Annotated in this window: 53 protein-coding genes, 2 tRNA genes and 3 pseudogenes (2 of these 58 only partly in view); 32 read left to right on the top strand and 26 right to left on the bottom strand. The window is 38.6% G+C overall.

What is annotated here, in order from left to right:
• Positions 1-958, top strand: partial view of a hypothetical protein gene (locus AC0VZ4_RS18155; protein ID WP_475440356.1) — the 3' portion only. Its footprint begins 17 nt before the window's first position; the window shows 958 of its 975 coding nt (coding positions 18-975); its start codon lies beyond the left edge, outside the window; it ends in the stop codon at positions 956-958.
• Positions 959-1,005: 47 nt separating this feature from the next.
• Here the strand turns inward: AC0VZ4_RS18155 and AC0VZ4_RS18150 are convergent, their stop codons facing one another.
• The 3 genes from AC0VZ4_RS18150 to AC0VZ4_RS18140 form a co-directional block, all read right to left on the bottom strand.
• Positions 1,006-1,767, bottom strand: a complete 762-nt coding sequence (locus AC0VZ4_RS18150) for an IS5 family transposase (protein WP_475439680.1) — start codon at positions 1,765-1,767, stop codon at positions 1,006-1,008.
• 734 nt (positions 1,768-2,501) lie between these two features.
• On the bottom strand, positions 2,502-3,176 hold the full coding sequence (locus tag AC0VZ4_RS18145) for a cold-shock protein (protein WP_475440355.1): 675 nt from the start codon (positions 3,174-3,176) through the stop codon (positions 2,502-2,504).
• A 110-nt stretch (positions 3,177-3,286) separates the two neighbouring features.
• On the bottom strand, positions 3,287-3,649 hold the full coding sequence (locus AC0VZ4_RS18140; RefSeq protein WP_475440354.1) for a hypothetical protein: 363 nt from the start codon (positions 3,647-3,649) through the stop codon (positions 3,287-3,289).
• Between the two features lie 65 nt (positions 3,650-3,714).
• On the opposite strand from AC0VZ4_RS18140, the gene AC0VZ4_RS18135 reads away from it, so the two are divergent.
• Both AC0VZ4_RS18135 and AC0VZ4_RS18130 read left to right on the top strand, forming a co-directional pair.
• Complete coding sequence (locus AC0VZ4_RS18135; RefSeq protein WP_475440353.1) at positions 3,715-4,689, top strand: transposase; 975 nt, start codon at positions 3,715-3,717, stop codon at positions 4,687-4,689.
• Between the two features lie 205 nt (positions 4,690-4,894).
• Positions 4,895-5,293, top strand: a pseudogene (locus AC0VZ4_RS18130) (efflux RND transporter permease subunit); the annotation flags it as partial.
• Positions 5,294-5,403: 110 nt separating this feature from the next.
• On the opposite strand, the gene AC0VZ4_RS18125 reads toward AC0VZ4_RS18130, so the two are convergent.
• Positions 5,404-6,288, bottom strand: a complete 885-nt coding sequence (locus tag AC0VZ4_RS18125) for an IS982 family transposase (RefSeq protein WP_475441595.1) — start codon at positions 6,286-6,288, stop codon at positions 5,404-5,406.
• A gap of 200 nt (positions 6,289-6,488) precedes the next feature.
• On the opposite strand from AC0VZ4_RS18125, the gene AC0VZ4_RS18120 reads away from it, so the two are divergent.
• On the top strand, positions 6,489-6,944 hold the full coding sequence (locus tag AC0VZ4_RS18120) for a hypothetical protein (RefSeq protein ID WP_033032128.1): 456 nt from the start codon (positions 6,489-6,491) through the stop codon (positions 6,942-6,944).
• A gap of 47 nt (positions 6,945-6,991) precedes the next feature.
• Here AC0VZ4_RS18120 and AC0VZ4_RS18115 read toward each other — a convergent pair whose 3' ends face one another.
• The 3 genes from AC0VZ4_RS18115 to AC0VZ4_RS18105 all read right to left on the bottom strand — a co-directional run bounded on the left by AC0VZ4_RS18115 (position 6,992) and on the right by AC0VZ4_RS18105 (position 11,162).
• Positions 6,992-8,479 (bottom strand): Ppx/GppA phosphatase family protein, encoded by a 1,488-nt coding sequence (locus AC0VZ4_RS18115; protein ID WP_475440352.1) that lies wholly within the window; start codon positions 8,477-8,479, stop codon positions 6,992-6,994.
• A complete protein-coding gene (gene ppk1 / locus AC0VZ4_RS18110) occupies positions 8,472-10,559 on the bottom strand; it encodes a polyphosphate kinase 1 (RefSeq protein ID WP_033038204.1) in 2,088 nt (695 codons plus the stop codon). Before ppk1 ends, AC0VZ4_RS18115 begins: the two co-directional genes overlap by 8 nt.
• 96 nt (positions 10,560-10,655) lie before the next feature.
• Complete coding sequence (locus AC0VZ4_RS18105) at positions 10,656-11,162, bottom strand: glycine cleavage system transcriptional repressor (RefSeq protein ID WP_007375981.1); 507 nt, start codon at positions 11,160-11,162, stop codon at positions 10,656-10,658.
• A gap of 382 nt (positions 11,163-11,544) precedes the next feature.
• Between AC0VZ4_RS18105 and AC0VZ4_RS18100 the strand changes: the two genes are divergently transcribed.
• The 7 genes from AC0VZ4_RS18100 (at position 11,545) to AC0VZ4_RS18070 (ending at position 20,192) form a co-directional block, all read left to right on the top strand.
• Positions 11,545-13,779 carry an ABC transporter permease subunit gene (locus AC0VZ4_RS18100; RefSeq protein WP_475440351.1) on the top strand — a complete coding sequence of 745 codons (2,235 nt, stop codon included), beginning with the start codon at positions 11,545-11,547 and terminating at the stop codon, positions 13,777-13,779.
• A 15-nt stretch (positions 13,780-13,794) separates the two neighbouring features.
• Positions 13,795-15,444: a phosphate ABC transporter permease PstA gene (gene pstA, locus AC0VZ4_RS18095; RefSeq protein ID WP_033032120.1), complete on the top strand. Its 1,650-nt coding sequence runs from the start codon at positions 13,795-13,797 to the stop codon at positions 15,442-15,444.
• Between the two features lie 27 nt (positions 15,445-15,471).
• Positions 15,472-16,299 carry a phosphate ABC transporter ATP-binding protein PstB gene (gene pstB / locus AC0VZ4_RS18090; protein ID WP_008138889.1) on the top strand — a complete coding sequence of 276 codons (828 nt, stop codon included), beginning with the start codon at positions 15,472-15,474 and terminating at the stop codon, positions 16,297-16,299.
• A gap of 46 nt (positions 16,300-16,345) precedes the next feature.
• On the top strand, positions 16,346-17,047 hold the full coding sequence (phoU, locus tag AC0VZ4_RS18085) for a phosphate signaling complex protein PhoU (RefSeq protein ID WP_007375985.1): 702 nt from the start codon (positions 16,346-16,348) through the stop codon (positions 17,045-17,047).
• Between the two features lie 150 nt (positions 17,048-17,197).
• On the top strand, positions 17,198-17,875 hold the full coding sequence (locus tag AC0VZ4_RS18080; RefSeq protein WP_007375986.1) for a TIGR00153 family protein: 678 nt from the start codon (positions 17,198-17,200) through the stop codon (positions 17,873-17,875).
• A 39-nt stretch (positions 17,876-17,914) separates the two neighbouring features.
• Positions 17,915-19,183: an inorganic phosphate transporter gene (locus AC0VZ4_RS18075; protein WP_007375987.1), complete on the top strand. Its 1,269-nt coding sequence runs from the start codon at positions 17,915-17,917 to the stop codon at positions 19,181-19,183.
• Between the two features lie 82 nt (positions 19,184-19,265).
• Positions 19,266-20,192 carry a hydrogen peroxide-inducible genes activator gene (locus tag AC0VZ4_RS18070; protein ID WP_475440350.1) on the top strand — a complete coding sequence of 309 codons (927 nt, stop codon included), beginning with the start codon at positions 19,266-19,268 and terminating at the stop codon, positions 20,190-20,192.
• Positions 20,193-20,210: 18 nt separating this feature from the next.
• Here AC0VZ4_RS18070 and AC0VZ4_RS18065 read toward each other — a convergent pair whose 3' ends face one another.
• Positions 20,211-20,423 carry a hypothetical protein gene (locus AC0VZ4_RS18065; RefSeq protein ID WP_007375989.1) on the bottom strand — a complete coding sequence of 71 codons (213 nt, stop codon included), beginning with the start codon at positions 20,421-20,423 and terminating at the stop codon, positions 20,211-20,213.
• A gap of 200 nt (positions 20,424-20,623) precedes the next feature.
• Positions 20,624-23,140: an EAL domain-containing protein gene (locus AC0VZ4_RS18060; RefSeq protein WP_475440349.1), complete on the bottom strand. Its 2,517-nt coding sequence runs from the start codon at positions 23,138-23,140 to the stop codon at positions 20,624-20,626.
• A 185-nt stretch (positions 23,141-23,325) separates the two neighbouring features.
• On the opposite strand from AC0VZ4_RS18060, the gene queA reads away from it, so the two are divergent.
• The 7 genes from queA to AC0VZ4_RS18025 all read left to right on the top strand — a co-directional run bounded on the left by queA (position 23,326) and on the right by AC0VZ4_RS18025 (position 31,700).
• Complete coding sequence (gene queA, locus AC0VZ4_RS18055; RefSeq protein WP_475440348.1) at positions 23,326-24,357, top strand: tRNA preQ1(34) S-adenosylmethionine ribosyltransferase-isomerase QueA; 1,032 nt, start codon at positions 23,326-23,328, stop codon at positions 24,355-24,357.
• 270 nt (positions 24,358-24,627) lie between these two features.
• Positions 24,628-25,755 carry a tRNA guanosine(34) transglycosylase Tgt gene (tgt, locus tag AC0VZ4_RS18050; protein ID WP_475440347.1) on the top strand — a complete coding sequence of 376 codons (1,128 nt, stop codon included), beginning with the start codon at positions 24,628-24,630 and terminating at the stop codon, positions 25,753-25,755.
• A gap of 26 nt (positions 25,756-25,781) precedes the next feature.
• A complete protein-coding gene (gene yajC / locus AC0VZ4_RS18045; protein ID WP_007375993.1) occupies positions 25,782-26,120 on the top strand; it encodes a preprotein translocase subunit YajC in 339 nt (112 codons plus the stop codon).
• Positions 26,121-26,139: 19 nt separating this feature from the next.
• On the top strand, positions 26,140-27,999 hold the full coding sequence (gene secD / locus AC0VZ4_RS18040; protein WP_475440346.1) for a protein translocase subunit SecD: 1,860 nt from the start codon (positions 26,140-26,142) through the stop codon (positions 27,997-27,999).
• Between the two features lie 9 nt (positions 28,000-28,008).
• A complete protein-coding gene (gene secF, locus AC0VZ4_RS18035) occupies positions 28,009-28,956 on the top strand; it encodes a protein translocase subunit SecF (protein WP_007375995.1) in 948 nt (315 codons plus the stop codon).
• 132 nt (positions 28,957-29,088) lie between these two features.
• Positions 29,089-30,873, top strand: coding sequence for an EAL domain-containing protein (locus tag AC0VZ4_RS18030; protein ID WP_475440345.1), 1,785 nt, complete (start codon positions 29,089-29,091; stop codon positions 30,871-30,873).
• A 17-nt stretch (positions 30,874-30,890) separates the two neighbouring features.
• On the top strand, positions 30,891-31,700 hold the full coding sequence (locus tag AC0VZ4_RS18025) for a substrate-binding periplasmic protein (RefSeq protein ID WP_475440344.1): 810 nt from the start codon (positions 30,891-30,893) through the stop codon (positions 31,698-31,700).
• 121 nt (positions 31,701-31,821) lie between these two features.
• On the opposite strand, the gene suhB is transcribed toward AC0VZ4_RS18025, so the two are convergent.
• Positions 31,822-32,625, bottom strand: coding sequence for an inositol-1-monophosphatase (suhB, locus tag AC0VZ4_RS18020; RefSeq protein ID WP_007375998.1), 804 nt, complete (start codon positions 32,623-32,625; stop codon positions 31,822-31,824).
• 234 nt (positions 32,626-32,859) lie between these two features.
• Here suhB and AC0VZ4_RS18015 point away from each other — a divergent pair, with 234 nt between their 5' ends.
• Positions 32,860-33,276: a VOC family protein gene (locus AC0VZ4_RS18015; RefSeq protein ID WP_096793846.1), complete on the top strand. Its 417-nt coding sequence runs from the start codon at positions 32,860-32,862 to the stop codon at positions 33,274-33,276.
• 321 nt (positions 33,277-33,597) lie between these two features.
• Here the strand turns inward: AC0VZ4_RS18015 and AC0VZ4_RS18010 are convergent, their stop codons facing one another.
• A complete protein-coding gene (locus AC0VZ4_RS18010; RefSeq protein ID WP_033030818.1) occupies positions 33,598-34,263 on the bottom strand; it encodes a LiaF domain-containing protein in 666 nt (221 codons plus the stop codon).
• Between the two features lie 315 nt (positions 34,264-34,578).
• On the opposite strand from AC0VZ4_RS18010, the gene AC0VZ4_RS18005 reads away from it, so the two are divergent.
• The 3 genes from AC0VZ4_RS18005 to AC0VZ4_RS17995 all read left to right on the top strand — a co-directional run bounded on the left by AC0VZ4_RS18005 (position 34,579) and on the right by AC0VZ4_RS17995 (position 35,724).
• Complete coding sequence (locus tag AC0VZ4_RS18005) at positions 34,579-35,145, top strand: BON domain-containing protein (protein WP_007376001.1); 567 nt, start codon at positions 34,579-34,581, stop codon at positions 35,143-35,145.
• Between the two features lie 64 nt (positions 35,146-35,209).
• Positions 35,210-35,368, top strand: coding sequence for a YqaE/Pmp3 family membrane protein (locus AC0VZ4_RS18000; protein ID WP_002957822.1), 159 nt, complete (start codon positions 35,210-35,212; stop codon positions 35,366-35,368).
• Between the two features lie 279 nt (positions 35,369-35,647).
• A tRNA-Ile gene (locus AC0VZ4_RS17995) sits at positions 35,648-35,724 on the top strand.
• Between the two features lie 146 nt (positions 35,725-35,870).
• Here AC0VZ4_RS17995 and AC0VZ4_RS17990 read toward each other — a convergent pair.
• From AC0VZ4_RS17990 to AC0VZ4_RS17965, 6 genes and pseudogenes are all read right to left on the bottom strand, one after another.
• Positions 35,871-36,530 carry a hypothetical protein gene (locus tag AC0VZ4_RS17990; RefSeq protein ID WP_475440343.1) on the bottom strand — a complete coding sequence of 220 codons (660 nt, stop codon included), beginning with the start codon at positions 36,528-36,530 and terminating at the stop codon, positions 35,871-35,873.
• Positions 36,531-36,741: 211 nt separating this feature from the next.
• Positions 36,742-36,874, bottom strand: a pseudogene (locus AC0VZ4_RS17985) (transposase); the annotation flags it as partial.
• 79 nt (positions 36,875-36,953) lie between these two features.
• Positions 36,954-37,709 carry an IS21-like element helper ATPase IstB gene (istB, locus tag AC0VZ4_RS17980; protein ID WP_290210805.1) on the bottom strand — a complete coding sequence of 252 codons (756 nt, stop codon included), beginning with the start codon at positions 37,707-37,709 and terminating at the stop codon, positions 36,954-36,956.
• Between the two features lie 11 nt (positions 37,710-37,720).
• A complete protein-coding gene (istA, locus tag AC0VZ4_RS17975; RefSeq protein WP_475439695.1) occupies positions 37,721-39,271 on the bottom strand; it encodes an IS21 family transposase in 1,551 nt (516 codons plus the stop codon).
• A gap of 211 nt (positions 39,272-39,482) precedes the next feature.
• Positions 39,483-40,112 (bottom strand): annotated as a pseudogene (locus AC0VZ4_RS17970) (IS5 family transposase); the annotation flags it as partial.
• 76 nt (positions 40,113-40,188) lie between these two features.
• Positions 40,189-41,496, bottom strand: coding sequence for a hypothetical protein (locus tag AC0VZ4_RS17965; protein ID WP_475440342.1), 1,308 nt, complete (start codon positions 41,494-41,496; stop codon positions 40,189-40,191).
• Between the two features lie 60 nt (positions 41,497-41,556).
• Between AC0VZ4_RS17965 and AC0VZ4_RS17960 the strand changes: the two genes are divergently transcribed.
• The 3 genes from AC0VZ4_RS17960 (at position 41,557) to AC0VZ4_RS17950 (ending at position 44,191) form a co-directional block, all read left to right on the top strand.
• Positions 41,557-42,741, top strand: a complete 1,185-nt coding sequence (locus tag AC0VZ4_RS17960) for an IS256 family transposase (RefSeq protein WP_475440341.1) — start codon at positions 41,557-41,559, stop codon at positions 42,739-42,741.
• Between the two features lie 71 nt (positions 42,742-42,812).
• Positions 42,813-44,072, top strand: a complete 1,260-nt coding sequence (locus AC0VZ4_RS17955; protein ID WP_475439694.1) for an IS256 family transposase — start codon at positions 42,813-42,815, stop codon at positions 44,070-44,072.
• The gene (locus AC0VZ4_RS17950) at positions 44,069-44,191 is read left to right on the top strand and encodes a hypothetical protein (protein WP_475440340.1); all 123 of its coding nucleotides are present in this window, start codon (positions 44,069-44,071) and stop codon (positions 44,189-44,191) included. Before AC0VZ4_RS17955 ends, AC0VZ4_RS17950 begins: the two co-directional genes overlap by 4 nt.
• On the opposite strand, the gene AC0VZ4_RS17945 is transcribed toward AC0VZ4_RS17950, so the two are convergent.
• The 4 genes from AC0VZ4_RS17945 to AC0VZ4_RS17930 all read right to left on the bottom strand — a co-directional run bounded on the left by AC0VZ4_RS17945 (position 44,175) and on the right by AC0VZ4_RS17930 (position 48,511).
• Positions 44,175-45,185 carry a hypothetical protein gene (locus AC0VZ4_RS17945; protein ID WP_475440339.1) on the bottom strand — a complete coding sequence of 337 codons (1,011 nt, stop codon included), beginning with the start codon at positions 45,183-45,185 and terminating at the stop codon, positions 44,175-44,177. The two genes, AC0VZ4_RS17950 and AC0VZ4_RS17945, sit on opposite strands and share 17 nt — an antisense overlap.
• Positions 45,182-46,362, bottom strand: a protein-coding gene (locus AC0VZ4_RS17940) for an IS3 family transposase (protein ID WP_475440337.1) whose coding sequence is annotated in 2 segments (ribosomal slippage) — positions 45,182-46,104 and positions 46,104-46,362 — 1,182 coding nt in all. Because the reading frame shifts where the segments join, the coding sequence is not laid out codon by codon here. The genes AC0VZ4_RS17945 and AC0VZ4_RS17940 overlap by 4 nt, the downstream gene beginning before the upstream one ends.
• Positions 46,363-46,717: 355 nt before the next feature.
• Positions 46,718-47,404, bottom strand: a complete 687-nt coding sequence (locus tag AC0VZ4_RS17935; RefSeq protein WP_475440336.1) for a hypothetical protein — start codon at positions 47,402-47,404, stop codon at positions 46,718-46,720.
• A gap of 225 nt (positions 47,405-47,629) precedes the next feature.
• Positions 47,630-48,511: a site-specific integrase gene (locus AC0VZ4_RS17930; protein WP_475440335.1), complete on the bottom strand. Its 882-nt coding sequence runs from the start codon at positions 48,509-48,511 to the stop codon at positions 47,630-47,632.
• A gap of 255 nt (positions 48,512-48,766) precedes the next feature.
• Between AC0VZ4_RS17930 and AC0VZ4_RS17925 the strand changes: the two genes are divergently transcribed.
• Positions 48,767-49,881, top strand: a protein-coding gene (locus tag AC0VZ4_RS17925; protein ID WP_475440334.1) for an IS3 family transposase whose coding sequence is annotated in 2 segments (ribosomal slippage) — positions 48,767-49,019 and positions 49,019-49,881 — 1,116 coding nt in all. Because the reading frame shifts where the segments join, the coding sequence is not laid out codon by codon here.
• Between the two features lie 543 nt (positions 49,882-50,424).
• Here AC0VZ4_RS17925 and AC0VZ4_RS17920 read toward each other — a convergent pair.
• Together AC0VZ4_RS17920 and AC0VZ4_RS17915 are read right to left on the bottom strand one after the other, a co-directional pair.
• Positions 50,425-51,585, bottom strand: coding sequence for a DUF6161 domain-containing protein (locus AC0VZ4_RS17920; protein ID WP_475440333.1), 1,161 nt, complete (start codon positions 51,583-51,585; stop codon positions 50,425-50,427).
• A gap of 54 nt (positions 51,586-51,639) precedes the next feature.
• Positions 51,640-51,933 (bottom strand): helix-turn-helix domain-containing protein, encoded by a 294-nt coding sequence (locus AC0VZ4_RS17915; protein ID WP_475440332.1) that lies wholly within the window; start codon positions 51,931-51,933, stop codon positions 51,640-51,642.
• 88 nt (positions 51,934-52,021) lie between these two features.
• On the opposite strand from AC0VZ4_RS17915, the gene AC0VZ4_RS17910 reads away from it, so the two are divergent.
• Complete coding sequence (locus AC0VZ4_RS17910; RefSeq protein ID WP_475440331.1) at positions 52,022-52,213, top strand: hypothetical protein; 192 nt, start codon at positions 52,022-52,024, stop codon at positions 52,211-52,213.
• A 199-nt stretch (positions 52,214-52,412) separates the two neighbouring features.
• Here the strand turns inward: AC0VZ4_RS17910 and AC0VZ4_RS17905 are convergent, their stop codons facing one another.
• Positions 52,413-53,672: an IS256 family transposase gene (locus AC0VZ4_RS17905; RefSeq protein WP_475439694.1), complete on the bottom strand. Its 1,260-nt coding sequence runs from the start codon at positions 53,670-53,672 to the stop codon at positions 52,413-52,415.
• Positions 53,673-53,714: 42 nt separating this feature from the next.
• Positions 53,715-54,641 carry a tyrosine-type recombinase/integrase gene (locus AC0VZ4_RS17900; RefSeq protein WP_475440330.1) on the bottom strand — a complete coding sequence of 309 codons (927 nt, stop codon included), beginning with the start codon at positions 54,639-54,641 and terminating at the stop codon, positions 53,715-53,717.
• 124 nt (positions 54,642-54,765) lie between these two features.
• Here AC0VZ4_RS17900 and AC0VZ4_RS17895 point away from each other — a divergent pair.
• The 3 genes from AC0VZ4_RS17895 (at position 54,766) to AC0VZ4_RS17885 (ending at position 55,946) form a co-directional block, all read left to right on the top strand.
• Positions 54,766-54,851, top strand: a tRNA-OTHER gene (locus AC0VZ4_RS17895).
• 172 nt (positions 54,852-55,023) lie between these two features.
• Positions 55,024-55,548 (top strand): hypothetical protein, encoded by a 525-nt coding sequence (locus tag AC0VZ4_RS17890; RefSeq protein ID WP_475440329.1) that lies wholly within the window; start codon positions 55,024-55,026, stop codon positions 55,546-55,548.
• Positions 55,545-55,946, top strand: a complete 402-nt coding sequence (locus AC0VZ4_RS17885) for a hypothetical protein (RefSeq protein WP_008136929.1) — start codon at positions 55,545-55,547, stop codon at positions 55,944-55,946. The genes AC0VZ4_RS17890 and AC0VZ4_RS17885 overlap by 4 nt, the downstream gene beginning before the upstream one ends.
• A 491-nt stretch (positions 55,947-56,437) precedes the next feature.
• Here the strand turns inward: AC0VZ4_RS17885 and AC0VZ4_RS17880 are convergent, their stop codons facing one another.
• Complete coding sequence (locus tag AC0VZ4_RS17880; RefSeq protein ID WP_007376008.1) at positions 56,438-56,767, bottom strand: 5-carboxymethyl-2-hydroxymuconate Delta-isomerase; 330 nt, start codon at positions 56,765-56,767, stop codon at positions 56,438-56,440.
• Between the two features lie 204 nt (positions 56,768-56,971).
• On the opposite strand from AC0VZ4_RS17880, the gene AC0VZ4_RS17875 reads away from it, so the two are divergent.
• Complete coding sequence (locus tag AC0VZ4_RS17875) at positions 56,972-57,457, top strand: CreA family protein (protein WP_007376009.1); 486 nt, start codon at positions 56,972-56,974, stop codon at positions 57,455-57,457.
• Between the two features lie 30 nt (positions 57,458-57,487).
• Positions 57,488-57,671, top strand: the beginning of a protein-coding gene (locus AC0VZ4_RS17870; RefSeq protein WP_475440328.1) for a hypothetical protein. Its footprint extends 596 nt past the window's final position; the window shows 184 of its 780 coding nt (coding positions 1-184); it begins with the start codon at positions 57,488-57,490; its stop codon lies beyond the right edge, outside the window.

Here is a 57,671-nt window from a genome sequence, read left to right as displayed (position 1 = left end):
TATTCAAAGCCCCACGAATAGTCAGAGCATTAACCCTTATTCGTACATAATGAATAATCCGTTGGCGGGCGTTGACCCGACAGGTTATTCTAGCTGCAATCCTGAGGATTCTGGTGGTTGTCAAAGTGAGCCGGAGGCATTAAAAATTGTAATAACTGGTGGTCCAAATAAAGGGGAGTCATCTTCTAGTCCTAATGCCGCAGGTGGTGATATTGGGAGAAAAGGCAATAGTGATAATCCAAATGCACCTATTTCAAACGCTTCGAAAAGTTCTATGCCGTCAAATGGTAATGAGAATACTCAGAAGAGCCAAGGAAAAATAGGAAGTGCTATTAGTGATATTGGTTCTCCAAGTACAATCACAAATAATAAAAGTACAGCTCCTTCGTCAGGAAACAATAGTAGTAAAGGACTGTTCCCTAATATACCTATTCAACCTGCGACACCAAATGCTAAAAATCATATGTCTGGGATGAGATCTGCTCTGGGTTATGTGCAAAAATATGGTATGAATGTACTTCAAACTATAGGGGGGTCTGGGCAGGCATTGTTAGGTGCTAGTTTGATGAGTAACCCAATAACTTTTATACCAGGTGCTTTAATTTTAGCGCATGGCCTTTTTAATACTGCTCAAGGTGTTGGTTTAACAGAAAGTAATTATGCTCAAGAAGGATGGAGGTATGTATTGGGTGAACAATATGGTGATTACGCATATTTTGGTGTTGACATAGCTAGCGCCGGTTGGGCAGCTTTAGGGCGAAAAATAGGACAATTTGGACTACGAGCTTCGGGCACAAACACCATTCATCATTCAAGAAATTTAACTAATTCTTTGGGACGGGATCGCATCCACTTTAGAGGAGATTATGTGAGAAATTATCGAACAGTATCTGGAAGTGCACTATTTGCTAATGACGCGATAGTAATTGGAAATGGAGTTATGCAGAATGCTAACTGAGAACCCGTTAGTTACATTAGGGGCTGTTGATCTTTGTAGTATATATATTAATCAGCCCATATTGGTAGCCACATCATAGTGAATGCTAAAGCGAGCATGGAATGATAATTCCGCTCAAGCTTTTCATACCGTGTGGCTATCCCTCTATATTGTTTGATCCGACCAAAGGCATTCTCAACTAAGTGCCTATATTTGTACATGCACCAGTCAATATCTTCATTACCCACTAAACTGTTATCCTTGCGTGGAATAACGGGTGTAGCGCTATTGTCACGAATAAACTCTCTTAGTTTTTCACTATCGTAGCCTTTATCTGCGACAACAACATTACTCGTTGGGCAATTGGCTACAAGTGACTCTGCATGGACGATATCATGCGTATTTCCACAGGATAATTCATAATAAACAGGCAATCCTCCGCTATCTACTGCAAGATGAATTTTAGTCGAATTACCACCTCGACTCTTACCGATTGATTCATTGTCAGCGGTTCTTGCACCGCAACTATGCTGGTGAGCCCTGACAATACTGCCATCAATAAAGATCCAATCCATATCAGCATAGTGGGATAACACTCGAAATAATTCATTCAAAATATCTTTTTTGGACCATAAATTAAATCGTCTATAAATAGCACTCCACGAGCCGAAATAAGACGGTAAATCTCGCCAAGGAATACCGGTACGCATCCTATAGAGTATGCCTTCGAGCGTTTTTCTATGCTCAGGCTTATTATAAATTCGACCACTTAAGTGCATTACTTTTGATAAGACATTCCATGTCGCGTCTGTTAACATTAATCTTGGCATGAGGGTTCGTGTAATGTTTTTTAGCGAATTCAATTATACCTTATCCTTATGCTGTTTGTTTTTTATACCGCAAAGATCAACACGCCCTAGTTCCTTTAATTTTTATTATTGACTTAGTTTTAACTGTGGCAGTTATAAGGAAAAAAGTAAAAGATAGGAATGTTGTTCCTGTGCTGAGGTTTTTGTTAATGGGATTAGGGGTCGCAAGTTCTTGGATTTTGTTCTTCAACTACCCATCATTAGGTCACTTATTTGATTATATTTATGGAAGTATTTTGGTTTACTTTTTAGTAATTAGAGTATTTGTACTGAGATCCTAATAAACACAGGGGAATCAAAATGGGGTCAGGAGCTTGTGGGGTCACAGGAGCTTGAGAAAATGAATAGGGGTCAGATCACTTGCTTCATAATACTTTGTCATAATTGCTCTGTGTGGGAGAGTAGGGTCAGGTCTTTCTTTTTGACTTTTATAGTAAAAGGCATGATGCAAGACCTGACCCTGCTGGTTGCAGGTGAATGACCCTAACCAAGGGGTAACCAACTTTGAGTACAATGGCTTTGGTGAGTTGCAAAGAGAGGCGCGCGTTGGCAGTAAAATACTCACCTAGAAATGAATAGGGGTCAGATCACTTGCTTCATAATACTTTGTCATAATTGCTCAGTGACGGCTGTTCTGATGCAGGCATATGAGTAGTGTTATGAAGTAACAAACCTGAACCCTGTAACTCTTAAGGCTAATATTTTTGCTTCAATACTACAAATAGCGCTATAAAGACTATTATTGCCAAAATAACCAAACAACCTGTGTAATTTGTTTCTAATTGCTTTCTTCTGGCTTCACTTTCTTGATCATAAGTGGCTTTAAACTTTACGACAGCTTGTTCTAATTGTGACTTCAATGAGTCTTCACTTTTAGCTTCTTGCTCTTTAGTGCCACAAGGTATTTTTTCTGTGACTAAAGCAAAATCACCTTTAAATGCATGTACGGTATAATTGTAATTCCCGTCTGCAAATGTATTTTTTTCAAAGCCTAAGTTTAATATTGCATTGTAACCAGCTTCTTTTGCTAGCTTTGTTATATGCTCACGGCCTTTGTTAGGATCTTTAAAAAAGCGAGTATTTATAGTGTTACGCAGTTCAACTTTACCATGCTTTGGTTGATTGTTTTTGCTTGTGAAAAAACTGACAAGTTGATCTTTAAAAAAGACCTCTGGAACTTTAACTTTTTTAGCAGCTAATCCTTTAGGGCTTGGAGTTGGATCAAATTCAATCACAACACCTTTAATTAACTTATTTTCATCTGCTTTATTGAGTAAGGTAGAAAAATGGAGGAAATAACGTTCTCCATCATCCCCATTAACAAAGCCAAATTTTTTATTTCGTACGTAAGATACCACTTTTCCTTTCACTACTGATTCCTATATATATGGTTAAGCGTAACAATTTTCACTTAGTGCCATTGTTAAAATTAAATAAATCATGTTCTTATACTATAATAAACTCATTCAAAAGTTATATTTCATTCACTCAATTCATCTAAATTTACTAAGCAATTTTTCTCAAAGATATCCATAAATATTTGGACTTCTGGCATTTCTTTTTTATAGGTATCAAGTATTGCTAACAAGCGTTTTTCTATCGTTGAATGAATAGGGGTCAGATCACTTGCTTCATAATACTTTGTTATAATTGCTCTGTGTGGGAGAGTAGGGGCAGGTCTTTCTTTTTGACTTTTATAGTAAAAGGCAAGATGCAAGACCTGACCCTGCTGGTTGGTTTGACCCGCTGGTTGGTTCGGAAAAGCGGCAGTTGGCAGTTTGAAAAGAGGTGGGATTGCGGGTTTAGGATTAGTGCCAAGACAATAAACTAGACATCCACTCAAAATTTTGCACTTTTACGCTCAAAGTACTACGCTTTATTTAGTGTAAAAAACAAGCAGGGTGTCTTATGGCCATCGCAAGAAAACGACAAATAAGTTTGGTTGATACAAAATACTACCACTGTATTTCGCGTTGCGTGCGCCGTGCTTTTTTGTGTGGTGAAGACCACTTTACAGGTCAATCTTACGAGCATCGCAGAGGCTGGGTTGAAGATAAGTTACTGGAATTAGCAAAAATATTTTGTATTGATGTATGTGCTTATGCCGTAATGAGTAATCACACCCATTTAGTATTGTATGTTGATGATAAGAAAGCGAATAGGCTGAATGATAAAGCGATTGTTATTCGCTGGCATAAGCTGTGTAAAGGCACCGCTCTTACACAAAAATACATACAGGGCGAAAAGCTAAGTAAAGCTGAACTTATCTTTTTTAACCAAACAGTAAACCAATACCGCGAGCGCCTATCCAATATTAGCTGGTTTATGTGGTTACTAAATGAAGATATAGCCCGCAGAGCAAATAAAGAAGATAATTGCACAGGCCGCTTTTGGGAGGGGCGCTTTACGTCTCAAGCATTATTAGATGAAGCAGCCCTTGCTGCCTGTATGGCCTATGTTGATTTAAACCCCATTAGAGCAAAAATGGCAGAAACGCCCGAAGAGTCAAACCATACCAGCATCAAGCAACGCATAACACACGCAAAAGAAGGTAAGCAACCAAAACCACTACTGCGCTTTGCAGGCATGCCACGTCAAACAATGCCAAAAGGGCTCCCGTTTGAGCTTAAATCGTACCTTGAGCTTGTTGAATTAACAGGACGAATAATACGAGAGGATAAACGCGGGTATATTGATAATATGAACCTTCCTTTGCTTGAAAGGTTAAATATATCCCCAGAAAACTGGTTAAAACTGACTACGCAATTTACACGCGTATTTCATGGTGCTGTTGGCAAGCCAAGCTCACAAGTAAGTTATTGTGAAAATCTAAACAGAAAGCGGCGGGTGAATATCAGTAACTGCGAAAAGCTACTGGCATAAAACGTAAGCTACTCAGTAAAACTATTCAGTAATAAATCACAACTGCACCATGCAGCTATTTCCATGCGTGAAATTTAGATTAAGAGCACTAGTGACTTATTTGATGGATGAAATGAAAGTAACTCGGTGATAAAAGATAAATTCTTAACCTAAAATTAAGTTTAATAGTAACTTTTTGTTTGTTCGATTAGAGTGGCTGTTTAGTTTAGCTCTAGAGGGCTTTAACTTTTCAGTTGCAGTAGGTGTGGGCTTTATTGCCTTAGCTGGGGTAGCGGTAGAAATTGGGGTCATTATGTTGGTGTATTTAAACCAAGCCTATCAAGAAAAGTGCCTCGAAGCAGAGCAAGCCGGAAAACCGCTTAGCTTAGTGCAATTACAGCAAGCTATCATTGAAGGTGCAGGGCTTCGAGTACGCCCAGTTATGATGACTGTCGCGACCATTATTATCGGTTTATTACCTGTGCTGTATGGCACAGGTACAGCAAGCGAAGTAATGAGCCGAATAGCAGCGCCTATGGTTGGCGGTATGGGCAGTGCAATTGTACTTACTTTACTTGTTATTCCTGCGGTTTACCTACTGTGGCGCAAACAAGGACTTAAATAATATAAAGCAACAAGACGATAGAGCTGTGCAGTGCGGTTACTTCCCACGCATTGCTCTATAAAAATTACCTATAATTTGTAAGTTGTTCTATTAAATAACCTGAGTTCTGCTTAAGCGATAACTAATGCGTTAAGCTCTACGTCAGTTAAATTAAGGTGTGGCTTCTTTTCTTTCAAGCAATAAGCCACCAATCCAGCGACTAAATTCAACATAAAGCCGTTCATACTCCGATGTCTTGAATGTTCAATGAAGGATATGTTCTTGAGCTGGTCATTAATTGTTTCGATTATAAAGCGTTTTGAAAGCATTGCTCTATCCCATAATGACATCGCTTTTGCCTTCATATTTTTGCGAACCGTCGTAATGAGCTTTACCCCTTTATCGAGTAAATCGGCTTCTAAAGCTTTACTTAAATACCCTTTGTCACCATATAATTTATCCGTCAGGCAGCTCGCTAACTCACGCACTGGTTGAGTATCATGTACATTTCCTGTTGTCACTTTCGCAGCAACAATTTCACCATGGTGATTAACGATTAAATGTAGCTTGAAGCCATAAAACCATCCCATTGTTCCTTTGCCACGCTGGGCTATTCCATCAAAGGTTTTGTGTCTTGGAATACGAATATTATGGCACACTTTAATACATGTGGAGTCAATGAATTCAACGCCTGTGGGTTTACCTTTAAGTGAAGTAAAATAGGCACACATCGGCACAATTACCCTTGGCATAACGGCTAAAAATCGTGTGTAACTGAGCAAGTTGGGAAATTCACTTTTGTACATAAGTGATACATAGCCAAGGTAGTAATTTTTGAAATCTCGGTGATGTGACATATGAAAACTAATAACAATAGTCATAATTTCACTGGTCGTCATACGTCCTGAACGCTGACGTTTTTGGGTGCCATCTTCGAGTAATTGTTTTTCCCATTGGGGTATAAATACTTTGCAAAAATCATCGACATCGCAAAATAATTCAACTAATTTAATCATGCCTGTTCCTTGCTTATCCAATCGTTTTTGGTCGAAAGATCGGATCTCGGAACAGGCATTTAGTTCAATTTCTTAAACGAGATTCAGGTTAAATAGCTAGTTATTACTCATATTTAAATTAACCAACTGTTTTTAAATACCTTTTTAATTGGCACGCTTTACGCAACATTGTACTTCAGTCAACTAAATAAGGAATGCACATGCAAATTAAAACAATTAAAGAGGTATACGATTGGACCATTTTGTTTCATACGCAAATGGCGGCTAATTTTCATAGCGTAAAGGATTTACTCGATGAACATAATGCAATGCTGGTGGACTACTACCTAAATTATGAAAAAAAACTCGCCGAAGATTTGGTCGGGTTTAAAGCGATAACCGAAATAAATACGCTCGATACGTACTGTTATGAATATTTTGCTAAAAATCCTGAGCTAATTACTTTTGAAGACATTAGTAAAGATCAGCAATTTGATGAAGAAGTTATTCAAGGCTATTTAGCACAGCAACATCAAAAAGTAATTGAGTTATACGAATACTTACTTGAATGCGCCGAAACCCAAAGCGGACAAGAAAAGCTTCAACAAATATTAGAGCTCGAAAAGCAAGGCATAAAGCAAATGATGCAAAGTACGAATCGTCATATGGATATGTAGCTGAAAAAGCGGGGTATTACTGATCCTACTTTTGATATATGTTAGTTTTAGGAGCAATCAAGCGCTATACCCACTTTCTTTAAGTAACGCTGTTCTTGTATTAAATCAGCTTGTAGTAGTGTGTGTTCTTGCAAGTAGTTATCGCAAAATTTTATAAATAAGCCGGTGCTATTTGCGCTAATTTCCATATTGGGTTTTTGGCTTACTTGGCGTTTTTGATTAAATAGAATCGCTAAACGCAAAATAGTAATAAGCTTGAGCACTTGCTGCTGAGAAATAGTTATGAATTCAGGTAACTCATCGAGCCTAATTTTTTTCCGGTAAAAGCGAATCAACGAACTTAATATTACCTGTTCTTGTTGGGTAAAGCCGGGCAGCTGGCTGTTAGCAACAATATAAGCGCTGTGTTTATTAATACCCGAAGAGTTAATTGATAGGCCAATTTCATGAAGACTAGCAGCCCATGTTAACAAGGCAATATCATCATTGTTATCAAGCTGCCACGGCGCTTTAAGTTGCTCATAAAGCCAAGTTGCAGTGTTAGTAACACGGATTGCATGTGCTTTATCTACAGTGTATCTATCACTTACGTTATTAATGGTATTGCTACGAATGTCTTTATCGGCCAACTTTTGCTGCATTTCATGTAATAAACCTTCACGTAGCGAAAAATCACTATAAGTTAGTTCTTTAATCAAAAACTCTCTAAAAATAGCAATGAGTATCGCTAAACCGCCACAAATACTTTGCTGTCGTTCCGGTGTTAAACCTTCAATGAGTAAATTATCGCTATGTTTGGCATTTATGAATTGCTGTTTAAGGGTGACTAAATCATTGTAGGTTATACAAGGCTGATGCGGGTTTTGGGCGCCCACCATAGCCAAAATAGATTTAATAGTGCCAGATGTACCAATAACGTTTTGCCAACCCTCATTGATGTAATTAGCAAAAATAACCTCTATTTCTTGTTCTGCTTTTATCTCTGCTTTATTAAAGCGTTTGGCGTTTATTATGCCGTCACTAAAAAATTGCTTGGTATAACTTACGCACCCTATATTTCGGCTTGTGAGTAACTTATGTTTAAAGTGCTTACCTATTATTAGCTCGGTGCTGCCGCCGCCAATATCAATTACTAAGCGGTTTTCTTCATTGTGTACATAATGCGCGACACCTTGATAAATGAGCCGTGCCTCTTCTTGCCCTGCAATAACATCAATATGAAATGGAAAGATCTTACTGGCTTGTGTTAAGAATGCATGGATATTTTTAGCTCGTCTAAAAGTATACGTTGCAGCTACTTTTACATTACATGCAGGGAAGTCTTGTAGAGTATTTGCAAATTGTTTAAGCACTATTAAGGCACGATCAATTGCTTGCTGGCTTAGCCTAAATTTATCGTCTAGCCCGTCAGCTAAATATACACGTTGCTTTTCTTTATGCAGAATTTGCAGTGTGCCATCCACTTCACGGGCAACCACTAAATGAAAGCTATTAGAGCCTAAGTCGACAGCGGCAATAGAGGGGTGATCATCCATTATTATAGTTACCTTCCCACTTTTTTAGGTGGTCATAAATCGCTATTTGCGAGCGGATTTTTTTACGGTTTCCACGTCTTACATAGGCATTTTTTTGTTCGCTATCGATTAAGCGTGCTTTTGTACGGTCTTTAAATTGCAGTTCTAGAATATCAATAATGAGCTGCTTTAATTTCGCATCTAAAATAGGCACACCCACCTCAACGCGGTGATCGAGATTACGGGTCATCCAATCAGCAGATGAAATATAAACTTTGTCGTTTGCGTTATTACCAAAAACCATTACCCTTGGGTGTTCTAAAAAGCGATCTACAATGCTTATTATTCTTATATTGTCGCTAAATCTAGCTACCCCTGGTATTAATGAACACATGCCACGTACAATTATACGTATTTTAACGCCGCGACGACCAGCGTAGTAGAGTTTATCAACAAGTTGTTTATCAACAAGGTTGTTTACTTTAATAGTAATTTTACCTGCACAACCGTTCTCTACATGCTGAATTTCTTTATCGATTAAATCAAGTAAAGTGTCACGAGCATTTACAGGTGACAGCATTAAGTATTCAAAATTAAAAGGTTTATAGCTACTTTCTATAAATTTAAATACGCTATCGCATTCCTCGCAGATCCCAACATGTTTTGTGAATAAACTAAAGTCGGTATAGATTTTTGCTGTTTTTTCGTGAAAGTTACCAGTGCCAATGTGTGCATACTTTACTATTTGACCTTTCTCTTTACGATGAATAATACATAACTTACTGTGTACTTTTAACGCGGGTATACCAAAAATCACTCTAATACCTGCGCCGCTTAATATCTTTGCCCACTCGATATTATTTTGTTCATCAAAGCGAGCTTTTAACTCGACCATTACAGTGACTTGTTTACCATTTTTAGCGGCATTGATGAGTGATGATATCAATCGAGATTTACTGGCAACGCGATAAATATTAACTTTAATTTGCGTAACTTTTGGGTCGAATGCTGCTTGACGCACATACTCTAGTAAGTGGTTAAATGTGTGGTACGGATAATAAAGGAGAATATCTTGTTCGCTAATAGCATCAAATACGCTGGTGTGTTTATTAAATGCAGCGCTTTGTAATGCCGGCAGCGGTTTATTTTCAAGGTACTGACGGCCTACATTAGGAAAGGCTATAAAGTCTCTAAAGTTACGATAACGGCCTGCTGGGATAAGTGCGTCGTGATGAGTTACGCTCAGGCGCTTTTTCATTACTTTAAGCATATTATCAGGCATGGTTTCGTCATATACCAAACGAACGGGCTCTGCGTAAATACGCTGTTTGAGGCCTTTAGACATTTTATCTAATAAGCCCTCTTCTAGTTCGTCATCAAGGTTATATTCTGCATCGCGAGTAAGCTTAATTGAGTAACCTTGAATTGTTTTAAAACTAAAAAAGCTATTAAAAACATCATTTAAAAAATATAAAATAACGTCATCAAGCATCACAATAGTTTTATGGCGACGAGTTTTTTCAGGCGGTAAATTTATAAATCTTGGCACGCGGTCTGTGGGTACTTCGAGCATAGCGTAATGGCTTTTTTCGTCACACATTTCTACGAATAGATAGGTCATGGTGTCGTTGACGTAATCTGAGTAATCTTTATTTTCATCAAGTAATATGGGCGAGATATGCTGTAGTACATTGTCATTAAAGTAAATTTTCAACCAATTTAAATGGAATTCGCTTAGCTTTTCAGGACGATCAACATGGATGTTATGTGCGGTTAAGTCACTTAAAATTTGCTGGTGAACTTGGTTAAATTTTTTACCAAGCAATAATACTTTTTTTTGTACTTGGCCTAAAAGAACTTCGTCTTCTTCAAAATTAGCATCAGGTAGTTTGCTTAATAAAATACGGCGCTTAACATCGGCCACTCGAACTCTGAAAAACTCATCAAGGTTATTTGAAAAGATACCTAAGAAACGCATACGCTCAATGATTGGGTTACTTTTGTCTTTTGCTTCTTGTAATACGCGCTCGTTAAACGATAGCCAGCTTAACTCTTTTGCAAAATATTCAATAACTTGCGTTTTTCCTGTATGGGCATTCATATTTTATTCCGCGATTAGATGCTAAATAAAATATAGTGCAAGTTCATGACATTAAAATGACATGCGTGTCAGGTTTATGACACGCATTAAGGAAGGTTAAACGTCTTCAACATCAACAATCAAATCGCTAGTTATCGATTCGAGAGCATCAATTACTTCATCTTTATTCATTCCATTAGGTAACGTTATGGTAGCTACGGCGCTAAAAATAGGGACTCCCCAGTTTGGGGCGCTCTGTTGCCTTGAGTTTAAATGGGTAATGTTAGCGCCCTTATGGCGAATAACACTGGCAAGTTCTTGTACTATTCCAGGGCGATCGTTTCCTGTAATCACAAAGTTTAGCTGTTCAAGTTCAACATGTTCTATTTCTGTATTGCCGGTTTCAATACGTACATCAAGCTTAGGCAATGCGTTTAATGCATTTTGAAGTGATTGTAAATGCTCTTCAGCGACCTCTAGCTGTATGATCCCCGCAAAGTGACCAAGTAAATGACTTAAGTTACTGCTGAGCCAATTACCGTTATTTTTTAAAATAATGGTTGAGATGCTTTCTACTAAGCCAGGGCGATCTTTCCCTAAAATTGTTATAACCAACTGCTTCATAAATAATTCTCTTTTTTAAGCCCAAAGAAGGTAAATGCATAGGCATTAAGTGTTTATCTAACTTAAATCTAAATATTATGGGTTGTTTTATAAACGATAGGTTCAAACCCTAGAGTTGTGCGCGTCTAGCAATGTGCACTAGGTGCTTAGCTCATTGCTATTGTTATTTATTAGGCGCCTTTCAGTATTGACCTCGATAAATACTTTGTCCAATAAATTTATAATTAAGTTCACTTATAAACTATTCGTTTAATGCAAAATATGCAATGAATTAAACCACCTTATTATTAGCTGGCTAAAAAGGTTTATTGTTACCGCTGTAACAATACTGTCATCTTGATGAAATATAATTTATGCAACGTTAAGATTTAAGGGTGTTTTGATGACTTCCAATCCGAATAAGCCGACTTTTAATACGGATCGAAGCCGTCTATTTAAAGATCGGTTTGCCAAGTTTGGCATAACCGCAGGTGGAGTAATGGTATTAATAGCGCTGCTATTAATTTTTTTCTACCTCCTTTATGTAGTACAACCGATTTTTGAATCAGCAAAAGTTGAAAAGCGCGACAGTTTCAATGTTGCCAATGCAGATCAAATTGTTGGTTTAGGTGTTGAAGAGCAAACAGAAGTTGCTTTTTTACTTAGCAAGCAAGGCAGTGTAGATTTTTACAATGTAGAAAAAGCTAGTTTTGGTAAAAAACTTAAAACACTTGATGTAGAACTACCAAGTGACGTGAGCAGCTTTGCGACCAGCGCACCGTTTCAGGGGCAATATGCCTATGGCTTACAAAACGGCTCGGTGGTGATTGTTGCACCTAAATTTTTAGTCACGTTTCCAAATAATGAACGTAAATTAACGCCGCGAGTTGATTACCCACTTGGCGAAATGGCGCTAGAAGTAGATGAAGAAGGCGCTGCTATATCGCGTTTTGCATTTAGTCATTATGAAGATAAAACAGCTGTTGTGGCATTAACGGCTGACAAACGTGTTTTGTTTAGTAGCTTTGTAGCTGAAGAAAACATGTTTACTGGCGAGGTAGAATGGGTTGTTGAACGTACTGAGTTGAACATTGAAGGGCGCGTCGATGAGCTTTTAATTTCACCTGATACAACGCGTACTTTTATTCGTTCAGCTAATCAAATTTATGTATACGATACACGTGATTCAAGCGACGTTGAGCTAATTCAATTACTTTCGGCAAATGAAGAAAATGCAAATATAGTATCTGCACAATTACTTGCCGGTGCTAACTCATTGATGCTTGCTAATGATAATGGTGAGGTTTCACAATGGTTTGAAGTAAATACTGAGACTGGTCGTGAATATCAAAAAATCCGCTCATTTGAAACAAGTAAACAAAGTAAGTTAAATATATTTACAGAGTTTTATCGCCGAACTTTTTTTACTACCAGCAGTAATGGCGAACTTGGTGTGTACTATACAACAAGCGAAGCCAAATTATGGCAAGGCAAGGTGAGTGAAGGTGCTATTAAAGACTTTGCTATTGCACCACGCTCTAACGCCGCATTAATTTTAGCTGACAATAAACTTACGGTACTTGAAATACATAACGAACACCCTGAGGTAACCTGGTCTGCGCTATGGGAAGAAGTATGGTACGAAGGCTACCCTGAGCCGGGTTATATTTGGCAGTCAACATCAGCAAGCGATGACTTTGAATCTAAGTTTTCACTCGTACCTATTTCGTTTGGCACAATAAAGGCAGCATTTTATGCCATGTTATTTGCGGTACCTATTGCACTTTCTGCAGCCATTTATACAGCCTACTTTATGTCGAGTGAGCTTCGTAAGGTAGTGAAACCAACCGTAGAAATAATGGAAGCATTACCCACGGTTATTTTAGGTTTTTTAGCTGGTCTTTGGTTGGCTCCTTTAATTGAAGAGCATTTGCCAGCCATTGTTGGGTTATTGGTATTACTACCATTGGGTATTTTAGGTACGGCATTAGGCTGGACAAAGTTGCCTGCAAGCATTCGCCATAAAATACCAGAAGGTTCTCATTCAATCATCCTTATTCCGGTTGTGTTACTTATTGGCTGGTTTTCGTTCGCAATGAGCGAAACAATTGAACTGTGGATGTTTGATGGCAATGTTCGCCAATATTTAACGAATGAATTAGGCATGACGTTCGATCAGCGAAACTCGTTAGTTGTTGGTATTGCGATGGGGTTTGCGGTTATTCCTACTATATTTTCGATTGCTGAAGATGCGGTATTTAGTGTGCCAAAACATTTATCAAACGGTTCATTAGCTCTGGGAGCTACTCAGTGGCAAACGCTTGTGCGTGTTGTATTACTAACAGCCAGCCCAGGTATTTTTTCAGCAGTAATGATGGGGTTAGGCCGTGCAGTTGGCGAAACAATGATTGTATTAATGGCGACAGGTAATACACCTATTATGGATTGGAGTATTTTCCAAGGCATGCGTACTCTTGCTGCAAATATTGCGGTGGAAATGCCAGAGTCAGAAGTGGGTAGTTCACATTATAGAATTTTGTTTTTAGCCGCTTTTGTACTATTCATATTCACCTTCATTTTTAACACAGTGGCTGAGTTTGTTCGTCAGCAACTACGTGAAAAATACAGCTCAATGTAAGTGGAGAGACACGACATGATAAAGCAGTGGTTTAGGTCTGGTTCTCCTTGGATTTGGATGACCGGTGGTGCAGTGAGCATCAGTTTAATTTCAGTGCTAGGTATCCTAGCAATGATAGCCTGGAAGGGATTAAGTTTTTTTTGGCCTTCTCAAGTTGTACAGTTTGAACTTGAAGGGTCAATTGCAAAACAAACCGTAATAGGTGAAATTTACGATCGTGAACTTGTTCCTAAAGAGCGTTTGACGGCAACGGGTATTGATGTATCTGCATTCGATAAAGAAGAGTTTGAACGTTTACTGATTAAAACGGGTAATCGGGAATACGTAGATTTAGATTTTCGTTGGATACTGGAAACTGACATAAAAGATAAATCAACGCCAGCGGCACTTGCAGTATTCGAACGTAGCAAAAACGGTAACTTTTATGGCTATGTAGAAAATGTAATTAAAGATGGCAAGCCGGTGGCTGGCGATAAAGTAGAAATACTACATGAGCTTGTTGAACGTGCTGTTGATTTAAACGATGAGGCACTCGATTTACAAAATGGCGATATAGGCCATATTAACTACGAGCTTGAGCGTCTTCGTTTAAAAGAAAAGGGCTACTTACTCGATAACGCATTAACTGATGAACGTGTTGCTGAGCTTGCTCAAGCACGTGCTGAATTACGTGCAGAGTATGGTGTACTTGAAAAAGATTTATTTGCACTACGTAAGCAAGCTAAACGTGACTACGTAACCGTAAAAGATATGCGCGGTGAAATTGTTACTATTCCTATGTACCAAGTACTCGATGTTTGGTTTCCAAACGACATGGGCTTTTTTGCAAAGTTAGGGCACTACTTTGTACAGTTAGGTAAGTTTGTATCTGATGACCCACGTGAAGCAAATACCGAAGGCGGCGTTTTTCCTGCTATATTTGGTACAGTGTTTATGGTTATGTTGATGGCTGTAATCGTGACGCCGTTTGGTGTTGTTGCTGCAATTTATTTGCACGAGTATGCCGCTAAAAATGCTATCACTAAAATGATTCGTATTGCGGTAATTAACTTAGCGGGTGTGCCTTCAATTGTATACGGTGTATTTGGCCTTGGCTTTTTTGTATACATGTTAGGTGGCAGCTTAGACCAATTATTTTATCCAGAAGCATCACCAACCCCAGTATTTGGTACTCCTGGTGTAATGTGGTCGGCGTTAACGCTCGCTATACTGACTTTACCTGTTGTTATTGTATCGACTGAAGAGGGGTTATCTCGTATTCCTAGCACTGTGCGCGATGGTTCACTCGCACTTGGCGCAACAAAAGTTGAAACGTTATGGCGTATAGTAATTCCAATGGCAAGTCCTGCAATTATGACCGGTTTAATATTGGCAGTTGCACGTGCAGCAGGTGAAGTTGCACCACTAATGTTGGTGGGCGTTGTGAAAATGGCACCTACATTACCACTGGATGGCAACTTCCCGTACTTTCACTTAGATAGAAAGTTCATGCATTTAGGTTTTCATATTTACGATGTTGGCTTCCAAAGTCCTAATGTTGAAGCGGCGCGTCCGCTGGTATACGCAACGGCCTTTTTATTAGTGTCGGTGATTATTACGCTTAACATAACGGCTATTGGTATACGTAATCATTTACGTGAAAAATTCAGATCGCTTGAACACTAATTTGTAAAGATTTTATAGGTAACAAACATGATTACAGTCGCTCCACAAGTAAACCAAGCAAATATAGGCTTGAAGTTAGATTTAGAAAACTTAACTGACGATCAAAAAGCGTTAGAGATTAAAAATCTCGATCTTTACTACGGTGATAAGCAAGCACTTAATAAAGTGAATATGAACATTCCTAAAGGTCAAGTAACCGCGTTTATCGGCCCATCGGGTTGCGGTAAATCAACATTGCTGCGCTGTATCAACCGCATGAATGATTTGGTTGATATTTGCCGAATTGAAGGTGAGATATTACTTCATGGGCAAAATATATATGATAAAAGTGTTGATGTAGCCGCACTTCGCCGTAACGTAGGCATGGTATTTCAGCGTCCGAACCCATTTCCTAAATCTATTTATGAGAATGTGGTATATGGACTACGCTTACAAGGTATTAAAGAGAAACGTAAATTAGACGAAGTAGTAGAGCAGTCGCTTCGTGGTGCAGCATTGTGGGATGAAGTAAAAGACAGATTACACGATAGTGCGTTTGGTTTGTCGGGTGGTCAGCAGCAACGTTTAGTTATTGCTCGTTCAATTGCGATTGAGCCAGAAGTGTTACTATTAGATGAGCCTACATCAGCGCTTGATCCAATTTCAACGTTGGTAATTGAAGAGCTTATTAACGATTTAAAAAACAAATTTACCGTTGTTATTGTTACACATAACATGCAACAAGCAGCGCGAGTGTCTGATCAAACAGCCTTTATGTATATGGGTGAATTGATTGAGTATTCAGATACAAATACCTTATTTACAACACCAACTAAGAAAAAGACCGAAGACTACATTACCGGTCGTTACGGTTAATTAGCCCGTTATAACGTGTTGTATAAGATTAAGAGAGAAGGCAATTATGGAACATAATATTAATAAGCATATTTCTGGCCGGTTTAATCAAGAGCTAGAAAATGTACGCAACCATGTATTAAGCATGGGAGGCCTCGTTGAACAACAACTAAGCAGCGCACTTGACGCCGTTAGTCGTAACGATGCAGAGCTTGCTCAAAAGGTGCGTCAGAACGATTACAAAGTAAATGCTATGGAAGTGAACATTGACGAAGAGTGCACTCGCATTATTGCTCGTCGTCAGCCAGCAGCCAGTGATTTACGGTTAGTAATTGCAATTGCAAAAACGATTGCTGATTTAGAGCGTATTGGCGATGAAGCAAAGCGCATTGCAAAAGTGGCATTGGATTCATTTACTAAAGATCAGCAAGATTTATTAGTTAATATTGAAAATATGGGTCGCCAAGTATTAAAAATGCTTCATGATGTGCTAGATGCGTTTGCGCGTATGGATGTACAACGTGCATTTCAGGTTCACAAGGAAGATGCAAAGGTAGATAGAGAGTATGAAGCCATTACACGTCAAATAATGACCTATATGATGGAAGATCCTCGCTCAATCCCGAAAATTATGGATTTAGTGTGGTCTGTGCGTTCGCTTGAGCGTATCGGAGATCGTTGCCAAAATATTGCGGAATACATTATATATTTCGTAAATGGCAAAGATATTCGTCATACATCTCAAGAAGATATAGAAAAATCTCTATAAATTTAATTATTTCATTCTTTTGTATTAAAGCGGCCTTGTGTCGCTTTGTGCATTGTTAGCACAAGTGAAGCAATAAAAAGCATTCACAATCGTTGTGAATGCTGTAAAATTCATGCTGCAAAGCATATCAATTTGATTAAAGGGTCAGTTATGCCTACAAACGCGTTTTTAGGAGTATTTGCAAAATCTCCTATCAAACCTATGGAAGAACACATCAAGAAGGTTCATCAAGCAAGTAAAGCTTTGATACCTTTTTTTAATCACGTATTTAAAGAAGAGTGGGTACAAGCAGAAGAGCTTCGTATCACTATTCGTAATTTAGAGCGTGAAGCTGATGATATGAAAAGAGATATACGTTTACAGCTACCGCGTGGATTATTCATGCCGGTAGAGCGTACAGATCTGCTCGAATTAGTAACCCAACAAGACAAAATTGCTAATAAAGCGAAAGACATTGCTGGACGTGTGATTGGTCGTGAAATGACGATTCCTAAAGTTATGCAAGTTGATTTTCTTGCTTATTTAACTCGTTGTGTAGATGCAACTAAACAAGCATCTAAAGCAATTAATGAGTTAGAAGAATTGCTAGAAACTGGTTTTAAAGGTCGCGAAGTGACCTTAGTAGAAAAAATGCTAGTAGAATTGGATGCGATAGAACAAGACACGGATGAAATGCAAATAAAAGTACGTCGCCAACTGCGAGTTGTAGAAGGTGAGCTAAATCCAATTGATGTAATGTTTTTATACAAAATCATTGAGTGGGTTGGCGAGCTTGCAGATATTGCAGAGCGCGTAGGATCACGTCTTGAGCTGATGTTAGCTCGTTAATTTAAAATCAGTTCAATTACGAAAGATTAAGGTTACACAATGGATATCATTGCATCTTACGGCACGGTATTAATTTTAATTGCCGCAGCAGTCGGCTTTTTTATGGCTTATGGTATTGGCGCGAATGACGTTGCTAATGCTATGGGTACTTCAGTAGGTTCTAAAGCGCTTACAATCAAACAAGCAATTTTTATTGCGATGATTTTTGAATTTGCAGGTGCTTACTTAGCAGGTGGTGAGGTTACATCAACAATCCGTAAAGGAATTATTGATGCAGCACCATTTGCAGATATTCCTGAGCTTATGGTTCTGGGCATGATTGCTTCTTTATTTGCAGCCGGAACATGGCTATTAATGGCTTCGTTCCTAGGTTGGCCGGTATCAACTACTCACTCAATCATTGGCGCAATCATTGGTTTTGCTTTAGTTGCTGTTGGTACTGAGGCAATCCAATGGGATAAAGTAGGTGGTATTGTTGGTAGTTGGATTATAACACCGGCTATATCAGGCTTTATTGCATACTTAATATTTATGAGTGCGCAAAAGCTTATTTTTGATACAGACGCTCCACTTAAAAATGCTAAACGTTATGTACCGCTTTATATGGGTCTAGCGGGCTTTATTATGGCTTTAGTTACAATTAAAAAAGGCTTAAAGCATGTTGGCATAGATTTAGGTGCTGTTGAAGGCTATGCACTTTCTATCGCTATTGCGGTTATTGTGGGTATTATTGGTAAAATTGCTATTTCTCGTTTGAAGATTGATCCTCAAGCGGATAAGCAAATGCAGTTCAACAATGTTGAAAAAGTATTTGCTGTATTAATGGTATTAACTGCATGTTGTATGGCATTCGCCCATGGTTCTAATGACGTTGCTAATGCTATTGGTCCACTAGCTGCTGTTGTAAATATTGTTGAAAACAATGGTGAAATTGCTAAGAAAGCCGCTATTGCATGGTGGATTCTACCGCTTGGTGGTTTTGGTATTGTGGCAGGTCTTGCTATCTTAGGTAAAAAAGTAATTAAAACGATTGGTGAAGGCATTACACATTTAACGCCTAGCCGTGGTTTTGCTGCTGAACTAGCTGCTGCTTCAACGGTTGTTATTGCATCAGGTACTGGTATGCCAATCTCTACTACTCAGACCTTAGTTGGCGCGGTATTAGGTGTAGGTATGGCACGTGGAATTGGAGCACTTAATATGGGCGTAATCAGAAACATTGTAGTTTCTTGGGTAATTACGTTGCCAGTTGGTGCTGCCCTTGCTATTGTTATTTTCTACGTACTAAGAACCGCTTTTGGGGTTTAACAAAAAAGTACTTAAAGACTTTTAGCTTGAAAAGATCTCAACGCCCTAGGTGTTGGGGTCTTTTTATTTGTGGAAAGAAAAAATGACCAATCTTCCAAGCATCAAACAGCTACAGTATTTATTAGCTGTTCATCAACATCAACACTTTGGGCGTGCCGCGAGCGCGTGCTTTATAGGTCAATCCACTTTAAGTAGTGCGATTCAAAACCTTGAAGAAACACTTGGTTGTCAGCTCATCGAGCGAGAAAATCGTAGCCTTATGTTTACCAGCATCGGCGAAGAAGTTGTAGAGCGTTCTCGTAAAATAATTAATGATACAATTAGCTTAAAAGAGCTGACTAAAAGCTTTTTAACTCCCCTCAGCGGTAAGTTAACCGTGGGTGTAATACCGACTATCGCGAGCTTTATTGCTGCGCCGCTCTATCACTTTTGCAAACAAGCTTTTTGCGACTTAGAGCTGGTATTGATAGAAGACACGAGCGATAAACTACTCGACAAGCTCGAGCATGGTCATATTGATTTAGCGCTATTAGCCTTACCATACGAAACGGATAAGTTTCATACTCAAATTTTGGCAAAAGATCATTTTAGCTTAGTGCATCATAAAGAATATATGCCTGCAAAGGGGGTAGAGGACTTTAATTTGCTACCAGATGCGAGTGTATTCTTACTGGAGCGTGAGCATTGTATGACAGGGCATGCGCTTAGTGCGTGTCACTTAAATCGTGCTAGTTGTATTAATCCATTTGAAGCAGCAAGTATGCATACTTTGCTTAGCATGGTTGAACATCAACTTGGCGTGACTTTTTTACCGCAAATGGCAATTAATGCAGGGATTTTAGATAATAAAAATATGACAGCGACACCATCGCAAAGCGACGCATACCGTGATATCGGTATATTGTGGCGTAAAACAACGGGACGAATTCGCGACTTTAAATTATTTAGTCAGCAGCTTGAGGTGTTTTTACAACGCCAATGTAGTTTGGAGTTTAATAAAACAAAGTGATTTAAATGTTAAAGCAGCCTAAAGAGGCTGCTTTTGATCATGGTTATGGTGTTCAAAAGGTTCTAGCTCCGGTAAAAATAATAAATAGATCCACACCACTAAATTAAAATAAGGCATGCAACCTAATACTGTAAATACTCGAATTGGGTAGCCCTTTATGCTCGCGTATCGATAGCATTGATACGCTATTGCAAAGTGAATAAGTAGTAATAATATAATCAATTGCGTCATATTTATCTCCTCAAACCTTATTTTAAAACAGCCCATGATTTAGGGTTCTGTATTTGCAATAGGTAATGTCATGTTTGTTAAGCGTAATCCTTTAAATAACGTGACATTCGTATTGTGATGAGGAAAGTATAGGTAAAAAAGATAATAATGATAGTAATAAAATGCTTAAAATTGTTTATTAATGCTTAATATGAGCTAGGTTATTGTTGGTAAAAAACTTTATTTTTTAAAATATTTTCAAGCTCCGTTTTTACTTTTTCAACCGCCATAGGACGTGCAATAAAGTAGCCTTGTCCGTAGTCCACACCAATCTCTTTTAGTGCAAAAAATATATCTTTATTTTCAACATACTCAGCCACAGAACGCTTATCGAGTGACCGGCTTATATCATTAATTGCTTTTACTAACGCTAAATCGATGGGGTCGTTAAGCATGTCACGTACAAATGAGCCGTCAATTTTTACATGCTGTGCGGGAAGCTGCTTTAAATAATTAAAAGTACTAAAGCCGGTACCAAAGTCATCTATAGAAAAGTGACAACCTAAGCTATTGAGCTTCTCAATCATCTTACGTGTTGCTTTTAGATTATTAATACTTGCAGATTCAGTAATTTCAAAAATAATACGAGTAGGTGATACTTGATATTTTTCTAAGCTTGACTCTATAAGCGGCAGTAATCGTTCATCTAAAAATGATTGTGCTGATAGATTGATTGCGACTTGATTTAATTCTGGGTGTTTTTCAACACAAGCAAGCGTGTTACGAATTACACATTGATCCATCAAAAATGTATCGTTTAACATTTCAAGCGATGGAATAAATTGATTGGGGTACACAAGTTTATCATTGAGCTTTAATCGTAGTAGTACTTCAAAGTAAGCAACTTTACTTTGTTTGAAGTCCCAAATAGGCTGATAATGAAGCTCTATATTATCTTGTTGTAATGCTTGGCGGATTTCGTGACCCCATTCCAAACCTGTTTGCAATGTCTTATTTTGCGAGTCTTCTTTTGAATAACAGTGGACTAAATTTCGACCTAAATTTTTAGCTATATATAGGGCTATGTCGGCTTGTTTTAAGCATTCATTGGGATCGCAATTTTTAGATGTAATTTGAGCTAAGCCAATAGAGCAGCTTATTGTGTAAACTTGATCCTCTGATTTAAAAGTATGTTGTTCAATTGCGATGCAAACACCTTCGGCCACTAAATGCGCTTCTAATAAGTTCATGTTTGTTAAAATAACAGCAAATTCGTCACCGCCAATACGGCAAACAAGGTGTTCATCACCGATATTGTCTTTAAACAGTTGAGCCACTTCTTTTAAGACAATATCGCCCTGATGGTGGCCCTTACTGTCATTTATTATTTTAAAGTGATCAAGATCGATATAAATAATAGCATGTTCTATATCATCGAAAGTGTGCTTTGGTTGGCAGATACGATTAAGTTGTTGATCAAAATAATAGCGGTTATGTAAGCCTGTAAGTGGATCGTGATGCGCTAAATGACGTAACTGTAATTCAGCTTGCTTTCGCTCATGAATATTGTCGATTGTGGCGGTAATTGTTGCTGTATTACGACTATTTTTGATCAGTTGAAACCTGCATTCTACCCAAATTTGAGTGCCATTTTTGTGCTGTAACTTAATTTCTACTTGTTGCTGATTTTCACCCCCCCCTAAAATATCACAAATCGTATTTTGTAATTTTTCTTGGCATTCATTAATACAAAATGCGGTTAAAGGTTTTTGCAGTGTTGGTTTTACGCCATGACCACTTAGTGTCTCCCAAGCTGGATTTATAAAGCGTATTTTACCTAGTTGATCAAGTTCAAGTACCACGGTATTCAAGTGTAATAGAATGCGTTGGTGGGCTGAGAATAATTCTTTATATTTCACTTCACTTACACTCAATTGCTCAACTTTGTTGGCGAATTCAGCATAACTGACCATAAAGTCTTCTCGACGTGCTGCGTGGTCACATACTTTATTTAAAAAAGAAGGGTCGTAGGGGACACGAATAAAATCGGTAACACCTGATAATAAGAGCTGCTCTGCATAATTTGCATCATCATTATCTATAATTGTTACAATTGCCTGTTTTGGGTTGTGCTGCAAAATCTCTTCTACTAAAACACTCGACGTTTCAGCTCTTGCGGCTGTGGCATCTAACAATACGATGGCAAATTTTTGTTGGTAGTAAGCGTTTAGCGCTTCTTTGCTTGTTGTTGTATGTGTAATTGCAAAGTTTAGCTTTAGTTGTGCGCTAATATCATTGGCTTTATCTTGCAGTGGCTCAAGTAATAATAGGTTTAAGCGGCTACTTTTTTCTAAATGTGTTGACAGCACATTAGCCAAAACTTGTGGCAGCATGTCTTGTTGCTCAAAAGGCAGTACGGCATCAATACCATAACTACGCGCAGTTGTTTCTGCGATGCGTTCACAATAAATGGGAGGGATGAGTAGTATCGGCGTATTCTTTGGTGTTTTTAATAAACCCGAACGGATCATTCGTGAAAAGCGCCAACCATCAATTTTACCAACATTGAGGCCCGTGATAATAATATCAACAGGCTGTTGCTTTAATAGTTTTAAAGCTTGTTGACTGTCTTGTACTTCAATAAAAGCAAAAACATTCAGGCCCTCTAAAGTGGCACGAATAGTAAGGCGTTCAGCACGACTTGCGTTTAAAATTAGCAATTTAAGTTGCTCTACCACGTATTTTTCAACCCATATTTATTTAACCGAATAAGAATAGTGATTTTTTGATTGAAGAACAAGAAAATTAATGGCCATTCGCAGGCTTGTGTATTTCAATTTTGCAGAATATAAGGGGATTTCTTGAGCTTGATAGGCGATAGATATACACTTGGCGCGATTTTAAATGATGTGGATTACTAACTATGCGCGTAGCTGATTTTAGCTTTGACTTACCTGATGAATTAATAGCTCGCTTTCCTAAGCCGGATCGAACGAGTAGTCGTTTACTTAGCCTAGATGGGCCTAGTGGTAGTGTAGAACACAAAGTCTTTAGTGATATACTTGAACTGGTAAACGAAAACGACTTACTGGTTTTTAATAACACGAGAGTAATCCCTGCACGCATGTTTGGTCAAAAAGCATCAGGTGGTAAAGTTGAAGTATTAGTTGAACGCGTACTTGATGAACATCGTGTGCTTGCACATGTACGTGCTAGCAAATCATTAAAGCCTGGTAATGAAGTTATTTTAGAAGATAAGGTCAAGGCAATTATGGTTGCACGCCATGGCACGTTATTTGAGCTTGAATTTGATCACAGTCAAAACGTACTTGATATATTAAACGACATTGGACACATGCCATTACCGCCTTATATTGATCGCCCTGATAACGAAGCCGATCGTGAGCGCTATCAAACAGTTTATGGTGAAAAACCAGGGGCAGTGGCAGCGCCTACTGCTGGTTTACATTTTGATAAACAGTTAATGGCTGCATTAAAGGATAAGGGCGTGCAAATGGCTTTTGTTACCTTGCATGTTGGTGCAGGTACTTTTCAGCCAGTGCGTGTTGACAGTGTTGACGATCATATAATGCATTCCGAATACATTGAAGTGCCAGAAGATGTGGTAGCGGCTGTTGCAAAAACTAAAGCGAAAGGTGGGCGCGTTATTGCCGTTGGTACAACCTCAGTGCGTTCATTAGAATCTGCAGCAAAAGTACATGGTGGCAAGCTAGACACTTACTTTGGTGATACAGATATATTCATTTATCCGGGTTATCAGTTTAATGTAGTGGATGCCATGGTTACTAATTTTCACCTACCGGAATCAACGCTTATAATGTTAGTGAGCGCCTTTAGCGGGCAAGACAACATTATGGGTGCGTATAACACGGCAATTGAACAGCAGTATCGTTTTTTTAGTTATGGCGACGCGATGTTTTTAACACGTAAATAGTTAAGTAACCGGCCCTATTGCAAGTAAATTCAACACAGTTAGCGCTGAAAATAGTTGCTTGAGACAGACTTATTATCCAGGGTTCAGGTTAAGTATTAAATTATCAGTAAAAATGATTACAAACCCCAGTTAAGTTGCTGGGGTTTTTTATTTGAATGAAGTTATCAGTATTGAATTTACCGCAGCTAATAGTATTGGCTGGTCAAAAAGGGTAGAATCGAGCGGTTAAATTATAGCTTGTTGGACTGTTTTTCTGACATTGAGGATGATATGAAATTTGAATTAGACCGTACTGACGGAAAAGCGCGCCGTGGCCGCTTGATTTTTGACCGTGGTGTAATAGAAACACCTGCATTTATGCCTGTTGGTACTTACGGTACTGTAAAAGGTATGACGCCAGATGAAGTAAAAGCGACTGGTGCACAAATTTGTTTAGGTAATACCTTCCACTTAATGCTTCGCCCAGGTACTGAGATCATTAAGCAGCATGGTGATTTACATGACTTTATGAACTGGGATTTCCCTATTTTAACTGACTCAGGCGGTTTTCAGGTATTTAGCCTAGGCGCAATGCGTAAAATCACTGAAGAGGGCGTATTATTTCAATCACCTGTAAATGGTGATGAAATTATGATGTCACCTGAAAAATCGATGGAAGTACAACGCGATTTAGGTTCAGATATTGTAATGATATTTGACGAATGTACGCCGTATCCAGCGACTGAAAAAGAAGCTAAAGATTCTATGGAGCTATCTCTTCGTTGGGCTAAGCGCTCTAAAGAAGGTCATGGCGACAACCCATCTGCTTTGTTTGGTATTATTCAAGGTGGTATGTACCCAGAATTACGTGCACAATCACAAGCCGGTCTTGAAGACATTGGTTTTGACGGTTATGCATTAGGTGGCCTATCAGTAGGCGAGCCTAAAAACGAAATGATGAACATTCTTGATCACTGTGCGTTTAAAATGCCAGAAGACAAACCTCGTTACCTTATGGGTGTAGGCAAACCAGAGGACTTAGTTGAGTCGGTTCGCCGAGGCATTGATATGTTTGACTGTGTTATGCCAACGCGTAATGCACGTAATGGTCATTTATTTATTACCACAGGTGTGGTTAAAATACGTAACGCAGTGAATAAAACAGATACAGGGCCACTTGACCCTGAGTGTGATTGCCATACGTGTGGGAATTATTCACGAGCTTATTTGCATCACCTTGATAAATGTAACGAAATTTTAGGTGCGCGACTAAACACAATTCATAATTTACGTTACTATCAACGTGTTATGGAAGGTTTACGCAATGCAATTAGCGAAGGTAAATTAGAAGAATTCGTAAAAGATTTTTATGCTCGCCGAGGCCAAGATGTGCCAGAGCTAGCAGATATAAAAAATTAAACTTTAAAAATTAAAGAGGAAGTATCATGAGTTTATTTATTTCAAACGCACAAGCAAGTACAGGCGCAGCAGCGGCAGGCGGGGGCACTATGCAAATGCTAATTATGTTAGCTATTTTTGGTTTAGTTTTTTACTTTTTGATTTATCGCCCACAAGCTAATCGTGTTAAAGAACACAAAAGCCTAATGAATGCGATGGCTAAGGGTGACGAAGTGCTAACTCAAGGTGGCTTAGTAGGTAAAATAGTTAAAATTTCTGAAGATAAAGATTTCATCGTTATCTCTTTAAATGAGCAAGCAGAAGTAACAGTGCAAAAATCATCTGTATCTGCAGTATTGCCAAAAGGCACAATGAAGTCGCTATAAAAATAATAAGGACGACCCCGTGTTAAACAAGTTTCCGGTTTGGAAGTATTTACTTGTTTTAGCTGTGGTAGCCATTGGCCTTTTATATGCTTCTCCAAACTTGTATGGTCGCGATCCGGCTATACAAGTTTCAGGTGCTAAAGGTGCTGATGTTGATCTCAGTGTTGTAGACAAAGTAAACGAAATCCTCAAAAAAAATAATGTAACCGCTAAATCGACAATACTTGAAGATGGACAAATTTTAGTTCGTTTAAAAAATGTTGAAGAGCAGTTAAAAGCGCAAGATTTACTGCGTGATTCGCTTAGTGATGATTACATTTCTGCTATTAATATGGCACCCGCTCAACCAGCTTGGTTAAAAGCGGTTGGTGGCAACCCAATGAAGTTAGGCCTTGATTTAAGTGGTGGCGTTCATTTCACCATGGAAATCGATATGGCAACAGCGGTTGATAACCAACTTGAGCAAATGGAACAAGATTTTCGCAGTGATCTTCGCGAAGAAAAACTACGTTACCGTAGTGTTCGCCGTGTAGCTGGCTCTGAACGTATGCGTGTAGAAATGCGTACCGAAGAAGACAAAAATGCTGCAGAAAGTTTCTTAGAAACTCGCTACCCGCTAAACGTTTACATTGATGATAGCAGCAACGATAAAGCATTTTTTGCAACAATGAGTGAGCAAAAACTCAAAGAAATTCGTGACTACGCTATCAAGCAAAATGAAACGATTATTCGTAACCGTATCAACCAAATTGGTGTTGCAGAGCCTAACGTACAACGCCAAGGCGCTGAGCGTATTATTGTTCAACTACCCGGTATTCAAGATACAGCACGCGCTAAAGAAATTTTAGGTGCGACAGCAACACTTGAATTTCGTGAAGTAGACGAAAATGCCGATGCAAGTGCTGCTGCTCAAGGTCGTATCCCAGCGGGTACTGAAATGATCATGAGCCGCGACGGTTACCCTGTTGTACTTAAAAAGCGTATTATTTTAGAGGGCAGCCATATTACGGGCGCGCAATCTGGCGCTGATGAATACCAACGTCCACAAGTTAGTATTACGTTAGATAGCAAAGGTGGGGCAAAAATGAATGCCTTTACCAAACGCGCTATTGGTAAGCGTATGGCAACGGTATTTATCGAATACAAGCCATCAGGTAAAAAAGATGCAGACGGTAAAGCACTTCCGCCTATTAAGGTTGAAGAAGTAATTAACGTGGCAACAATTCAAGCACGTCTTGATCGTTCGTTCCGTATTACAGGTATAGACAACCCAGCTGAAGCACACAACTTAAGTTTACTACTTCGTGCAGGTGCGCTTGTAGCACCAATTCAAATTGTTGAAGAGCGCACAGTAGGTCCAAGCTTAGGACAAGAAAATATTGAAGCGGGTATGACTGCGGTTGCACTTGGTTTTGCGTTTGTACTTGTGTTTATGCTTGTGTACTACAAAGGCTTTGGTATGGTTGCAAACCTTGCGCTTGCGGCCAACTTAGTACTGATTGTTGGCGTTATGTCTTTAATTCCAGGCGCTACACTTACGCTACCAGGTATTGCGGGTATTGTATTAACCGTAGGTATGGCTGTTGATGCCAACGTACTTATTTTTGAACGTATACGTGAAGAACTGGCCGATGGCCGTAGTCCTCAACAAGCAATTCATTTTGGTTACGATAGCGCATTTAGCACTATATTTGATGCCAACATCACGACACTAATTGCTGCCATTATACTGTTTGCAGTGGGCACAGGTCCGATTGCGGGCTTTGCAGTGACACTTGCGATTGGTATTTTAACTTCAATGTTTACAGCCATCGTTGGTACCCGTGCGGTAATCAACTTATTTGTTGGTGGTAAACGCATTGATAAACTTTCGATTTAAGGAGCAGACATGCAAATTTTAAGTTTGGGTAGTAGAACCCTTCGTTTCATGTCTCTTCGAAAAGTGGCTATGGGTTTTTCGACGTTACTAATTTTAGCGTCGTTTGCATCAATTTTTGTTAAAGGCTTAAACTTTGGTTTAGATTTTACAGGCGGTACTGCTGTAGAAGTTGGTTTTTCACAACCTGCTGACCTTAAAAAAGTACGTGATGCGCTAGCTGAAAATGGCTTTTCCGATGCATCGGTACAATTGTTTGGTTCAAGCCAAGAGATTTTAGTTCGCTTAGCGCCACGCGGTAGCGATGTAAAAGCGGAAGTAATTGGTAACCAAGTAATCGACGCACTTAAAAAAGCAGACGACAGCGTAGTAATGCGCCGTATTGAGTTTGTAGGCCCAAGTGTAGGTGAAGACTTAAAAGAGCAGGGTGGCCTGGCCATGTTAACTGCACTTATTTGTATCTTAATCTATGTTGCATTTCGCTTTGAATGGCGCTTCGCTGTGGGTGCGGTAGGTGCACTATTACACGATGTTATTATTACTGTAGGTTTGTTTTCTATATTAGGTTTAGAGTTTGATTTAACTATATTGGCGGCAATTCTTGCGGTAATTGGTTATTCACTTAACGATACCATTGTTGTGTCGGACCGTATTCGTGAAAACTTCCGTAAAGTACGCATTGACGACACAGTTGAAATTATTGATATTTCACTTACCCAAACACTTAACCGTACACTTGTAACATCAATCACCACTATTTTAGTATTGATTGCCTTGTTTGCATGGGGCGGACAAACTATTCATGGCTTTGCAACTGCATTGTTATTTGGTGTGTTTATTGGTACTTATTCTTCTATTTATGTTGCCAGCTCTGTTGCACTTGCAATGGGCGTAAGCAAAGAAGATTTAATACCAGAAGTAATTGAAAAAGAAGGTGCAGACCAAGACGCTATGCCGTAATGGTTGTGTAACTGTTAAAAAAACCGCTCTGTTGAGCGGTTTTTTATTGCGTGGCGTTTATTTCAGTGCAATAAAATTGTAATACAGGCTTGCTACTTTATTATTCTTATCAAATTATAATTAGAGTCCGACGTGACCGTACAACACAAAGTTTTAGAATATATTTTAAATAATGCTGAAATAACGACATTATTTCAGCCTATTTTTAATATATCTAATCAAAGTATTATTGGTTACGAAGCGCTCAGTCGCGGTCCTAAAAATAGTCCACTTGAAATGCCGAATAAGTTATTTGAAGTGGCTCATCAGCATGCATTAATTTCAGAACTTGAATTATTATGTCGCTCTAAAGCAATCGAAAACTTTGTAAAATTAAACCTCCAAGGCAAGCTCTTTTTAAATGTAAGCCCTAAAACTTTACTCGATCCGTGTCACCCCAAAGGCGAAACGTTGCATTTAATTGAGCAATTTGGATTAGCTGCGAACAGAGTTGTGATTGAGGTTACTGAGCAAGAGAAAGTTGATGATGAGTTTTTACTTTTAAAAACAATTGCTCATTATCGAGAGCTTGGTTTTACCATTGCTATTGATGATTTAGGCGCTGGCTACTCAGGGTTAAAGCAGTGGTCTGAGTTATGTCCAGATTTTGTAAAAATAGATCGCTATTTTATTGATTTTTGTGATGAGAGTGATGTTAAAAAAGAGTTTTTAAAATCAATCACTATACTTGCTAAAGCAACTAATACAGCCGTTATTGCAGAAGGTATTGAGCGTCCGGAGGAGCTGGCGTTAGTTGAGAGCTTAGGCATTAGTAACGTACAGGGATTTTTACTCGAAAGGCCCAGTTTACGACCAAGTTATGACTTTAGTTCTGAGCAAATACAAGCACTAACATTTAAAGCAAAGGCGCTCTGTGAGCAATCAATGGCAATAGGGTATCTTGCTTTAACTCAGTCAGCAATTGATAGCGAAACACGCTGTAAGGATGCTCACAAGCTATTTGAGCAAGACAAATCAATTATTAGTATCCCAGTATTAAATCAAGATGACCAGCCAATTGGTTTACTTCATAAAGATCAGCTAACGGAAGTATTTGCGGCCCCCTACGGGCACGCACTTTATGATAAACGCCCAGTTACAGAATTAATGGACAAGCAACCATTAGTCGTTGACGAGAATCAAATGCTTGATGTCGTAAGTAAGCAAATAACAGATCAGGATTTTGATATACGCAGGCATATAGTTATTACACGCAATAATAAATACTTGGGATTAGCGCCACTGAGAGATATTTTAAAACATATTACCGAAGAAAAAATTCGCCACGCACAGCACGCTAATCCGCTTACTATGCTACCAGGTAATGTTGCTATAAATGAAGCTATAGAGCAAAGGCTGCGTAATAAGTTAAAATTTTCATTAGCTTATATAGACCTAAATCACTTTAAACAATTTAATGACTTATATGGTTATGCCAGCGGTGATAGTGTAATTAAATTATTAGCTGATGTAACAGTGCAAGCTTGCACAAACAGTGCTAACTTTGTAGGACATATTGGCGGTGATGACTTTATGGTTGTGTTTGACCAAAGTGATGCAGTTACAATTTGCAATACAATTATTGAACGGTTTGAATTGCAGTCACAGCTATTTTTTACTCCTGAGCATATTAAAAGCAAGGGATACTGGGCTACAAATCGCGAAGGTGAAAAGCAATTTGTCCCTTTACTGACCTTATCGATTGGTTTGGTTGAACCTGATTTACAACAGTGTAAAAATAGTCATCAAGTAGCTGCATTAGCGACTGATGCTAAAAAAGAGGCCAAACGATACCGTCATAGCTATCTTTTTATCTGTAAGCGAAGAAGGCCTACACCAGCGGTGGTGCGTTTAGCAAATAGTAAAAAGGTAGTTTAACAAAGTAGGTGATTATTATGTTGCCATTTAAGTATCTGGTTAGCGTTGTAAGCTTGTTTGTGTGTAGTGCTATAGCAAGCGAAGTCAATATTATTAATGTCCCTCAAGATCAACACTCGCATTTTACGCGTGACGACTACCTCAATGAATTACTCTCAAAAGCACTTATCAGAGCAGATTACTCAGCTGAAATAAATTTAGTGCCAGTTCACCCTCATCAACAACGAAACCTTATGGCACTTGATGGGAGCTCCCTTGATTTATATTGGAGTATGAGTAGCCCTGAGCGAGAGTCGTTGGCGATTGCAATTAAAATCCCTTTATTTAAAGGGTATATTGGTAAAAGAGCACTGCTTACGAATACAAAAAATGTAGATAAATTTAAAGGTATTACCTCTGTTGAGCAATTATCAATGCTTATTGCAGTGCAAGGTCATGATTGGCCTGACATGCGGATATTAGTTAACAATGGACTAAGTGTTAGGCCACTTTCTAATTTAAACTCGATGTTTGCATTAACAAGTCAGGGGCGGATTGATTATTTTCCGCGCTCATTCATCGAAGTTAATTCAGAGCTTATGGATTTAAAAGATAAGAATTTAGTAATAGTGCCAGATTTATACATTAGCTATCCAACTGGGCTTTATTATTTTGTCTCAAAAAATAAACCCGAACTGGCTCAAGCGATTGAAAAAGGGCTTAAGATCATGCAAAAAAATGGTGAATTTGATGCGCTATTTTATGAGTATTTCGCGACAGAGCTTAATTCATTACCTTACACAAAAGGTAAAACAATAGAGCTTAAGCTTGATAACGCTTATTTTTAGACACAAAAAAAGGAGCCTGAGCTCCTTTTTAGTATACTGTTGTACCAATCTACTTAGGTAGGGAAATTTAATTCGTTAAATTGTTCAAATACTTATGCAGATTAGTATTAGTAGCATTAAATTAGCGAAGTAACGACTCAGTTAATACTGGGCGAATTTCACGAATAATCGCTTGAGTCAATTTTGGTGAACCACAGATGATATTACCGCTGTGGCTATAGTTATTACCACCAGCAAAATCTACAACCATACCGCCGGCTTCTTTAACCATTAGTTCGCCCGCTGCAGAATTCCACGGTTTTAAACCAATTTCAAAAAATCCATCAACACGACCCGCTGCAACGTATGCCATATCTAGTGCAGAACAACCTGCGCGACGAATATCAGCAGTGTGTACAAACAATGCTTTAAACGCTTCAGTGTATGCATCCATGTGGTTTTTATTTTTGAAAGGGAAACCAGTAGCAAGTACAGTGCCCGCAAGAACGGTAGTTTTGCTTACACGAAGACGTTTGCTGTTAAGTTGAGTGCCTTGACCACGAGAAGCAGTGAAAAGCTCACCACGAATTGGATCATAAATAACAGCTTGGTCTAAACGACCTTTAACTTTAAGTGCGATAGAAACCGCGTAATGAGGGATGCCTTTGATGAAATTAGTTGTTCCATCGATAGGATCTACAATCCATTGGTAATCATCATCCTTGCCTTTATGCTCACCTAACTCTTCACCAACAATCGAGTGAGTTGGGTAAGATTGTAAAATAGTGTCACGAATTACGGCTTCAGCTTCTTTATCAATGTTAGTTACTAAGTCGTTAGCGCCTTTTTGTTGCACTTCAACTTTTGATAAATCTTCACTTGCGCGAAGTAAAATTTTGCCTGCGTTACGCGCAGCGCGAACCGCAATGTTTAACATTGGATGCATGGAGTTACCTTTGGGTTGTAAAAGAACGTTTATATATTTCAGCCGGCGTATTTTAGCGATTTCTGCCATAAAGTAAACAATAAACCCTAAATACTTTTGTGTGTTTTTTATACTTTATTGTTCTGCATATATATTTGCGGCTGTATAAAATTTAAATAAATCTAAAAAACCACTTTACCTAAAGTTAACTTGAGGTTTTATTGTGTTTGCATACTCAATCAAGAAGGACACATTATGTATTTAGAACATGTCAATTTAGTGGTTAATAATATTGAGGATATGATTAAATTTTATCAAGCGGTATTCCCTTATTGGTCAATCCGAAGTGAAGGTAGGGGCACTTGGCATGGTAAACCAAGGCGCTGGGTGCATTTTGGTGATGACACACAATACATTGCAATGAGCGATCATGGTGAAGGTGAAAACCGAGATTTAGCAGGCCATCAATTAGGTTTAGCGCACTTTGCTTACGTTACCCAAAATTTAGATGCAGTAGTAAAGCGTTTGCAACAAGTTGGTTTTAAAATAGATAAACAAGGCGGTGACAACCCATTTAGAAAAAATGTTTATTTTATCGATCCGGCTGGATTTGAAGTAGAGTTCGTAGAATATTTAAGTGATATACCAAGCGAGCGGAATAACGATTTATAATAAAACGTCAGGCAGTAACTTAGGCTTATTTATCTTTCGAAGTTGAATTTTAAGCCGTGTGTTTGGTTTTTAGTAGAACACACCTATGTGGTGTGCTTATTCCCTATAAATAGTTAATAACAACGTATAAATGCCAAACACAGGCTAACGAAAGGCCCTACCTAGGACTGCAGTTAGCACTGAAAATAGTTGCTTGAGATAGATTTATTATCCAGAGTTCAGGTTATTTAGGTTACAAATCTCGGGCAGCAATTAAACGCACCTAATCAAGGCAATATCTGACCTTAAAGGCCAATCGACTCTAACGTGCTGCTAGATAAATTATAATGAGCGGTTATTATTAACGCCAAGTTGTGTTTTTAGCTCGTTTGCAAAGCTCATAAACTTCTCTTTTATGGTGCGTTTTATTTTAACTTCAACCGACCCCATTACTGCTTTACCTTCAATATGAATAGTGGGTCCTTGGCGCTTGTTAAGCGATACCGACTTGTTTTCAAGGCTGCTTAAAATACAAAACATTTTAGAGACTACATTTACATGCTCTGGCACATAAATTTCATCGCTACCAAAAATACAGTTAACGTGAATCGTTACATTTTGATGGGTAAAAATGGCATCAGTAAAATCAAGCACTACAGAGCCCATAAAATTGGTTAAGTATATATTTTTTGGCACAACCCATTGGCCGCTGCGCTCGTTAGAACCCAAAATGCTGCGTAGCGTAAAATCATCATCGCTGTTTTGCTGTGCACTATAATGTGGAGTAAATTGCGATTGTTTTTCTGCTTTATATTGCTGATCGGTATTAAGTGTTAAGTCTTCAACTAGGATTAACAAAGCTTCATTACTACTTGCATCCATAGCCTCATCTAAGCGTCTTTCAAATGCATCCACTGAAATAACGCCATGGCTGTAATTATAAATTAATTGATCTATCACTTGTTCGCGTACCTGCTCTATTGGGCGGTCTTCAACTTTTACAGACATGGGTATTCCTTATTATATTTACTATTGGTGGTGAGTAAGCAAACGGCGTACCAAATATAATTTCAATAATTATCAGAGGCTTAATTTTTCAGTCTGTTTTTAGTTTTGTTATATTAACGATAGATTAACCAAAACAGCAATTATCTAGCTATTTTCACAATGTGAGAAAGTTTTACCGATGAGTCTGTAAATAGTTACACGGCTATAACATGAAATGAGTTAATTTAAATTCCAACCCATTGAATTTAAATGTTAAATTTAGTTGGCCTAAAGTTCGCATTAGTTAAAGTGTCTTTAATCAAAAGGAGAAAGATTATGAAAACATTTAACAAATCTATTATCGCGGCTTTAGTTCTTGGTACTACGGCTATGAGTGCCCAAGCAAACAGCTGGGAAAACGAAAGTAAAGATGCTTGGATTGATGGTAAGGCAGAAACAGTGCTACTTATGAACACTAATCTAAACAACTTTGACATTAACACTGATGTAAAAAATGGCAAGGTAGTACTTACAGGTAAAGTTGATAGCGAAATTGAAAAAGAGTTAGCAGAAGAACTTGTACTTAGCCTAGATGGCGTATCCGATGTTGAAAACAGCCTGACTGTTGTAAAAAACATGGATACCAAAAACACAGACAAAGACATGATGGATGATGGTGATAACGACCTAACAGACGCTAAAATCACCACCGTAATCACAACACGCTTCCTATTTGACTCAGAAGTTGGTGGTACAGACATAGATGTTGATACCGATAACGGTATTGTAACTCTAAACGGTTCTGTAGAATCTGAAGCTGAAAAACAGCTAGCGGTTAAAATTGCCAAAAATGCTGAAGATGTGCGCGACGTGGTAGATAAATTATCTATCGTTGCTGAATAATGCACTATACTCAAAGCCCAGTGAATCTGGGCTTTTTGTTTTTTAATTTTAAAGGAGTTAAGTTATGGATATCATTCGTATAATATTGTCAGTTTTATTACCGCCACTAGGTGTATTTTTGCAAGTAGGCTTAGGTATGCATTTTTGGTTAAATATTTTATTAACACTGCTAGGTTATTTCCCAGGGTTAATACACGCTATTTATATTATTGCTAAAAAGTAACGTTGTGTTATTTGTATTATTAGTTGTGTAAGTCAATTTTAAATACAGCTTAAAGAGGCACTTTTAATTGGCTTGCATGAATCCCTTCTCTTAAATTCCTCATTTTTACACATTACTCCCTCATAAAAGATTACTATTTAAGCAGTTAGCTTACTGATTGTTAAAATAAAGGTTTTTAGTAGTGACAAGCTCTCAAAAAGTTTTTATACTGCAACCCGCTTTAGTCGCTCTGTGACTGAACGCTTCAAAAATTAACTGCCTAGCAGTTATATAAAAGTTGGCCCCTTAGCTCAGTTGGTTAGAGCACACGACTCATAATCGTTAGGTCCCCAGTTCGAGTCTGGGAGGGGCCACCACTTTTACAAACTTTCCAAGTAAACACCTACTAACAGAAATTACCCTGTGCTACCTCTGTGCTACTTTTAATTATACTTATTAACTGGGTTGGGCTAAAGCGCTTAATACAAGAAAAATATTTATCGAATAAAACTACCTTGACTGCTTATACATCACCAGAAACATCGATAACTACAACTTCAATTGCATCTTTTAGTTGCTCACTTAGAGATGCCTCCAAAGCAGAGGCTAGTTCATCAACTGATTTAGGCTTATAATCCTTATAGTTTTTTGTGTTGGGTATCTTTCGTTTTGAGTCTAACCCGTACCAAAAAACTAAGAATATACCTCTCCCTGAGCGCTCTGCGTGTTTCATATATTGTTTGTATAATTGGTCCTTGGGTGCATCCCACAAATCAGGGTGATAGTGTCTCTTAATTTCGATAGGCAGTTTAAGATGCTGCTCTGTATAACTGCAAGCTATGTCAGCTCTTTTGTTTGCAAATTGAAGGTCTTCAGGCTCTGAGCTTATATAGTTAGGTAGTTTATTTCTAAGGAGTGTTAATAAAGCATCTCTTCCCTCATTTTCAGGCTTAGGATTAACTAACTTTCCGTATTGATCTACATTCCAAAATTGCTTATGAATATTAGCATTATCTGATTTAATAACTTTAGCTAAGTCATTTAAATGAGCTGACACTAAGGAAGATAAGTCATCAATATTTGATGGCTTTTGATTAAACAATGTATTCGCAGCCCCCTTCCATGATGGCTTTTTAAAGCTTGCTTCTCTATATAGCTGTTCAGAGTCATGAATTGCTGCCATTAATGTTTGATTGTATGTATTAAACTCAGGTTCGCTGAGCATACCTCTAAGAGCATTTCTTGCCACCGGAAGTGGAATCGATGCTAGTTTAAATATTGCATCTTTAACTACAGCAGAAGCCTCATGATCATTTCTATTCCCTGACCAACCACTTTTTGGTCTTGGAGTATTTACAAACCGTCTTGCAAACTCATTAGGGGCTGTTGATCTTTCACATTGGTAGCCAAATCATTGCACATGCCAGCGCTAACATACTCTCAAACTTGTAATTTCAATTTATCGTACCTTGTCGCTATAGCACGGAAGTGCTTTAGCCTTGCAAAGGCATTTTCAACTAAATGCCTGCGTATTCTCATGACTTTGATCACCGATTCTCATCAGCTTTGATCACCTGATTTATCATTTTGTAGAGCCATTTTTAAATTAGCTTAACTGATCATCATCAGTCAATTTATTTAACTGTTTTCGTATCGATTCTCCTTTTAAATTCAACTTAATCGAACCATGAATTAGCCTATCTAAAATGGCGTCAGCATGGGTTGATTCTCCAATCATCTCATGCCAGTTTTCCTGCGGGAGCTGACTTATAATTATGTGTGATTTATACCCATACCGCGCATCGATTAATTCGAGTAAGTCACCTCGTTGCTGTGCACTCAGTGGTTCAAGCCCCCAGTCGTCTAAGATCAGTAGATCATACTTTATTAACTTCGCCAGTAATTTCCGGTAACTACCATCTGCTTGTGCTAGAAACAGGCTTTCAAGTAGTTCTTTTAATCGAATATAGTAAACGCTTTTTCCTTGTAGGCAGTGCTCATGCCCTAAGGCACATGCGAGGTATGTTTTTCCACAGCCTGTTGCCCCGGTGATTAAGATATTTTGATGTAAGTTCAGCCAGCTATTTTGGCTTAAGTTACGTATCTGTGCTTTTTCTATATTACGTGCCGGTGAGTAAATCAGCTGATTTAACTGAGCCGGTAAGCGGAATTTAGCGTGTCGCACGAGCCGGTCGATTTTTCTTTGCTCACGCGTGTCAATTTCATGTGTTAGCAATAAACTGATGCGCTCTATAAAGCTTTGCTCTTGGTATAAGTTAGGCTGCTCAAGCTGCTGCTTTAATGCGTGTTTTATACCGGATAACTTGAGTAGTTGAAGTTGTTGGTTAATGGTGTCTATCATGATTCATTTCCTTAATGGTAATACTGTGTGCCGCGTATGTTGTCATGCTTTATTGGCTTTTCTGGCTCTGTTTGCTGTGTGGGTAACGGTTGTTGATCCAACCCTTTCTTCAGCATCTGCTTTATTGATTTGAGTGTTGTCGTATTCATTATGATTGCGCGATAACACGCTTGATCAAGCCGTTCTTTTGAATAAGTTTTAGCTAAACTTAACACCCCTAAACAGGCGCGATAAGCGTGCTCGGGGTGACGCCGTCCACTGAGCTGTAACTCAATAACTTGGTGAGTATACTCCCCGATACTTAATGCCCATGAGCGTAAATTTATCGGTGACTGCTCATGCTGTTTTTGATGCGCCAGAGGCATATGATGAGACTGTGTTGTATGCCCTCCTAAACGATGTGAGCGCGGATGCTGTGCGATTAAGGTATCGTCATGATAAAGCTGTACTAGCTGATTGGTTATGTGTGCGCGTAATTGTTTCTTAACCCACTGATACGGCACACTGTAATAATGTTTTTCTATTTCAACATGATAATCAATGTGTACTCGCACCGTTTTGATTTGTGTATAGTGATAGGGCTTTTCAGGCAATGGCTTTAATGCGCTTTTATCCACCATCTCAAATAGCTGTTTACGTGACTGTTGATATTGCTTCATGACCTTATTGTTCATTACATCAAGTAGCTTTGCTATTTCTTGATTTAGATGCGCTAAGCTGTAGAAGGTTTGCTTGCGTAGACGTGCCATGATCCAACGCTCAACAATTTGTACACCGACTTCAGCCTTCGATTTATCTTTGGGTTTATAAGGTCTAGCCGGTATGACAGCGACATTAAAATACTCGGCTAATTGATGATACGTGGGGTTTAAATCAGGCTCGTAGCGACAGGGTTTACTAACGGCGCTTTTTAAGTTGTCGGGAATAACAAGCTCTGGAACACCGCCTAAAAATGCAAAGCAACGGGCATGACTCATCACCCAATCTTCAAGTTGTTGACTATACGTTGCCTCAGCATAGGTATAATTTGATGCGCCGAGCACGGCAACAAACACTTGAGCAGGTCGTGTTTCCTGTGTTGTAGGGCACGTGATGGTCAGCGTAGGGCCACAATAATCCACAAACAGCTTTTCACCGCCTTTATGATGCTGACGCATCGACAACCGTTGTTTTCCTAACCATTGCCGGTAGGCGCGGCAGAAGTGGCTATAGCTGTAATAAGGCTCACCGACTTTCTCACACAATTCATCGAAGACTAACTGCAACGTCAAATGTTTGTGCTGCTTTAAATCCTTATTGATGGTGAGCCAGTCAGGTGTTGGGTATCTTTTTTGACGGGTTGAGAAGTCCCTGATTTTTGTATTAAGAAAAGTACCGTGTTGTTTATCTTCAGGTAACGGCCATTGGTTTAACCCTAACTCATTGGCCTTTTTAACGTAATTAGCCACAGTGCCAGGGGAGATATTTAAGCTTCTAGCAATCTCTCGATGGGATAATTTTGCTGAATATTTCAGCCGTAAAATAGCATGTAATTTACTCATAGATATAGGTCTTGTTGACATTATTGTTATCCTCATCAAATGATTTAGATAACGGTTTAACATACCTACAAAAATGATAAAACGTGAACTCGGTTACGAGTGGCATTAAGCTTTGATCGGCAAAATCATTAAGAACACAAAAGTGATCATTATAGAGTGATTTTCGTGATCAAAGCTTAATGAGAATAAGTGATCAAAGTTAGTGCCATTGGGTGATCAAAGCTGGGGAGAATATGCAATGCCTATATTTATATAAGCACCAATCAATATCACCATTACCTGTTTTTGAGTTTTTCTTTCTAGGGATCACTGGGCTTGAGTTTCTCTCTCGAACCTTATTTCTAATGACTTCACTATCATAGCCTTTGTCTGCGATAACAAAATCGCCTTGGGGCAATAATTCAATCAGTTCATTTGCCACTTTACTATCATGAACATCGCCGCCTGTAATAATAAATTCAATTGGTAAGCCATAACTATCAACAGCTAAATGAATTTTACTTGTATTACCGCCACGACTTAATGCTATCGCTTGTTCTTGTTGAGACGCAGCACCTGTACTGTGTTGATGTGCTTTAACATAACTGCCATCAATGAATTCCCACTCAGTGTCACTATTGGCGGATAATGATTTGAACAACCTTATTAATATTCCTTTTTTAGACCAAAGTAGAAATCGGCGGTAAATAGTATTCCATAAACCAAAACACTCAGGGAGGTCACGCCATGGGCAACCAACACGTAAGCGATATAAAATTCCTTCCATCGTTTGTCTGTGTTCAAGCTTGTTATAAACTCTATCTTCAAGCAAAATTGATTTTAGCTTCGACCACAACTTATCAGTGAGCATTAATCGGGGCATGGTAATCTCGTAAGGTTTGTTTTTGGCGAAGTAAATTATACGAGATTACCGCTTACGCACAAAATTCAAACAAAGATCAACAGCCCCTAGCAAGACAGCTATAGATTGAAACTTTTTTTTCAGTTGATACCAGCTCTAAGTTGGGCCCATACTTCTCTATTTGTTCCTTAATAATCCAAAGTTGGTTGAGGCTATCTTCGTCATTCGGCATAAATTGCAGTTTGTAAGAAGGTAGGATAATGAACGCCTGTGCTACATAGAACTCTCTTAAATCCTTTTCTAGATCTTGAGCTGTACTTAATATATTTGTAACAATTTCTCCTAGCTTATTGAGACTTTCCTTATCATTGATTGCTCCATGCCAAAAGTCTTGAGCATAAGGTTTTGAAAAGCAGGTCTCTAAAAGTTTGATAGTTGACTCTTTACGAAATGCCTTTAGTTTTTTTGAATTTAGAAATATATGCTTTGCATGTAGATACTGAAAACCTGATTTAATTTCTGCTAACATATACTCATAATATGTTTCAACTGCCAATTGTGGCTTTTCATGCAGTATAGCTTGCAACCAGTTTCTTGATGTGTGGTCTCTTTTTTTTAATTGAGGTGATAGGCAAAAGCTATCCAGTATTAGTCCTAGCTTTATTTTATCTGTTGTCCATGCAGATATACTCTGGGTCTCTCTCCATAATTCGTCTAGTCCGGCTAAAAATGCAGATAAAATACGGGCTGATTTACCTTCTTTGGTGAGCTGAATTATATAACCTAAATCATAAAGGTCTGTTCTGTAAGTTATTGATTTGAAGCCTTCTAAGACGTAACTGAAGTCGTTACCATTGAAGTATGTTGATAATATAACTAATGGTTCATCAAGCCTACATTCAGGTATATTGCTATAATGCCCGTAATATAGATATGCAAGCCAACCTAAATGACCTAAGTGCTCACCGCTTTCAATAAGGGTCTTTTCCCTTTCAAATTGATTAAGATTGTGCATTTGTGATTTTTTAGAGTTGGCTTTAAATTTTAAGCTATTTGCAATATCTTCATATCGCCAGTCTTCTACCTCGCAACTCAACTCTTGGTCCGCAATTGCCTGAAGATTAGAATTATTTGGGAAATCTACTAAGTAATTAAAATTTTCAATATTATTTTTAGGATCTATAAAACATAATTGAAAAGCGCATCTGTAAATTTCTTCAACAAGTGTTGTAGTGCAATCATTTAGTATATTTAAAGCCTCTGAGAGTTGCTCACTATTTGAAAGTATTCTAGGGAAATCATTTCGAAATCTGTTAATTCTAAACATTAAAGATCTATCAGTGGCTTCATCTAAAAGTATACAGCGAAGAGCTATAGTCGTTTCTGGTGTATGAGAAAAAGTCATTGCGATGTAATCTGTTAATTGATCTTGACCGGATCAACAATTAACCAGAGAGACATCGCAATGACTGAAAATGATAATGTTATTTCCATTGAAAAACCAGACAATCCGTTAGAGCAGTTGCTTAAAAGCGGGGCGCAGCAGTTGTTAGCTCAAGCGATTGAGGCTGAGTTGGCTGTTTTATTGGCTCAATACCAGCATGAGACCGTCGAGGGACTTCAGCGGATCGTCAAAAATGGTCACCAGCCTGAGCGTACGATCCAAACAGGCCTTGGTGATATTGAGGTCAAAATACCTAAAGTCAGGGATCGAAAAAAGGAAGGCATTAAATTCAATAGTGCCTTGATCCCGCCTTATCTGAAACGGACAAAAAATATCGAAGAGCTGATCCCATGGCTCTATTTACGAGGAATTTCGACGGGTGATATGCAGCCCGCTTTAGTGTCTCTTTTAGGCGAGCAAGCCAAAGGTTTGTCGGCCAATAGTGTCTCTCGGTTGAAATCCACCTGGGAAACGGAGTATCAGCAGTGGTCTAAACGTTCCTTGGCTAAACGTCGATATGTGTATATCTGGGCCGATGGGATTTACAGTAAAATTCGAATGGATGATAAGCTGTGCTTACTGGTAATTATGGGGGTAGATGAAACGGGCAGAAAGGAGCTATTGGCGGTGGTTGACGGGGTTCGTGAGTCTGAGCAGAGCTGGACTGAAGTGTTAAATCAACTGCGCTCACAGGGTCTAACAATACCACCAAAATTGGCCATAGGGGATGGTGCGCTGGGGTTTTGGAATGCCCTCACCAAAGTATGGCCAACAACCCAACATCAACGTTGCTGGGTGCATAAAATCGCGAATGTGCTAAACAAAGTGCCGAAATCAATGCAACCTAAAATCAAAGCGAATTTACAAGATATCTGGATGGCAGAGAGTCGAGCTTCTGCTTATAAAGCGTATGATTTATTTGTTAAAAATTACTCAGTCAAATACCCAAAAGCGACGGATTGCTTGATGAAGGATAAAGATGAAATGCTGGCATTTTATGATTATCCTGCTGAGCATTGGATGCACATAAGAACGAGTAATCCGATAGAGTCAACGTTTGCGACGGTAAGGCTGAGAACGCATAAAGTGAAGAGTTGTGGCAGCCGGACAACCACCTTAATGATGGTTTTTAAACTCGCGCAGTCGGCAGAGAAAAAATGGTACCGCTTGCGAGGATTTAGAGCTATAGTCGTTTCTGGTGTATGAGAAAAAGTCATTGCGATGTAATCTGTTAATTGATCTTGACCGGATCAACAATTAACCAGAGAGACATCGCAATGACTGAAAATGATAATGTTATTTCCATTGAAAAACCAGACAATCCGTTAGAGCAGTTGCTTAAAAGCGGGGCGCAGCAGTTGTTAGCTCAAGCGATTGAGGCTGAGTTGGCTGTTTTATTGGCTCAATACCAGCATGAGACCGTCGAGGGACTTCAGCGGATCGTCAAAAATGGTCACCAGCCTGAGCGTACGATCCAAACAGGCCTTGGTGATATTGAGGTCAAAATACCTAAAGTCAGGGATCGAAAAAAGGAAGGCATTAAATTCAATAGTGCCTTGATCCCGCCTTATCTGAAACGGACAAAAAATATCGAAGAGCTGATCCCATGGCTCTATTTACGAGGAATTTCGACGGGTGATATGCAGCCCGCTTTAGTGTCTCTTTTAGGCGAGCAAGCCAAAGGTTTGTCGGCCAATAGTGTCTCTCGGTTGAAATCCACCTGGGAAACGGAGTATCAGCAGTGGTCTAAACGTTCCTTGGCTAAACGTCGATATGTGTATATCTGGGCCGATGGGATTTACAGTAAAATTCGAATGGATGATAAGCTGTGCTTACTGGTAATTATGGGGGTAGATGAAACGGGCAGAAAGGAGCTATTGGCGGTGGTTGACGGGGTTCGTGAGTCTGAGCAGAGCTGGACTGAAGTGTTAAATCAACTGCGCTCACAGGGTCTAACAATACCACCAAAATTGGCCATAGGGGATGGTGCGCTGGGGTTTTGGAATGCCCTCACCAAAGTATGGCCAACAACCCAACATCAACGTTGCTGGGTGCATAAAATCGCGAATGTGCTAAACAAAGTGCCGAAATCAATGCAACCTAAAATCAAAGCGAATTTACAAGATATCTGGATGGCAGAGAGTCGAGCTTCTGCTTATAAAGCGTATGATTTATTTGTTAAAAATTACTCAGTCAAATACCCAAAAGCGACGGATTGCTTGATGAAGGATAAAGATGAAATGCTGGCATTTTATGATTATCCTGCTGAGCATTGGATGCACATAAGAACGAGTAATCCGATAGAGTCAACGTTTGCGACGGTAAGGCTGAGAACGCATAAAGTGAAGAGTTGTGGCAGCCGGACAACCACCTTAATGATGGTTTTTAAACTCGCGCAGTCGGCAGAGAAAAAATGGTACCGCTTGCGAGGATTTAAGCTACTGGCTGAAGTAATTACAGGGGTAAAATTTAAAGACGGCGAAAGAATAACTCAAGATCAAACAGAGCATCAAGATGAGCTCATACACCAGATTTGACAATAACTCGAGGATTTAAGCTACTGGCTGAAGTAATTACAGGGGTAAAATTTAAAGACGGCGAAAGAATAACTCAAGATCAAACAGAGCATCAAGATGAGCTCATACACCAGATTTGACAATAACTCTACAGCGAAAGGCTTCTCTCAATTCATGGGTTCTTTCTCTTAATTTTGCAGTGTTTTCTTTAGCCCACTGAGAGCTAAAACCTCCTCTTAAAGAGCTACTACGCATTAACCAATTAAGGAGCTCCTTACCGGTGAAACTAATTTCACTATTTAGAGCTTGATTGAGCCAGCTGTTATGTAGGTATTGAAGCTCAGAGTCTATCTCTCGATGCTCTGTACTATATGTATTGTCATTATCTTGATTAGGGAAGTTATTTAGCAGTAATATAGACTCTTTTTCACTAGCTAAATCCACAAGATCCCAGAATTCACCTATTGCGGTCTTCCCGTTATAAGCTATTAAGCTATTGAGCAATTTTGTAATATCTTTCCAAGTAAATACGCTTCCAAAAAAATTCGATATAAGCTTTGTTTTGATTCGCAACGAAACTTTATCATTTTGTGTTAACAACCCTTTGTATATTGTTTGCACAAATTGATAAGATGGCTCTCCTGATTTCGACAGCAAAACTACTGCGCTCTCTTTATCACGTATACTAAAATCAGTGTTGATAAGTACTTGCTTATAAGTGTCTAGAAGTGAAGGTATTGGTTTAGATTGCTCAAGCGCATCAAAAATAAGGGCTCTAAGTTGAAAGCTGCTTTGCTCATTGAGCAATATACTTTTCAATTTGGGCACTAATCTATCGCTTATTACTCCACCTATATTAGGTTCATCCCAGTAGGTGTTTCTGAACCAAGGGTTATGCTCAGAGTGCTCTGCAAGCGCATCTAACAAAATGAGTTTATTGCTATCAGATAAAGAGGCTGGATCACCATAGGTTAAAACGCCATAAGGGTCTTTAGCTATTAATTGCGCTGCTATGTTGGGTTGAAAGACTACTAACCATGCGAATAGCCCCCTTAATTCAGATGTTGGGAATCCGTTTAAACCAACGATTGATAATATACGTCCAATCGGCAACCCTTTATCTGTAGTGGTCAATAAAATTTGGCCACAGTTTTAGAATCTTTGTATCTGACCTCAGATTCATTTGGCGCTAAACCGGCATTATAATGATGCGGCCTAACATTATTGTAATATCCATTTATGTAATCACTAACGCTATATTTAGCGTCTATAAAATTTCCATATCCACTCTTTGGCATCCATTCCGTCTTAAAGCTTCTAAAAAATCGCTCCATTGGCGCATTATCCCAACAGTTTCCACGCCTGCTCATACTTTGTGTGATTTTATAGCGCCATAAACGTTGGCGATATTTTAAACTTGTATAATGACTACCTTGGTCAGAGTGAAACATCAGTCCTGTCGGTTTTCCTCTGCTTTCATACGCGAGTTCAAGCGCTTTTAGCGTTAAATTAGTATCTGGTGATAACGACATTGCCCAGCCAACCACTTTGCGTGCAAATAAATCAATAACCACGGCTAAATAAGCCCAGCGATTGCCTGTCCAAATATACGTCACATCACCGCACCACACGGTATCCGGCTCAACAACATCAAACTGTCTATCAAGCAGGTTTGGGATTTCAAGGTGTTCATTACCACCACGTTTATATGAATGTTGAGGTACTTGGCAGCTTTCGAGCTTTAATTTAACCATTAGCTTAGCTGCACGATAACGGCTCAATTCAAAATCATTGTTCGTTGCTATCGCTGCGATTGTCCGTGCCCCTGCTGAACCACCACTCATCGCATGTATTGCTTTTACTTCAGCCTCTAACCTTGCTTGCTCAGGTGTCGGCGCTGTATCCCGTATGGCCCAGTACTTATAGCTGCTGCGATGCACATTGAATACGCTACACAGCAGACTAATTGGATAACGCTCTCGTTGATTTAACTTCTCGATTAACGAGAATTGTTCAGGGAGTCGGACATCAAGAGAGCGGTAGCCTTTTTTAATATATCCTTTTCTAATTCAATGCGTTGTATTTGCTTTTTAAGCTCACGGATTTCAATTTGTTCGGGCGTCATTGGTGAAGCTAAGGGTGTCTGACCATTACGTTCTTGCTTTAATTGAGTTACCCATTTACTGACGGTTGATTTACCAACACCCATCGCTTTTGCTGCGTCTTCTTGCGTATAACCTTGGTCTACTACAAGCTGAGCCGTTTCTAATTTAATTGCCGCTGAATATGTTGCACGTTTTAATTTCGTCATTTTTTCACCCAAATTTGTATGCTTATTAGCATAACATTTCTTTCTTAATGGGTGGCCAAAATCACTGTACCACTACAATCTACCTGCTTTGAAATCCATTTAGCAGCTACAAACTCAGCAATTGTCCTATGACAATAATCAAACACCCCTTCAGTATCGCTCTTTGCGCAAATTCTCCGACTCAGGATAGCAACTGTCTTTTCAATACCCATTGTATCGAGTTCAGTAAGGCTACGAATTGGCAGAACTAGATTATCGTTGGATTCATCAACCGAAAAACCCTCTACATCACTTAATAGTCTGCACGCAAATATAGCTCCTGCAGTATCTTCTAGTTCTAGGGGAACGAATCGACCTAACTCTTTTTTGATACTTTCTGATTATGCTCCCGAAGAAGTAATGTTACTGTGGATTCAAATAGCTCTTTCTTAGTTTTAGGCCAGCCATCAACAGCTACAGATTCTGCAAGCATTATTAAAGTCTGTGGATTTTCTAACAGCCCAGATGGCCCGTAAGCTTTTGATTTTTCAAAGAATTCTTGGGTGTTAATTTCAATATTTAGACCATTTAATATCGATGCTTGTTCAAAATGATCCAAAGGTTCTAAACGCAGTATTACAACATCTTCTTCAAAGTAATCATTCAAAATGTCAAGATCGACATTTCCATACCAGTCACTTTCTCGACAAGAGAGGACAAATTGCTCCGGTTCAAGTTGAAATAATTTTTGTACAATTTGGCTTAATACGACTCCGTCAGCGCCTGCTCTGGATTCATCTAAACCATCAAGGAAGATCTTATTACCCAAAAGAGAGGCTGGCTTATTTAAAAAGGAAGTTACCTTTATTACCAAATGATTATTGAGTTGTGCAAGATGCTCAAATAGATGGGACTTCCCTGAACCAGGGCTGCCAAGTAAGACGATATGCTTATTTTGGGTGAAGTCAGAAAAAAAACAGGTGCTATTATCAAATTTGTTAGGATTTTTTACATTTAAACGCCTAACTCGTCGATCCCAAAGATGTGTACGTCCTGTATTCAATTCCCATTACCCTTAGAAATAAAGTATAGATATGAAATATATAAGTAACATTTTTAAGATATTGCGTCCAATTTGTAATAAAGTCGTACCTACTTGAAGAGATGGGGACGACTCACTGAGTCGGTATCTCAATATTGCTATTCATAATGACTTGATATCTATCACTCAACTATTCAACTAAAAACCAGAATCAGCTTTAAGTCAGTATAGAGTTCAGGGTAGTTATTACTTTAAATAAACCTCAGTAATTTCAGCCCTGAAGTGACCTAGCTCTTGTGATACAGTTTCGAGAGCTATTTGCCTACTAAGCCCCAAACCTTTAAGTTCATCCATTCTCTCTTGTGCGTAGCTATGCCTAAGGCCATGACCGCCATTAGAAAAAAATAGAGCGCGATTAGATGCTTTTGAAAATGAGCATGACCATTTATGGCCTCCACCAATATCATAGCGTTGTAAATAGTTAATTTCCCTATCACGCACTGTTACAGGCCGCGCTAAACGCCTTTTTTCTAGTTGGGATGCCAATGCGTTAGGTATTAATACATCGCGGACAAGACCGCCTTTACCTTTCACAGTATAAATACAACCTTCCCGACCGAGCCATTTACTATCAAGGGTTGGACGGCTATCGGCTTTACGCTCCGATGCTTTGGCAATTGTTAAAAGTTCATGGGCTCTCAATCCTGCGGCATAAGCTATTTGTGTTGATAGGGTATGCATATTAGTTTGATGTTCACTAACAGCATGTGCTTGAGCTGAGGTATAGGCGCGAGATTTTTCAATTTTATCTTTTTCGGACTTTATTACTGTCAGCGTTTCTTTAGGGCCAAGTTTGCCGTTGAGTTTAAACATAGCTTGAATTGCTTGTCGTTCCATATCCAGCGTTTTTTGGCCTGCAAACTCACTGCGGTAATCTAGGTATTTATAAGCATCCTGAATGCTCATCCCTTGCACACCATTAATGCCAATATCCTTTGACCATCTAGCTATTTTTATAAGTGCAGTTTTATAATTACGAGCAGTGCCAAGAGATTTAATAATTTTGTGCTTGTATAAGTTTTTAGCTAGCTTCTGGGCTTGCGCTTCAGGCTTTGCGAACTTAGGCATTTTTATCAATCCATCGCTTTACAGTACTCCAGTGTGTTTTTACTCCTTTGCGCAAAAGCCATCGTTGCAAACAAGCAATGCTTGTTGCTTCTTTATGAAGCGCTAGTAGTTTGTGTTTATGAATATCGAGCTTTGATGGCTTGAATCGTTTTTTACTGATTAGCTTTTTTTCTTTTTTTAGGCGCGGTAATCCCCCCGAAAAATAATAGATGCCAAACGTAGAATTTTCTCTTATTGTAAACACAGGAGAAAATTATGAAAAAAGCACATTTTACAGACAGTCAGATCCTTGCCATTTTAAAACAAGCAGAAAGCGGCGTGCCTATTCCTGAGCTATGCCGTGAACATGGTATGGGCAACTCAACCTTTTATAAATGGCGCGCTAAATACGGCGGCATGGATGCGTCTTTAATGACACGAATGAAAGAGCTTGAAGATGAAAATCGCCGTTTAAAGAAAATGTATGCAGAAGAGCGGCTAAAATCTGAGGTCATTCAGGAGGCAATGGCAAAAAAGTGGTAAAGGCTTCTGAGCGCAAAGTCTTGGCTCATGAAGTCGTTAGCACAAATAAAATGAGTATTGCCTTAGCCTGTCGTACTTTCATGATAAGTGAAACATGCTATCGCTATACGCCAAAACTGTCTGATGAAAATGAGAAAATTGCAGCGTTGCTATTGGATTTAAGCCAATGTCAGCGTAATTGGGGATTCGGTTTATGTTTTTTATATTTACGCAATGTTAAAGGCTACACATGGAATCATAAGCGCGTTTATCGTATTTACCGTGAGCTTGAGTTGAATCTGCGAATAAAGCCTAGAAAACGTCTAACAAGGGAGAAGCCTGAACCATTGACTGTCCCTGAGGCCATTAACGAATGTTGGTCAATGGATTTTATGCACGACCAATTATCGGATGGCAGAGCGTGTCGCTTGTTCAATGTGATTGATGATTTCAATCGCGAAGGACTCACAATAGATGCTGACTTATCACTCCCCGCTGAGCGTGTTATCCGCTCACTCAATCAAATTATAGAATGGCGTGGTAAGCCAAAAGCTATCAGGTGTGACAATGGGCCTGAATATATTAGCCATAAATTAGCAGAGTGGGCGTTAAATAATAATATTGAATTACGATTTATTCAACCAGGTAACCCGCAACAAAATGCTTATGTAGAGCGGTTTAATCGCACGGTTAGGTATGACTGGCTAAGTCATTATATTTACAGTGATATTAGTGAGTTACAAGATAAAGCAACCGATTGGTTATGGACTTATAATAATGAACGCCCTAACATGGGCATAGGTGGCATAACACCCATACAAAAACTGGAAAAGTTAAACAACGAAAATTCTACAGATAGCCTCCATTAAAAATGGGGGGATTACCGCGCAATGCTTCAGCCTTAGCATTAAAGGACATAGTAACTCTCCAAGGGATTTGTAAGATAGACTGGCTATTAAAGCTCAGCGGCTAACGCCTATTCGCCCCTGTTCAACGCATAACGTTTGGCTCGGACTGATCTCGCCATTAATTATTTTTGATACGTAAAAGTATCAATATGATTTTCACAGTGAAGTGAAACTTGTAAACCTCGTTACTACGTTTTGAAGGCAGCTGAACAGCGCCTGTATTTTTCTTTGCTCGTTAAGAGCTAAACGAGCTTCTAGATTAGCACTTTTTCAAACCATTTCAATCTGCAAATAAAAGTATGCGTATAACACCTTATATTCCCAGACCCCGCTATGTGTAAGCCTATTTTAGGCTTCTACATAGCGGGGTCTGGGCAAAGCCCAGTAAAAAGGAGGCGAATTGCTCATGATGCCTCATTTTGAAATGGTTTAAATTACAGGGGAGGGAAGTTTGGTATGCCAAACTCATAATCAAAAAAACACACGATTATATAGTGGGTTATTCTATTTCTTATTTTTACTAATGAGCTCTATTATATTATGAGGTGCAGCATCATCAGTCACGATACCTGTTGAGATCGGTCTGAAAATCGCCTGTAAAACTAAATTTCTTTCTTCATCAGATGTTGCTCCCCCTTCACTAATTAATGCTAAATAGGCTTGCGTCATAACAACTCTTTCTTGAGAGTTCATTTGCATATGGTTATGGCTTAAATACATTCTTACGAGAACTCGGATTAACCATATTGCTAAGGATGAAGTGAAGGCAACTACACCAACTTTACCCCAAATAATTTCTTCCGTGGCTAATATTTCCCAAGCGACATATGCAATTGGCAGAAAGATAATGAGTGATAGAATTAAACTAGCAATACCAAAGTTTTTGGCAGCTTTTTTATGATGTTCGCAGTTATCCTTCCAATATTGTACCGGTGCTTTTAGCTTCATATGGTGCTGATAGGCATCGATAAATCCCTCAATACGTTGTTTAGAATCGCTTTTTTCTTTTTCTAATTGCTCCTGTAGATTCTTAATTGATTCGTTATAGCTCCTGTTTGCATTTTCGATTCCAGTTTCGAGTTCTATCTTTAAATTATTAGTAAGGTTTTTTTTAATATCATTTATGTCAAGGGCAGTTCTTTTTTGCTTATCACTTTCTTCTGAAAAACTTTGGCAAAGCGCATCTAACTCGATTACTTTTTGTTGGCTAATTCGCAGCTCTTCATTTAACTTGCTTTGTAAAGATAATATCTCTCTTAGAAAATTATTTTTTTCTGTATTTGTTAACTTTAATAATTCAGTAAATTTTTCTTTTTCTTCTAAAATTTCACTTTTCAAGCCTTTTTTATACATTATCGCTTGAATTACGCCTTCAACTTTACTGTCAATTCCATTTGAGAAAGCTATTAAAATTTCTTTCGCTACTTCCTTATCCTGGATTGAACGAATGAAATTTCCTTTGGCTGAGCCCGATGCAATAAAGCTTTTTCTATTGGTAATTTCTTTGAACTGTTCTAAATCTTCTACATGTTTTTGTGATTCATCATATAAATTAAAAAAATCGTCATAAGCTCCTAATTTTTTTAAATCATTTTTAAAGTCTATGAGCCACTTCCAATTTTTATATTCATTATGGATATTTTCTATATTTAGTTCTTTAGTCAATTGTCTTCCCCTGACATTTTTATTCAGTAGGTAGTAACTATACTATTACTGAATTTAGTTTTTTGTAGAGTCAACTTTAAAGCATATAAGATGTAACTCCAGAATTTTCTCTGCGAGTTTATCTTCTATGCAATACAAAAATGCAGTAGGCACTTCTAAAATATGAGCTAATGCTTTAACTGTTTTGAAGTCAGGAGCATGAACACCCTTTTCATATTGGTTCATTCTGGCCGATGCTGCGAACTCATCCATACCAGCTAAGATCCCTAGTTTTTTTTGGGATAGTGCTTTTGCTTTTCTTGCTTCTTTTAATCGTTTTGGGAAAGGGGAGTCATCATTAGTTTTCATTTATATTTATTCTTAACTTGAAAACTAAGAGTTTCTTAGCTTTAATGTATTTTAGATACTAAGTAATGCTTAGCTTTTGAGGTGGTATATGATTTGGAAAACACTAAAGGTTATTGGTTCGGTGGCCGTGGCTGTTATCTTAGACGTTGAGGATAAGTCAGAGGAGGATCGCTTTATTGATGAGTACAGTGATGGGATGGGAAGTGTAAATCATTGTGGGGACGACTATGCTGAACAGGAGGTCAGAGATGCACATGCCCGTGGAGAGCTCTATAAGTGACAAGTAGTATGATTAAACCTGAAAATAAGCCATATCAGTCTGTGCTTGCAGTATTATCAGTGCAGCTTTATGGTTGCGAGAAAAGCTATCAACAATTAGCGCTATTAAGCAGCCAATTAAATAATATATCGGAACCTCGGTTAATTAGTTCATTGCTTACCTTAGATTTTATGTTTCATCATTATATAAAGAGTTATTGTCAAATCTGGTGTATGAGCTCATCTTGATGCTCTGTTTGATCTTGAGTTATTCTTTCGCCGTCTTTAAATTTTACCCCTGTAATTACTTCAGCCAGTAGCTTAAATCCTCGCAAGCGGTACCATTTTTTCTCTGCCGACTGCGCGAGTTTAAAAACCATCATTAAGGTGGTTGTCCGGCTGCCACAACTCTTCACTTTATGCGTTCTCAGCCTTACCGTCGCAAACGTTGACTCTATCGGATTACTCGTTCTTATGTGCATCCAATGCTCAGCAGGATAATCATAAAATGCCAGCATTTCATCTTTATCCTTCATCAAGCAATCCGTCGCTTTTGGGTATTTGACTGAGTAATTTTTAACAAATAAATCATACGCTTTATAAGCAGAAGCTCGACTCTCTGCCATCCAGATATCTTGTAAATTCGCTTTGATTTTAGGTTGCATTGATTTCGGCACTTTGTTTAGCACATTCGCGATTTTATGCACCCAGCAACGTTGATGTTGGGTTGTTGGCCATACTTTGGTGAGGGCATTCCAAAACCCCAGCGCACCATCCCCTATGGCCAATTTTGGTGGTATTGTTAGACCCTGTGAGCGCAGTTGATTTAACACTTCAGTCCAGCTCTGCTCAGACTCACGAACCCCGTCAACCACCGCCAATAGCTCCTTTCTGCCCGTTTCATCTACCCCCATAATTACCAGTAAGCACAGCTTATCATCCATTCGAATTTTACTGTAAATCCCATCGGCCCAGATATACACATATCGACGTTTAGCCAAGGAACGTTTAGACCACTGCTGATACTCCGTTTCCCAGGTGGATTTCAACCGAGAGACACTATTGGCCGACAAACCTTTGGCTTGCTCGCCTAAAAGAGACACTAAAGCGGGCTGCATATCACCCGTCGAAATTCCTCGTAAATAGAGCCATGGGATCAGCTCTTCGATATTTTTTGTCCGTTTCAGATAAGGCGGGATCAAGGCACTATTGAATTTAATGCCTTCCTTTTTTCGATCCCTGACTTTAGGTATTTTGACCTCAATATCACCAAGGCCTGTTTGGATCGTACGCTCAGGCTGGTGACCATTTTTGACGATCCGCTGAAGTCCCTCGACGGTCTCATGCTGGTATTGAGCCAATAAAACAGCCAACTCAGCCTCAATCGCTTGAGCTAACAACTGCTGCGCCCCGCTTTTAAGCAACTGCTCTAACGGATTGTCTGGTTTTTCAATGGAAATAACATTATCATTTTCAGTCATTGCGATGTCTCTCTGGTTAATTGTTGATCCGGTCAAGATCAATTAACAGATTACATCGCAATGACTTTTTCTCATACACCAGAAACGACTATAGCTCGGGAACTCAACGTCTAAGCCATTTTTTGTATCTTCTAAAATGAATATCCTATCTTCAAGGTGAACCTGAGACCAAGGTAGTTGTAATAGCTCAGACCTTCTCAGGCCTGAAAAAATTAAAAATTCTAGGTAATCACAAAAACCAACGCGACTATTTTGGCGATATTTGGCAGCTTCATTTCTAACTTCATATAATGCATCTACAAAAGGTTTTAGCTGTGAACGGCGCAGACGTGTTGTTTTACGCTTTACATTATTCCAGCTTCGTTTTTCAGAAAGTGCATCTACAGGGTTTTCTGGAAATAATGAGCGACCTTCCGAAGACTTGTATTCAGCTTTAGCAAAGTTAAATAAAGCACGCATTAGGCGCATGGTATAATTTGCCTGAGCAGGGCTTCTTGAGGTTATTTCTCGTTGACGCTTTAAAATCATTGTTTGATTTATATCGGCTAGGCGCTTGTTATGCCAATCCGATAGATAGCAATTTATTTTTTGTTGATAACCTCTTTCAGTTATAGGCTTAAGATCTCTAGATTCAATATATGACTCAAAGGCTTCTTTCAGAGTAATCGAAGCAGCTCTAAACTGACGCTTAAGGTCGTTCGGGTTTATACCCTCAGCAATATCTGCCATTACTTTACGAGCCATTCGCCTTGCATCATCAAGTGAAATTGATGGGAAGTATCCAAGGGTGACATTAATAGGGGTGTCTCGTCCTGGTATCTTTTTATAAACTCTAAATGACTTCTTACCTGCCACGCTCACATCTAAAATGAGCCCTGACAATAGATTGTCATAATAACGAGTGCGTTTACCGTTTGATTCTATCTTTTCAAGCGACAATTCTGTGAAGCGAAGTTTTGTGTCTGACATATGGTGCTACCTCTGTGCTACTTTGAACGTAAAATTTAACGTTCTGAAATACATAATGATTTATGCATCAGAGGTAGGGATTACTCAATAACCCTATGATATAACTATGAAAATTAGTAAATAGTTATATCAAAAAGTAACTGGTAGTAAGTTCTTGTTTTGCAACTCATAATCGTTAGGTCCCCAGTTCGAGTCTGGGAGGGGCCACCACTTTTACACACTTTCCAAGTAAATACCTACTAACCTAAATTACCCTGTGCTCTTTTTTTAAATAGAAAAAAATAAAAAGCTATTATCAGTATCTAATCGATAAAATATTTCAAATGTGGAAAGTAATAAAAAATTGATGTACCCTTTTATTTTTATTGAACGAGGGAATGTTATGTCAAATAAAATTATGATCGAACGAAATATCGGTGTTTTGCGCGAAAAAATTAGAAACGCAGACACAACGACTGTCATGGGGTGTGTTGCGATTGCGGCGAGTGCTGATATGCTATCAGGTGCAAAGTTATCTAAACGGCAATATAGCTTCATAGTTAATAACCGCCAACAATGCTTTTTAATGAAGCAATCACTGACACAAGATTTGACAAAGTTAATGGTATTGAAGGCTATACCTAAATTATTATCTGCTGCAGATCCAACCTCAGATTTATCTAAAACTGCTTTCATGGCCGAAGCTACTGCAGACGCTGCTGGTGAGGCTCTTGAGGTGAAGACAGGTATACCAGCATTTAAAACAGCTGCTCTTTTAAATGCATTAAGTGCTGGTATTCAGATTAAAACTATGTGGGATATTCAAGCGATCGAAGATGGCTTTGCGCAAAGCCCGAAACAGTTTGAAAAATTATTTGCCGACTGGAGAAGTTGGAATATTGAAGAGCGTTATCAGGTGGCCCGATGAAAAAGTTATTAATTTTATTATTCCCAAGTACATGTTTTGCACAGTTTTCAGACTTGTCGTTATGTGAAAACAAACAAACTATGCTTGGAATAGATTTTTATTCAAACTGTGTGGGGGTCGCAGACGCCTCAGTACAAAAATTAAAATCTGAGATAACTGCGAAACAGCTATATGATTACATCACTCTTAGTATTAAAGATGTTAGCGTTTTAGAAGAGCACCTTTCAGATGACATGATAGGCAGAGTACATGCATTAATATCGATTGATCCAAACCCACTTTATTATACTACTGTTGGTAATAATGTTTTAGTCAAGACCAAAGAAGGGCTTAATATTTTTGAAAAGCATGATGGCTATTGGTTACAAAAATTAGTATCAGAGAGATCCGGTAGATAAATAGAGTTATCTCAAAAGTAATTTGATATTGGTAATTACTTTAAATAGGTTTCAGTAATTTCAGCTCTAAAGTAGTCTAGCTCTTTTGGTAAAACTCTAAGAGCTAGCGATCTGCTAAGTCATAATTTTTTAGCTCAGTCATCCTCCCTTATGCGTAACTATATAAATCCATTGGTGCTGCTAGCAAAAAGAGCAGATCGCGATTAGATGCTTTTGAAAGTGAACATTTATGGACTCTGCCAGTATTATAGCGTTGCAAATAGTTAATTCTCCTACCAGGCACTGTCATAGGTTGCTCTAAGCGCCTTTGTCCTTTCACCGTGTGCTCTGCGCAATCTTCTTGTTTATTAGTAATGTTATCTACTGGCGTTCGTAACTCATCAGAAGTTTTTTATAAACAGCAGTGAGCAAGTATTTAATATTCAAAAAGCCCCTATTGGGGCTTTTACTTACTATTGTGTACTTTTATTACTCAAAACGACAAGAGTTAACTAATTTTTTCGATATACATCATGATCCATATCGTAAATATTGACGCTTAAGCTATCAGAGTCTCTGCAGTAGGTTTTTAAACATGCGAGTAGGTGCTCACTTAACATTTGTTTTTGTTCTACCGTTCGCCCTGCCATTATATGCACTTGAATATGAATAAACCCTTCTTTACCTATACCTAGTTGGTATTGTTGGTATGCAATTGCGCGTGTTTTAATTGTTTCTAAATCAAAAAGTCCGCTTTCAAAAGTACTGTTATGAATTTTCTCTACTAGTACTTGTGGTAAAACAGGGAGGTCTTCTGAGTGTTCAATAATAATATGCGGCATTTAGGTGTTTCCTATTATGAGTTACTGCATTAGCGAGGGTTAATTGTATCAAATACAACAGGGTTCGCTAAACCTAGGGCTATCTAAAATCTTTACTTTAAACTAATTTAGTCGTATTTATTTTTGATGTTAGTATAAAACAAACAGGTGAACCTTTGCTTAGTGACGTAGATGCTAAGTTACCTATTATAGATAAGGATAAGTATGAAATTACCACAAAAATTTAAACGTTTAGCTTTACTTGCAGGTGCGGTAGTTACGTTGAGTGCTTGCTCTGATGATGTTGCGTCGGTAAGCCTTGGGTTATTTACAACTAAAGATGTCGTGGTTAATTCGCAGCAAGATCCGATTATTAAAGGTGTTACGTGCCACATTAGCCATATTGAAGCTGATTTAGACTTTTCTGATCCGTCTGATATGTCAATTGCGTGTCGTCAAACGGGGCCTATTACAGCGCAGCAGCTACAAGAAATTGACCGAAGTAAGTCGGGCGAGGTGGTATTTAAATCATCTAAAAGTATTTTATTTAAATCTTTAAAGGTGCGTCGTATTTACGATGCTGAAAACCGCACCTTATTGTATTTATCGTACTCAACGAAAGAATCCAGTGGCAGCCATCATCATGCGCTATCAACAGTGCCGCTATACAATACTCAAGCGTGGGAATGGGCGCTTACACAAAAAAACTAAACTAGCACCTAAAACTTATAAGAGCACCTTATGTTAGCTTTATTTAAATCGGCACCATTATTGGAAGATCAAGAACAGCAATGGCTTATTGATACGTTTATTTGGGCGGTAGAGAATTTTGATGCGGAGTACTTTACTAAGCAAACAAAAATAATATTGCCGACAGCAGCGTTTTTTCCTGATTCGGTATCAAGTATTGAAGAAATGGCGACTA

Source organism: Pseudoalteromonas sp. QJM3NY_22 (genome assembly GCF_056173065.1).
This window is presented reverse-complemented; position numbering and strand designations above follow the sequence as displayed.

What these genes read in the sequence shown, in the direction of transcription:
- AC0VZ4_RS18065 (WP_007375989.1), bottom strand. Translation starts at nt 20,423, where the DNA reads ATGACGCAATTGATTATATTATTACTACTTATTCACTTTGCAATAGCG.
- AC0VZ4_RS18120 (WP_033032128.1), top strand. Translation starts at nt 6,489, where the DNA reads ATGCAAATTAAAACAATTAAAGAGGTATACGATTGGACCATTTTGTTT.
- AC0VZ4_RS17875 (WP_007376009.1), top strand. Translation starts at nt 56,972, where the DNA reads ATGAAATTACCACAAAAATTTAAACGTTTAGCTTTACTTGCAGGTGCG.
- tgt (WP_475440347.1), top strand. Translation starts at nt 24,628, where the DNA reads ATGAAATTTGAATTAGACCGTACTGACGGAAAAGCGCGCCGTGGCCGC.
- AC0VZ4_RS17890 (WP_475440329.1), top strand. Translation starts at nt 55,024, where the DNA reads ATGTCAAATAAAATTATGATCGAACGAAATATCGGTGTTTTGCGCGAA.
- yajC (WP_007375993.1), top strand. Translation starts at nt 25,782, where the DNA reads ATGAGTTTATTTATTTCAAACGCACAAGCAAGTACAGGCGCAGCAGCG.
- AC0VZ4_RS18015 (WP_096793846.1), top strand. Translation starts at nt 32,860, where the DNA reads ATGTATTTAGAACATGTCAATTTAGTGGTTAATAATATTGAGGATATG.
- AC0VZ4_RS18105 (WP_007375981.1), bottom strand. Translation starts at nt 11,162, where the DNA reads ATGAAGCAGTTGGTTATAACAATTTTAGGGAAAGATCGCCCTGGCTTA.
- AC0VZ4_RS17960 (WP_475440341.1), top strand. Translation starts at nt 41,557, where the DNA reads ATGACTGAAAATGATAATGTTATTTCCATTGAAAAACCAGACAATCCG.
- ppk1 (WP_033038204.1), bottom strand. Translation starts at nt 10,559, where the DNA reads ATGAATGCCCATACAGGAAAAACGCAAGTTATTGAATATTTTGCAAAA.
- pstB (WP_008138889.1), top strand. Translation starts at nt 15,472, where the DNA reads ATGATTACAGTCGCTCCACAAGTAAACCAAGCAAATATAGGCTTGAAG.
- AC0VZ4_RS17965 (WP_475440342.1), bottom strand. Translation starts at nt 41,496, where the DNA reads ATGACTTTTTCTCATACACCAGAAACGACTATAGCTCTTCGCTGTATA.
- AC0VZ4_RS18115 (WP_475440352.1), bottom strand. Translation starts at nt 8,479, where the DNA reads ATGGATGATCACCCCTCTATTGCCGCTGTCGACTTAGGCTCTAATAGC.
- secF (WP_007375995.1), top strand. Translation starts at nt 28,009, where the DNA reads ATGCAAATTTTAAGTTTGGGTAGTAGAACCCTTCGTTTCATGTCTCTT.
- AC0VZ4_RS18100 (WP_475440351.1), top strand. Translation starts at nt 11,545, where the DNA reads ATGACTTCCAATCCGAATAAGCCGACTTTTAATACGGATCGAAGCCGT.
- istB (WP_290210805.1), bottom strand. Translation starts at nt 37,709, where the DNA reads ATGATAGACACCATTAACCAACAACTTCAACTACTCAAGTTATCCGGT.
- AC0VZ4_RS18075 (WP_007375987.1), top strand. Translation starts at nt 17,915, where the DNA reads ATGGATATCATTGCATCTTACGGCACGGTATTAATTTTAATTGCCGCA.
- AC0VZ4_RS17910 (WP_475440331.1), top strand. Translation starts at nt 52,022, where the DNA reads ATGATTTGGAAAACACTAAAGGTTATTGGTTCGGTGGCCGTGGCTGTT.
- AC0VZ4_RS17930 (WP_475440335.1), bottom strand. Translation starts at nt 48,511, where the DNA reads ATGCCTAAGTTCGCAAAGCCTGAAGCGCAAGCCCAGAAGCTAGCTAAA.
- AC0VZ4_RS18010 (WP_033030818.1), bottom strand. Translation starts at nt 34,263, where the DNA reads ATGTCTGTAAAAGTTGAAGACCGCCCAATAGAGCAGGTACGCGAACAA.
- AC0VZ4_RS18005 (WP_007376001.1), top strand. Translation starts at nt 34,579, where the DNA reads ATGAAAACATTTAACAAATCTATTATCGCGGCTTTAGTTCTTGGTACT.
- AC0VZ4_RS18125 (WP_475441595.1), bottom strand. Translation starts at nt 6,288, where the DNA reads ATGATTAAATTAGTTGAATTATTTTGCGATGTCGATGATTTTTGCAAA.
- AC0VZ4_RS17990 (WP_475440343.1), bottom strand. Translation starts at nt 36,530, where the DNA reads ATGGCAGCAATTCATGACTCTGAACAGCTATATAGAGAAGCAAGCTTT.
- AC0VZ4_RS17880 (WP_007376008.1), bottom strand. Translation starts at nt 56,767, where the DNA reads ATGCCGCATATTATTATTGAACACTCAGAAGACCTCCCTGTTTTACCA.
- AC0VZ4_RS18080 (WP_007375986.1), top strand. Translation starts at nt 17,198, where the DNA reads ATGCCTACAAACGCGTTTTTAGGAGTATTTGCAAAATCTCCTATCAAA.
- AC0VZ4_RS18025 (WP_475440344.1), top strand. Translation starts at nt 30,891, where the DNA reads ATGTTGCCATTTAAGTATCTGGTTAGCGTTGTAAGCTTGTTTGTGTGT.
- phoU (WP_007375985.1), top strand. Translation starts at nt 16,346, where the DNA reads ATGGAACATAATATTAATAAGCATATTTCTGGCCGGTTTAATCAAGAG.
- AC0VZ4_RS17955 (WP_475439694.1), top strand. Translation starts at nt 42,813, where the DNA reads ATGACTGAAAATGATAATGTTATTTCCATTGAAAAACCAGACAATCCG.
- pstA (WP_033032120.1), top strand. Translation starts at nt 13,795, where the DNA reads ATGATAAAGCAGTGGTTTAGGTCTGGTTCTCCTTGGATTTGGATGACC.
- AC0VZ4_RS18135 (WP_475440353.1), top strand. Translation starts at nt 3,715, where the DNA reads ATGGCCATCGCAAGAAAACGACAAATAAGTTTGGTTGATACAAAATAC.
- AC0VZ4_RS18070 (WP_475440350.1), top strand. Translation starts at nt 19,266, where the DNA reads ATGACCAATCTTCCAAGCATCAAACAGCTACAGTATTTATTAGCTGTT.
- AC0VZ4_RS18150 (WP_475439680.1), bottom strand. Translation starts at nt 1,767, where the DNA reads ATGCCAAGATTAATGTTAACAGACGCGACATGGAATGTCTTATCAAAA.
- AC0VZ4_RS17900 (WP_475440330.1), bottom strand. Translation starts at nt 54,641, where the DNA reads ATGTCAGACACAAAACTTCGCTTCACAGAATTGTCGCTTGAAAAGATA.
- AC0VZ4_RS17915 (WP_475440332.1), bottom strand. Translation starts at nt 51,933, where the DNA reads ATGAAAACTAATGATGACTCCCCTTTCCCAAAACGATTAAAAGAAGCA.
- istA (WP_475439695.1), bottom strand. Translation starts at nt 39,271, where the DNA reads ATGTCAACAAGACCTATATCTATGAGTAAATTACATGCTATTTTACGG.
- queA (WP_475440348.1), top strand. Translation starts at nt 23,326, where the DNA reads ATGCGCGTAGCTGATTTTAGCTTTGACTTACCTGATGAATTAATAGCT.
- AC0VZ4_RS18000 (WP_002957822.1), top strand. Translation starts at nt 35,210, where the DNA reads ATGGATATCATTCGTATAATATTGTCAGTTTTATTACCGCCACTAGGT.
- AC0VZ4_RS17905 (WP_475439694.1), bottom strand. Translation starts at nt 53,672, where the DNA reads ATGACTGAAAATGATAATGTTATTTCCATTGAAAAACCAGACAATCCG.
- AC0VZ4_RS17885 (WP_008136929.1), top strand. Translation starts at nt 55,545, where the DNA reads ATGAAAAAGTTATTAATTTTATTATTCCCAAGTACATGTTTTGCACAG.
- suhB (WP_007375998.1), bottom strand. Translation starts at nt 32,625, where the DNA reads ATGCATCCAATGTTAAACATTGCGGTTCGCGCTGCGCGTAACGCAGGC.